Source organism: Clostridium sp. UBA4395 (assembly GCF_002390995.1).
In the GTDB taxonomy this organism is placed as follows: domain Bacteria; phylum Bacillota; class Clostridia; order Clostridiales; family Clostridiaceae; genus Clostridium_J; species Clostridium_J sulfidigenes.
On the sequence record NZ_DGRF01000048.1, the window covers coordinates 1 to 57,671 of the forward strand.

The 57,671-nt window shown below is 31.7% G+C and carries 54 protein-coding genes and 1 tRNA gene (1 of these 55 running past the window's edge); 3 read left to right on the top strand and 52 right to left on the bottom strand.

Going from position 1 to position 57,671, the window contains the following annotated elements; translation table 11 throughout:
- Positions 1–93: 93 nt before the first annotated feature.
- The 6 genes from B2694_RS07595 to B2694_RS07620 form a co-directional block, all read right to left on the bottom strand.
- Complete coding sequence (locus tag B2694_RS07595; protein ID WP_346885230.1) at positions 94–888, bottom strand: Nif3-like dinuclear metal center hexameric protein; 795 nt, start codon at positions 886–888, stop codon at positions 94–96.
- Positions 889–908: 20 nt separating this feature from the next.
- Positions 909–1,595, bottom strand: coding sequence for a class I SAM-dependent methyltransferase (locus tag B2694_RS07600; RefSeq protein ID WP_346885231.1), 687 nt, complete (start codon positions 1,593–1,595; stop codon positions 909–911).
- A gap of 19 nt (positions 1,596–1,614) precedes the next feature.
- Positions 1,615–2,502 carry a PH domain-containing protein gene (locus tag B2694_RS07605; protein WP_346885232.1) on the bottom strand — a complete coding sequence of 296 codons (888 nt, stop codon included), beginning with the start codon at positions 2,500–2,502 and terminating at the stop codon, positions 1,615–1,617.
- Between the two features lie 112 nt (positions 2,503–2,614).
- Positions 2,615–3,688 carry an RNA polymerase sigma factor RpoD gene (gene rpoD / locus B2694_RS07610; protein WP_035128925.1) on the bottom strand — a complete coding sequence of 358 codons (1,074 nt, stop codon included), beginning with the start codon at positions 3,686–3,688 and terminating at the stop codon, positions 2,615–2,617.
- A gap of 18 nt (positions 3,689–3,706) precedes the next feature.
- Positions 3,707–5,482, bottom strand: a complete 1,776-nt coding sequence (gene dnaG, locus B2694_RS07615) for a DNA primase (protein ID WP_346885233.1) — start codon at positions 5,480–5,482, stop codon at positions 3,707–3,709.
- Positions 5,483–5,757: 275 nt separating this feature from the next.
- Positions 5,758–6,774, bottom strand: a complete 1,017-nt coding sequence (locus B2694_RS07620; protein ID WP_346885234.1) for a deoxyguanosinetriphosphate triphosphohydrolase — start codon at positions 6,772–6,774, stop codon at positions 5,758–5,760.
- Between the two features lie 367 nt (positions 6,775–7,141).
- On the opposite strand from B2694_RS07620, the gene B2694_RS07625 reads away from it, so the two are divergent.
- On the top strand, positions 7,142–8,218 hold the full coding sequence (locus B2694_RS07625) for a CotS family spore coat protein (RefSeq protein ID WP_346885235.1): 1,077 nt from the start codon (positions 7,142–7,144) through the stop codon (positions 8,216–8,218).
- An 84-nt stretch (positions 8,219–8,302) separates the two neighbouring features.
- Here the strand turns inward: B2694_RS07625 and ppdK are convergent, their stop codons facing one another.
- The 27 genes from ppdK to gpr all read right to left on the bottom strand — a co-directional run bounded on the left by ppdK (position 8,303) and on the right by gpr (position 36,709).
- Entirely contained in the window at positions 8,303–10,957 is a 2,655-nt protein-coding gene (ppdK, locus tag B2694_RS07630) for a pyruvate, phosphate dikinase (protein ID WP_346885236.1), read from the bottom strand.
- 53 nt (positions 10,958–11,010) lie between these two features.
- Positions 11,011–11,643 carry a helix-turn-helix transcriptional regulator gene (locus B2694_RS07635; protein WP_035128912.1) on the bottom strand — a complete coding sequence of 211 codons (633 nt, stop codon included), beginning with the start codon at positions 11,641–11,643 and terminating at the stop codon, positions 11,011–11,013.
- A gap of 231 nt (positions 11,644–11,874) precedes the next feature.
- On the bottom strand, positions 11,875–12,417 hold the full coding sequence (locus tag B2694_RS07640; RefSeq protein ID WP_346885237.1) for a DUF4342 domain-containing protein: 543 nt from the start codon (positions 12,415–12,417) through the stop codon (positions 11,875–11,877).
- A gap of 55 nt (positions 12,418–12,472) precedes the next feature.
- Positions 12,473–13,204, bottom strand: coding sequence for a DNA repair protein RecO (recO, locus tag B2694_RS07645; protein ID WP_346885238.1), 732 nt, complete (start codon positions 13,202–13,204; stop codon positions 12,473–12,475).
- A gap of 18 nt (positions 13,205–13,222) precedes the next feature.
- Positions 13,223–14,104, bottom strand: a complete 882-nt coding sequence (gene era, locus B2694_RS07650; protein WP_035128906.1) for a GTPase Era — start codon at positions 14,102–14,104, stop codon at positions 13,223–13,225.
- A gap of 10 nt (positions 14,105–14,114) precedes the next feature.
- Positions 14,115–14,513 carry a cytidine deaminase gene (locus B2694_RS07655; RefSeq protein WP_346885239.1) on the bottom strand — a complete coding sequence of 133 codons (399 nt, stop codon included), beginning with the start codon at positions 14,511–14,513 and terminating at the stop codon, positions 14,115–14,117.
- Positions 14,514–14,669: 156 nt separating this feature from the next.
- Positions 14,670–15,368, bottom strand: a complete 699-nt coding sequence (locus B2694_RS07660; protein WP_346885240.1) for a diacylglycerol kinase — start codon at positions 15,366–15,368, stop codon at positions 14,670–14,672.
- Between the two features lie 46 nt (positions 15,369–15,414).
- Complete coding sequence (gene ybeY / locus B2694_RS07665; protein ID WP_346885241.1) at positions 15,415–15,915, bottom strand: rRNA maturation RNase YbeY; 501 nt, start codon at positions 15,913–15,915, stop codon at positions 15,415–15,417.
- Positions 15,916–15,934: 19 nt separating this feature from the next.
- Complete coding sequence (locus tag B2694_RS07670; RefSeq protein ID WP_346885242.1) at positions 15,935–18,184, bottom strand: HDIG domain-containing metalloprotein; 2,250 nt, start codon at positions 18,182–18,184, stop codon at positions 15,935–15,937.
- Positions 18,185–18,204: 20 nt separating this feature from the next.
- Positions 18,205–19,374, bottom strand: a complete 1,170-nt coding sequence (yqfD, locus tag B2694_RS07675) for a sporulation protein YqfD (protein ID WP_346885243.1) — start codon at positions 19,372–19,374, stop codon at positions 18,205–18,207.
- Positions 19,361–19,651, bottom strand: a complete 291-nt coding sequence (gene yqfC, locus B2694_RS07680; protein ID WP_346885244.1) for a sporulation protein YqfC — start codon at positions 19,649–19,651, stop codon at positions 19,361–19,363. The genes yqfD and yqfC overlap by 14 nt, the downstream gene beginning before the upstream one ends.
- A gap of 112 nt (positions 19,652–19,763) precedes the next feature.
- Positions 19,764–20,213 (bottom strand): GatB/YqeY domain-containing protein, encoded by a 450-nt coding sequence (locus B2694_RS07685; protein WP_035128891.1) that lies wholly within the window; start codon positions 20,211–20,213, stop codon positions 19,764–19,766.
- A gap of 21 nt (positions 20,214–20,234) precedes the next feature.
- The gene (rpsU, locus tag B2694_RS07690) at positions 20,235–20,411 is read right to left on the bottom strand and encodes a 30S ribosomal protein S21 (RefSeq protein WP_035128888.1); all 177 of its coding nucleotides are present in this window, start codon (positions 20,409–20,411) and stop codon (positions 20,235–20,237) included.
- Positions 20,412–20,558: 147 nt separating this feature from the next.
- Positions 20,559–20,903, bottom strand: a complete 345-nt coding sequence (locus tag B2694_RS07695) for a histidine triad nucleotide-binding protein (RefSeq protein ID WP_346885245.1) — start codon at positions 20,901–20,903, stop codon at positions 20,559–20,561.
- Between the two features lie 121 nt (positions 20,904–21,024).
- On the bottom strand, positions 21,025–22,326 hold the full coding sequence (mtaB, locus tag B2694_RS07700; RefSeq protein WP_346885246.1) for a tRNA (N(6)-L-threonylcarbamoyladenosine(37)-C(2))-methylthiotransferase MtaB: 1,302 nt from the start codon (positions 22,324–22,326) through the stop codon (positions 21,025–21,027).
- Position 22,327: 1 nt separating this feature from the next.
- On the bottom strand, positions 22,328–23,080 hold the full coding sequence (locus B2694_RS07705; protein WP_346885247.1) for a 16S rRNA (uracil(1498)-N(3))-methyltransferase: 753 nt from the start codon (positions 23,078–23,080) through the stop codon (positions 22,328–22,330).
- 26 nt (positions 23,081–23,106) lie between these two features.
- Complete coding sequence (gene prmA, locus B2694_RS07710; RefSeq protein WP_346885248.1) at positions 23,107–24,042, bottom strand: 50S ribosomal protein L11 methyltransferase; 936 nt, start codon at positions 24,040–24,042, stop codon at positions 23,107–23,109.
- A gap of 269 nt (positions 24,043–24,311) precedes the next feature.
- Positions 24,312–25,181 (bottom strand): YitT family protein, encoded by an 870-nt coding sequence (locus B2694_RS07715; protein ID WP_346878648.1) that lies wholly within the window; start codon positions 25,179–25,181, stop codon positions 24,312–24,314.
- Between the two features lie 411 nt (positions 25,182–25,592).
- The gene (dnaJ, locus tag B2694_RS07720) at positions 25,593–26,717 is read right to left on the bottom strand and encodes a molecular chaperone DnaJ (RefSeq protein WP_346885249.1); all 1,125 of its coding nucleotides are present in this window, start codon (positions 26,715–26,717) and stop codon (positions 25,593–25,595) included.
- Between the two features lie 166 nt (positions 26,718–26,883).
- Positions 26,884–28,743 (bottom strand): molecular chaperone DnaK, encoded by a 1,860-nt coding sequence (dnaK, locus tag B2694_RS07725; protein WP_035128867.1) that lies wholly within the window; start codon positions 28,741–28,743, stop codon positions 26,884–26,886.
- 96 nt (positions 28,744–28,839) lie between these two features.
- On the bottom strand, positions 28,840–29,466 hold the full coding sequence (grpE, locus tag B2694_RS07730) for a nucleotide exchange factor GrpE (protein WP_278245209.1): 627 nt from the start codon (positions 29,464–29,466) through the stop codon (positions 28,840–28,842).
- A 67-nt stretch (positions 29,467–29,533) separates the two neighbouring features.
- A complete protein-coding gene (hrcA, locus tag B2694_RS07735) occupies positions 29,534–30,571 on the bottom strand; it encodes a heat-inducible transcriptional repressor HrcA (protein ID WP_346885301.1) in 1,038 nt (345 codons plus the stop codon).
- A 135-nt stretch (positions 30,572–30,706) separates the two neighbouring features.
- Positions 30,707–31,849, bottom strand: a complete 1,143-nt coding sequence (hemW, locus tag B2694_RS07740) for a radical SAM family heme chaperone HemW (protein ID WP_346885250.1) — start codon at positions 31,847–31,849, stop codon at positions 30,707–30,709.
- Positions 31,850–32,189: 340 nt separating this feature from the next.
- Positions 32,190–33,995, bottom strand: a complete 1,806-nt coding sequence (gene lepA, locus B2694_RS07745; protein WP_346885251.1) for a translation elongation factor 4 — start codon at positions 33,993–33,995, stop codon at positions 32,190–32,192.
- 152 nt (positions 33,996–34,147) lie between these two features.
- The gene (locus B2694_RS07750) at positions 34,148–34,432 is read right to left on the bottom strand and encodes a hypothetical protein (protein ID WP_346885252.1); all 285 of its coding nucleotides are present in this window, start codon (positions 34,430–34,432) and stop codon (positions 34,148–34,150) included.
- Between the two features lie 151 nt (positions 34,433–34,583).
- Positions 34,584–35,612 (bottom strand): stage II sporulation protein P, encoded by a 1,029-nt coding sequence (locus tag B2694_RS07755; RefSeq protein WP_346885253.1) that lies wholly within the window; start codon positions 35,610–35,612, stop codon positions 34,584–34,586.
- Positions 35,613–35,695: 83 nt separating this feature from the next.
- Positions 35,696–36,709 (bottom strand): GPR endopeptidase, encoded by a 1,014-nt coding sequence (gpr, locus tag B2694_RS07760; protein WP_242844057.1) that lies wholly within the window; start codon positions 36,707–36,709, stop codon positions 35,696–35,698.
- 229 nt (positions 36,710–36,938) lie between these two features.
- Between gpr and rpsT the strand changes: the two genes are divergently transcribed.
- A complete protein-coding gene (rpsT, locus tag B2694_RS07765; RefSeq protein ID WP_035128853.1) occupies positions 36,939–37,205 on the top strand; it encodes a 30S ribosomal protein S20 in 267 nt (88 codons plus the stop codon).
- Between the two features lie 61 nt (positions 37,206–37,266).
- On the opposite strand, the gene holA is transcribed toward rpsT, so the two are convergent.
- From holA to B2694_RS07805, 8 genes are all read right to left on the bottom strand, one after another.
- Complete coding sequence (gene holA, locus B2694_RS07770; RefSeq protein ID WP_346885254.1) at positions 37,267–38,277, bottom strand: DNA polymerase III subunit delta; 1,011 nt, start codon at positions 38,275–38,277, stop codon at positions 37,267–37,269.
- A gap of 57 nt (positions 38,278–38,334) precedes the next feature.
- Complete coding sequence (locus tag B2694_RS07775; RefSeq protein WP_346885255.1) at positions 38,335–40,119, bottom strand: ComEC/Rec2 family competence protein; 1,785 nt, start codon at positions 40,117–40,119, stop codon at positions 38,335–38,337.
- Between the two features lie 49 nt (positions 40,120–40,168).
- Positions 40,169–42,448, bottom strand: coding sequence for a bifunctional diguanylate cyclase/phosphodiesterase (locus B2694_RS07780; RefSeq protein ID WP_346885256.1), 2,280 nt, complete (start codon positions 42,446–42,448; stop codon positions 40,169–40,171).
- 442 nt (positions 42,449–42,890) lie between these two features.
- Positions 42,891–42,987, bottom strand: a tRNA-Sec gene (locus tag B2694_RS07785).
- An 85-nt stretch (positions 42,988–43,072) separates the two neighbouring features.
- Entirely contained in the window at positions 43,073–44,980 is a 1,908-nt protein-coding gene (gene selB, locus B2694_RS07790) for a selenocysteine-specific translation elongation factor (RefSeq protein WP_346885257.1), read from the bottom strand.
- Positions 44,981–45,056: 76 nt separating this feature from the next.
- On the bottom strand, positions 45,057–46,439 hold the full coding sequence (selA, locus tag B2694_RS07795) for an L-seryl-tRNA(Sec) selenium transferase (protein ID WP_346885258.1): 1,383 nt from the start codon (positions 46,437–46,439) through the stop codon (positions 45,057–45,059).
- A gap of 50 nt (positions 46,440–46,489) precedes the next feature.
- Positions 46,490–47,518, bottom strand: coding sequence for a selenide, water dikinase SelD (gene selD, locus B2694_RS07800; protein WP_346885259.1), 1,029 nt, complete (start codon positions 47,516–47,518; stop codon positions 46,490–46,492).
- 108 nt (positions 47,519–47,626) lie between these two features.
- Positions 47,627–48,358 (bottom strand): helix-hairpin-helix domain-containing protein, encoded by a 732-nt coding sequence (locus tag B2694_RS07805; protein WP_346885260.1) that lies wholly within the window; start codon positions 48,356–48,358, stop codon positions 47,627–47,629.
- 110 nt (positions 48,359–48,468) lie between these two features.
- Between B2694_RS07805 and B2694_RS07810 the strand changes: the two genes are divergently transcribed.
- On the top strand, positions 48,469–49,764 hold the full coding sequence (locus B2694_RS07810) for a D-alanyl-D-alanine carboxypeptidase family protein (RefSeq protein WP_346885261.1): 1,296 nt from the start codon (positions 48,469–48,471) through the stop codon (positions 49,762–49,764).
- A gap of 135 nt (positions 49,765–49,899) precedes the next feature.
- On the opposite strand, the gene B2694_RS07815 is transcribed toward B2694_RS07810, so the two are convergent.
- The 11 genes from B2694_RS07815 to B2694_RS07865 form a co-directional block, all read right to left on the bottom strand.
- A complete protein-coding gene (locus B2694_RS07815) occupies positions 49,900–50,799 on the bottom strand; it encodes an RluA family pseudouridine synthase (protein WP_346885262.1) in 900 nt (299 codons plus the stop codon).
- A 66-nt stretch (positions 50,800–50,865) separates the two neighbouring features.
- Positions 50,866–51,246, bottom strand: a complete 381-nt coding sequence (locus B2694_RS07820; RefSeq protein ID WP_035128819.1) for a RidA family protein — start codon at positions 51,244–51,246, stop codon at positions 50,866–50,868.
- A gap of 59 nt (positions 51,247–51,305) precedes the next feature.
- A complete protein-coding gene (yqeK, locus tag B2694_RS07825) occupies positions 51,306–51,878 on the bottom strand; it encodes a bis(5'-nucleosyl)-tetraphosphatase (symmetrical) YqeK (protein WP_346885263.1) in 573 nt (190 codons plus the stop codon).
- A 3-nt stretch (positions 51,879–51,881) separates the two neighbouring features.
- The gene (gene nadD / locus B2694_RS07830) at positions 51,882–52,490 is read right to left on the bottom strand and encodes a nicotinate-nucleotide adenylyltransferase (RefSeq protein WP_346885264.1); all 609 of its coding nucleotides are present in this window, start codon (positions 52,488–52,490) and stop codon (positions 51,882–51,884) included.
- A gap of 116 nt (positions 52,491–52,606) precedes the next feature.
- Positions 52,607–52,900 carry a ribosome assembly RNA-binding protein YhbY gene (gene yhbY, locus B2694_RS07835; RefSeq protein WP_035128811.1) on the bottom strand — a complete coding sequence of 98 codons (294 nt, stop codon included), beginning with the start codon at positions 52,898–52,900 and terminating at the stop codon, positions 52,607–52,609.
- Between the two features lie 21 nt (positions 52,901–52,921).
- A complete protein-coding gene (obgE, locus tag B2694_RS07840; protein WP_346871278.1) occupies positions 52,922–54,199 on the bottom strand; it encodes a GTPase ObgE in 1,278 nt (425 codons plus the stop codon).
- Positions 54,200–54,417: 218 nt separating this feature from the next.
- Positions 54,418–54,720, bottom strand: coding sequence for a 50S ribosomal protein L27 (gene rpmA, locus B2694_RS07845; RefSeq protein WP_346848395.1), 303 nt, complete (start codon positions 54,718–54,720; stop codon positions 54,418–54,420).
- 1 nt (position 54,721) lies between these two features.
- A complete protein-coding gene (locus B2694_RS07850; RefSeq protein WP_346876485.1) occupies positions 54,722–55,069 on the bottom strand; it encodes a ribosomal-processing cysteine protease Prp in 348 nt (115 codons plus the stop codon).
- A 2-nt stretch (positions 55,070–55,071) separates the two neighbouring features.
- Positions 55,072–55,383, bottom strand: coding sequence for a 50S ribosomal protein L21 (rplU, locus tag B2694_RS07855; protein WP_035128800.1), 312 nt, complete (start codon positions 55,381–55,383; stop codon positions 55,072–55,074).
- Positions 55,384–55,584: 201 nt separating this feature from the next.
- On the bottom strand, positions 55,585–57,042 hold the full coding sequence (locus B2694_RS07860) for an Rne/Rng family ribonuclease (protein ID WP_346885265.1): 1,458 nt from the start codon (positions 57,040–57,042) through the stop codon (positions 55,585–55,587).
- 11 nt (positions 57,043–57,053) lie between these two features.
- Positions 57,054–57,671: the 3' portion of a TIGR03936 family radical SAM-associated protein gene (locus B2694_RS07865; protein ID WP_346885266.1), read on the bottom strand. Its footprint extends 87 nt past the window's final position; only the last 618 of its 705 coding nucleotides appear in the window; the start codon falls outside the window, past its right edge; the stop codon is at positions 57,054–57,056.

The window sequence follows — 57,671 nt, forward strand, 5'->3', positions numbered from 1 at the left end:
AAGAATAAAGAGGAAGTTGTTGGCGTAGTGCAGGTTTCAGCGTTTCCCCCTCTATTCAGGCTGTTTTTATGGGAGTATTAGAGCTAGTATTAATTAAATAAAATTATAGGGATCCCTAGTAGCTTTTGATAAAATAACCTCCACACCCCTAGGCTCTAATACTCTTTTAATCTTTTCTGATAAACTAATTACAAGGGGCCATTCTGAATTAAAATGTCCTATATCTATTACAGAGAGTCCCACCTCTTCATAGTCAGATACAAAGTGATAGGTAGTATCCCCTGTGATTAATAGTTCAGCACCTAGTTCATAGGATTGCTGCAAGTAATCTTCTCCACTTCCATTAACTAAAGCTATGGTTCTTACTTTTTTATTTAATTCCCCGGAATATCTTAAATTTTGTATTTTTAATTTATCTTTAATGCCCTTTATTATTCCCTCTAGGGTAGTCTCTTCCTTTAGCTGAACTATTCTTCCCACTCCTGCTGTAGGATTTGATGGAGAAACTTCAATGATTTTACTTTCTTGAAAGCCAAGAATCTTTACAAATTCATCATTTAAGCCACCCTTTACAGCATCCCAATTAGTATGACTAGAATATAGGGCTATACCATTTTCTATTAACTTCATTAGCTTTTTACCTTGGAGACTATCTGTGGTTATGGTTTTAGGCTTTATAAACAGCAATGGATGATGAGTTAAAATAAGTTGAGCTCCTAGTTCCTTTGCTTCCTCTATGACCTTTATGGTGCAATCTAGAGCAACTAGGACCTTTGTTACTTCCCTTTCTCTATCTCCAACCATAAACCCAACGTTATCGTAGCTCTCTTTTAAGTTTAATGGCGCAAGGCCCTCCATTATATTAATAATTTCATTTATTTTTACCATAAAAATATACCTCCACCCATTTACTCAAGCAAAAAGCCCTTTATACTTTGAATTTTATCCCATAACTCCAACTTTCTTTTTCTTGAATTTTCTGTGTCACCCTTAAGTTCTTCATGGATTCTTAAATACTTTTCTAACTTATAATTTAAATATTCCCTATAGGTATTATCTTTCTTACCTAAAAGCAGCTTACTTATTTCATAAAAAATAGGCTCAATAACTTTAGGCTTATCTCCCCAGGATATCTTCATAATTTCATAGTATTTTTCTTCATCGTATATTATCCACTCATCTAGGATGTTACACCCTGAGGTATAAATATATTCCCTTAAGACTTCTGGATTTTGTACTGGCTGAACTATAATATAGTCTAACTCTTTAAAGACAGCCTTACTCTCCTCTAGGATATCTCTTATTAAGTTTCCTCCCATACCGGCAATTACAGCTGCCTCTACTTCCCTAGGAGTTACAGTTGTAAGTCCTCCTCCAAGTCTACATTGTATCTTATGTTGCAAATTATTATCTCTAACATTTTTTTTAGCCTTTTCCACGGGACCTTTATTAATATCACTAGCTATGGCAAAGTCTATTTTATTTCTTTTTAAAAGTTCTATGGGTACATATCCATGGTCTGTTCCTACATCTACCATGGATTTAACCCCTGTGATTAAATCACTTATTAACTTTAATCTTTTGCTAATTATCATATTTCACCTAACACCTTATCTATATAACAGTCAGAATAAGTCTCATTTGAATATATAGGAATACTATTGCCACTAAAAGTGAAATATAGATATACCTATAGGCAGACTTTTTATCATATTTTGCACAAAAGTGAGCTGCATAATACATACAGAACATCACTGCCATATTTAATAGACCATAGAGCATCTGGGCAAAAGCAAATTGCTTGTCTGTACCTACTTCTCCCGCTTCTTTGGACACGTTAATAACTAATGGCATTACATCTGGAAGTTTATTTAGTATATATAAAACCATTGGAAAAAAAGTTGTAAATAAAATTATTGTACTAGTTAAAATCAATGGATACATAAACTTTTTATCCTTATGTAGTCTACTTACCTTATTATATTTCTTTGTCCAAGTCTTTTCTTCAATACCTAGGCCTTCTAAAATTTCTAGAAATTTTTCAGAGTTCTTAGGTGACACAGCATAGCTTATGTCTTGAGTTTTTAAATATATAACACTACTTCCGCTTGTTACAAACATTCTAGCGGTTCCTAAATTTTTTACTGCAATTCTTCCTATGGCAAATTTATTAGAGGATATACCTGAAAGGCTTATACCTCTTATTTTTCCCTTTTCCACAGTGTAGCATTCTACATCACTTAAAGGTAAAATTACTTTTTTAAGTCCTCCCAGCGCATTTATTCTCACTTCACTATTTGTTATTTCATACTTTACAGTTAACCATACTCCAATATGATATAAGTAGAATATATTACAAATGACCAACATTACTCTTATTAAACTCAACATAAGATAGGAATCTAGAACATAGGCAGACCCAACCCCTATTACATTAAACATAACAAAAGTGAATATAGTTGGAATTATTTCTAGTTTCTTATTGCTATTGAAACTATTCATGGATTACCTCCTTATAAATTGTGTATACTTTTATTTTATATTATACTAAGGGATTTTGTCTATTACAAATTTTGTATATATAACAAAGGAGCTGCCAAAAGACAGCCCCTCACTAATCTAAATAATCCTTAAGTTTTTTACTTCTACTTGGATGTCTTAACTTTCTTAACGCCTTCGCTTCAATCTGTCTAATTCTTTCTCTTGTTACATTGAACTCTTTTCCAACTTCCTCAAGAGTTCTAGCTCTTCCGTCATCAAGACCAAATCTAAGTCTTAACACCTTTTCTTCCCTTGGAGTTAAAGTTCTAAGTTGACTTATTAATTGTTCCTTTAACATGGTGAAAGCTGCTGCTTCTGCTGGAGCAAGGGCATCATCATCAGGAATAAAATCTCCAAGATGAGAATCTTCTTCTTCACCTATAGGTGTTTCTAAAGATACAGGTTCTTGAGCAATTTTCATTATTTCTCTAACTTTATCTACGCTCATATCCATATGTTTTGCAATTTCTTCTGGTAATGGCTCTCTTCCTAATTCTTGAAGAAGCTGCCTTGATACTCTAATTAACTTATTAATAGTTTCTACCATGTGTACTGGTATTCTAATAGTTCTAGCCTGGTCTGCAATAGCTCTTGTAATCGCCTGTCTAATCCACCATGTAGCATAGGTACTGAATTTAAATCCCTTACTGTAGTCAAACTTTTCTACAGCTTTTATAAGTCCTAAATTACCTTCTTGAATCAAATCTAAAAATAACATACCACGACCAACATATCTTTTAGCAATACTTACAACTAATCTAAGGTTTGCTTCTGCTAATTTCTTTTTAGCATATTCATCACCATTTTCTATAAGCTTAGCAAGTCTCATCTCTTCTTCAGCTGATAATAGAGGCACCTTACCAATTTCTTTAAGGTACATTCTAACTGGATCATCTATGGCAATTCCTTCTGGAATTGTTATGTCAACCTCTATTTCTACTTCTTCTTCATCCTCAACTTCTGGCTCTAAACCTATAACGTCTATACCCATAGATTCTAGAACTTCATAAATCTTTTCTATTTGCTCTGGAGTTAGTTCTACACCTTCTACTTCTTCCATTATCTCTTTATAAGTTAAATTCCCTTTTTTCTTACCCTTTTCTACTAATTTCTTTACTATAGCAACTTTTCCTGCTTTGTCCTTCATTCCATTACCTCCTCTCTTCTATAGTTTTCCCATTTCCTTTTGTATATCCATAAGCTCTCTAGCTAACATCAAAGTTTCCTCAACCAACCCTTCAGACTCACACTTTCTAATTTTATCCATAATTTTCTTTCTTGACTCCTCTAACTTGTATTTTTTTATGTTATTCACGCAGTCACTTACCATTTTGTCTATGGATCCTTCATCTATATCAACTTTATATTCTTGAATTTTTATCCATTCCTTTGTGAATTCACTATCCTGCATAGTTTGCAGGTTAATAATCTTTATCAATTCTTCCTTAGAGCACATATTATTTTCTTTAATGATTGTATAAATTACTTTATGTGCCTTTAAAATAAGGTCATCTTCACTTACATTACTAAATATTTTATCACTTAGCCTTTTATCAAGGGCAAGGCTTAATACCGTTCTTTCAGCCCTAACAAACCCAGGCTCTAAATATAATTTTTGCCCAAACTTCCTATTTATATTATGATTTTTACTATTTTCTATAGATTTATTGGGATTTTTATCTAAGGACTCCATTATAGCTTCTTCACCTATGCCACTCTTCTCTGAAACTTGCTTAATATATACAGCTTTTTCTAGTGGATCAAGGTCCTTTAGCACGCTAACTACTCTCTTTAGATATTTAATCACCATTTCTTGTTTTGAAAAGTCAATTCCCTTTTCTGCCATCCTTAGTTTAAAATCTATAATTGGTAGAGCCCCGTCTACTAGATTTAGAAATTTTTCCCTGCCGTAGGATCTAATAAATTCATCGGGGTCTTTTCCACTAGGGATTTGAAGAATTTTAAGGTCAAATCCAGATTTTTGTAATATTTCTAAGCCTCTTATAGTAGCATTTTGACCTGCTACATCTGAATCAAAGGATACTATTACAGTATCAATATATCTCTTTAATAATTTACATTGACCTTCTGTTAATGCAGTTCCTAGGGTGGCAACTACATTTGTTACTCCTTGTTGGGAAAGAGAGATTACATCCATGTAACCTTCAACCATGATAACTGTTCTAGCTGGATTATTCTTTATTGCTAAATTTAATCCATAAAGATTTGTTCCTTTATGAAATATTGGGGTTTCGGGAGAGTTTAAATATTTGGGTTTAGAATCATCTAAAACCCTTCCACCAAAGCCTATTACCCTACCACTGACATTAAATACAGGAAATATAATTCTATTTCTAAATCTATCATATATATTTCCCTTTTCATTTTTTGTAGTAAGTCCTAGTTCTAATATTTCTTCTTCACTAAAGCCTCTTTGTTTTAAATAGGAACGTATTCCCTGCCAATTGTCTAGTGAAAAACCAATACCAAACTTTTTAATAGTTTCATCTGTTATACCTCTTCCCTTTAGGTATTCATAAGGAGCCTTAAATCTTTTTAAATTAGTATAAAAATATCTGGCCGCTTGTACGTTTATATCATACATTCGCTTAAATTTTTCATTAGTTGCTGAACTTTTACCTGGTGAATCTGCATCATCTACTACAATGCCTACCTTTTCTCCAAGAAGTTTTACTGCTTCTGGGAAAGCCATGTTCCTAGTTTTCATAACAAAACTTATTACATTACCAGCCTCTCCGCATCCAAAGCATTTATAAATTTGTTTTTCACTTGATACAGTAAATGAAGGTGTTTTTTCATTGTGAAATGGACATCTTCCTAAATAATTTTTCCCCGTTTTTTTTAAGGTTACTACCTCTGAAACGATATCCACTATATCATTTTCCTCTTTTATTTTTTGTATTATTTCTTCAGAAAACATTATTAACTCACCTCACTCTCAAGTGATTCTAAACTTAAAGAAACCTACTAAATATATTATTCATTAAGTCTAAAAGAATTTAACTTTACGTACAAATTCCTAGCTCTTATAATTCGACATATATCTCTTAAATCCTTTTTTTTAAAAAAGTTTTTTGTAATATAATTGTATTGTTTGTTATATATATATTCTTTATAAGATATAGTTTTCCTTCATAAAGAGTTACTTTATTTAAATATTTATATAGATAAAATCATTACTTTAAATAAATATCCTTAACTAGGTATATATATGTCCTTAAACAGATCTATACAGTATTCATCACTCATTCCTGCTATGTAATCAGCAACACCTTGATTAAGTCCTTCTTCCTTGGCTATGGACTTGTAAAATTCAGGTAGCTTTTCTTCATGAAAATAAAAATATTTATAAAGCTGAATAAGAATAAACCTAGCTTTATCCCTTTCTTCTTTTAGAAACTCTCCATTATAGACTTCTTTAAACATAAAATCTCTAAGCTTTTTAAAGTTATAATCTATAGCTTTAGATAATGACACTTGAATATCATTGGAATCTATATTGCTTTTTGTTCTATAGATACAGTCTTTAACTAAGGTATCTACTCTCTCTCCATGAGTATTCCCTAAAATCTCAAGTATATCCTTTGGTATATCCTCCATAGATAAAATTCCTGCTCTTAGGGAGTCATCAATGTCATGATTTACATAAGCTATTTTATCGCTATACTTTACTACTTGACCCTCTAAGGTAAAAGCCTTGCTACTGTTATTAGAAAAACCACTATGATATAGTATTCCGTCCAATACCTCCTTTGATAAATTTAACCCTTGTCCATTATTCTCTATATATGTTAATACCCTAACACTATTTTGGTTATGGCTAAAACCATTGGTAAGTAATTCATTAAGCACTTCTTCTCCACTGTGAGCAAAGGCAACATGTCCAATATCATGACCTAGAGCTATGGCTTCTATTAAGTCTTCATTTAGTCCTATGCCTCTACCTATAGTTCTAGCAATTTGCGCCACTTCCAAGGTATGGGTAAGCCTGGTTCTATAGTGGTCGCTCCAGGTTTTAATATATACTTGAGTCTTTCTCTTTAGCCTCCTGAAGGATTTACAGTGTATTATTCTATCTCGGTCAATCATATAGGCAGTTCTAACTTCATCTAATTCTTCGCTTCTAGCCCTCCCCATAGAGTTTTTAGATTTTGAGCCTTGTGGTATTATACTATACTCTTCTCTCTTTTCTATGTTTTCCCTAATATTCATCATTGCACCTACCTTTATTTCTTATTGAATACTTAAAGTTATGCTTAGATGTTTAAATTTAGCTTATAAAAACTTTTATATTATAACATAAACTATTGTTTTATTTCTACAACCTTTAAGTATTCTATATATTTAAAATATTAAATTTAATCCCTATTTATTATATTTAATAACTATATCATGTATGTATATAATTTCTTTATTATGTATATAGTTTCTTTACTATCCATGAATATTCCTTTAATGGACCATAAAAATTTTTTTAATATTTCAAGGAGTTGATATATTTATCATAAATTTTACATAAATATAATTATAGTAGAGATATTTAGTATTATCTTATAGTATTTTTAAGGAGAGAAGTACAATGAGTAACGCAATAGCAGATAGTTCTAGTTCAAATTTACTATCGCCAAGTAATATTAAGAAAAATGTATTACCTTATTATAATTTATCTAGTAACTGCAGTATATATCAGGTGAAGTTTAAGGATACAGATAAGCAAAGAGCTGTATATAAAATAGAAAGTGATTCCCATGAGTATTGTTTGAAAAAAGTATATTATGATGTAGATGAACTGCTTTTTATTTATTCAGCCATAGAATGGTTATATCGTAATAATATAAATGTACCTAGAATACTATCTACTACTAATCACGGAAGATATGTAAGGTATAATGATATGTTATTTATTCTCACAGATTGGATTCAAGGGGATAAATGCGATTTTGATGATATAAATAATGTAAATATGGCAAGTAGAAATTTAGGACAAATTCATGAGACTTCTTTAGGATTCTCCCCAATTTTAGGTAGTAAACATAAGGAAGGTTTCACCAATCTTACAGACTCTTTAAATAAACATACTGTTCAACTTGTTAAAAATGAGAATCTAGCATTAAAGTATAAAGATTATTTTTCTAAAATATATAGAGTTAGTTTTACTAACAGCATGTGCCTAGCAAATTTATCAACTAATGTAGCCAATACTATAGACTATGACAACTTATCCATATCCATTTGTCACAATGATTACGTAAGTAAAAATCTTATTGTAAATCAGGGTAAAATTTACGTTATAGACTTTGATAAATGTAGATACGACTATTCAGCCTTTGATATTTCTTATTGTTTAAGGAGGCTTATGAGAAGAGAAAACACTTGCTGGAACGGAGATTTAGCCATAAACTTTTTACAGGAATATGAGAGCAGTCACCCTTTGACCTTTGATGATTATAAATATATCCTTGCCTACTTAGCCTTCCCACAGAAATATTGGAAATTATCTAGGGATTACTATAAAAATATATCAAAATGCAATAAAAAAGCTTTTATTAATCTTCTTAATAAAGCTGTAATCCACAATGATATCCATATTGATTTCAGTTATAAACTACTGGATTATATTGAAAATAAATTTAGCACCAAAATTTCCTTTAAATAAGACTCTTAAAGATATATAAAGAGGTTATCTGAAAATATTTTAATTCTTTTCAGATAGCCTCTTTGTTAATTATTATTTTCTATTTTATTTGCATCCACAGCAGCATTTTTTTCTTGGATTTTTAACTTCAGCTTGAGCAGCTGCAAGTCTTGCTACTGGAACTCTGAATGGTGAGCATGATACATAGTTTAATCCTACTTCGTGGCAGAATTCAACGGAAGATGGATCTCCACCGTGCTCTCCACATATTCCAAGTTTGATGTCTGGTCTAGTAGATTTTCCTAGGTCAGCAGCCATCTTAACAAGTTTTCCAACTCCAACTTGGTCTAATCTTGCAAATGGATCAGATTCATATATGCTCTTGTCATAGTAGTGTTTCAAGAAGTTTCCAGCGTCATCTCTTGAGAATCCAAAGGTCATTTGTGTTAAATCATTAGTTCCAAAAGAGAAGAACTCAGCTTCTTTAGCTATTTCATCAGCAGTTAAAGCAGCTCTTGGAATTTCTATCATTGTTCCTACCATGTACTTCATATCTATGCCTGATTCTTTTATGATTTTATCAGCTGTTTCTGTAACTATGTTTTTAACATACTTAAGCTCTTTTACTTCTCCAATTAATGGTATCATGATTTCAGGTACTATATCATAACCTTTTCTAATTTTAACATCTATAGCAGCTTCTATTACTGCTCTTGTTTGCATTTCAGCTATTTCTGGGTAAGAAACTGCAAGTCTGCAACCTCTGTGACCCATCATTGGGTTGAACTCATGTAATGATTCAACAGTATTTTTTAGATCTTCAAAAGTAATTCCAAGTTCTTTAGCTAATTCTACTATTTCATCATCTTCATGAGGAAGGAACTCGTGTAGTGGTGGATCTAAGAATCTTATAGTAGCTGGTCTATCTTGTAACTCCTCGTAGATTCCTATAAAGTCACCCTTTTGCATTGGTAATAATTTTTCTAGAGCTGCTCTTCTTGTAGCTTCATCCTTAGCAACGATCATTTGTCTTATAGCCATGATTCTCTCGCCTTCAAAGAACATGTGCTCTGTTCTACAAAGTCCTATTCCTTCTGCTCCGAATTTAACTGCTTGAGCTGTATCTCTTGGATTATCAGCATTAGTTCTTACCTTCAAGGTTCTTAGTTCATCAGCCCATGCCATGAATGTTCCAAAATATCCACTTATTTCAGGATCTACAGTTTTAATTTGTCCTGCATATACATTTCCTGTACTTCCATCTATTGAGATGTAGTCTCCTTCTTTATAAGTAACTCCACCTACTGCAAAGGTCTTATTTCCTTCATTTACTGTTAAGTCACCACAACCAGCAACACAACATGTTCCCATTCCTCTAGCAACAACAGCTGCGTGAGAAGTCATTCCACCTCTTACTGTTAATATACCTTCAGATGCAATCATACCTTCAATATCTTCTGGTGAAGTTTCAAGTCTAACTAAAACTACCTTTTCACCATTTTCATGGGCAGCTTTTGCATCTTCTGCAGTGAAGTAAACTTTACCACAAGCAGCACCTGGAGATGCTGGAAGTCCTTTAGCTATAACTGCTGCAGCCTTAAGTGCTGATGAATCAAAGGCAGGGTGTAATAATGTATCTAATTGTTTTGGTTCAACTTTAAGAATTGCTTCTTCTTTAGTAAGCATTTTCTCTTCTACAAGGTCAACAGCTATTTTAAGGGCAGCTTGAGCTGTTCTCTTACCGTTTCTTGTTTGTAGGAAGTAAAGCTTACCTTCTTCTATAGTGAACTCCATATCTTGCATATCTCTGTAATGGTTTTCTAAAGTGTTTACAATATCCATAAATTGTTTATACACTTCTGGATTTTCTTGTTCTAATTGCTCTATTTTTTGAGGTGTTCTGATACCAGCAACAACATCTTCTCCTTGAGCATTCATTAAGTATTCAGCAAATATTTTCTTTTCTCCTGTAGATGGGTTTCTTGAGAATGCAACCCCTGTACCAGAAGTATTTCCTTTATTTCCAAATACCATTTCTTGAACGTTTACTGCAGTTCCCCAACTACCAGGAATATCGTTCATTCTTCTGTATACTATAGCTCTAGGATTGTTCCAAGATCTAAATACAGCAGTGATAGAAGCTATTAATTGCTCTGTAGGGTCGCTTGGGAATTCTTCGCCCTTAGCTTCTTTGTAGTAAGCTTTAAATTTAGCTACTAATTCTTTTAAGTCTTCTGCATTTAATTCTGTATCAAGTTTTACGCCTCTAGCAGCCTTCATTTCATCCATGATATCTTCAAAGTTTCTCTTTTCTACTTCCATAACTACATCAGCAAACATTTGAATGAATCTTCTGTATGAATCGTATGCAAATCTAGGATTGTTTGTTTTATTAGCCATTACTTCAACGGTTTCATCGTTTAATCCTAGATTAAGGATAGTATCCATCATTCCAGGCATAGATGCTCTAGCACCAGATCTTACTGAAACCAATAGTGGATTTTCTAAACTTCCAAACTTTTTACCTGTAAGTTTTTCAAGTTCAGTCATTTTTTCATGAATTTCCTCAACGATTTCTTCTGCAATTTTCTTTCCATCATCATAGTATTTATTACAAGCTTCAGTTGTTACTGTGAAGCCTTGTGGCACTGGAATTCCTATGTTTGTCATTTCTGCAAGGTTTGCACCCTTTCCACCTAGTAAATTTTTCATGCCGCCGTTGCCTTCATTAAAAAGGTACACATATTTTTTCTTTTCCATGTTATACAACCCCTTAACTCTTAAATTATAGTTATATAGTCAAATGAATAAAATTATTCATTTTCACCCAATTTTACAAATACCATAGAAATTGTTGTCTTAGATATTTTTCCTACAATTTTCGGAACTTCTTTTCCCCTTAAAAGTTCTAGTCTTACAACAGGTAAGGAATCTACCTGATGCTCAATTATTTTTTTTGCAGCATCAAAGGCTGAATCTTCCTCTGATACACTAACAATATTCGGCATTCTAGTCATGATAATTCCAACGGGTACTCTATGCATATCAGCTGTTCCCATAGCCATCTTTATAAAGTCTTTTCTAGATACAGCACCTAATAGTGCTCCTTCATTTTCAATGAATAAAGTTCCTGTGTCATTTAAAAATAGTGTCAGAATGGCCTCATAAACAGGTGTGTCTTCCTTTACTAAAACAGGTTCAGACATTACATCCTTAACCTTTATATTTCTAATTTCACTGTTTTTAGGTCCTTTATTTGAATTTTTAACACACACATATCCAACTTTAGGTCTTGCTTGAAGTATACCAGTCATAGTCAATATAGATAAGTCTGGTCTTATGGCGGATCGCGTAAGCCCTAACTCTTTTGCGATAGCTTCACTGGTTATTGGTTCATTTTCTTTAACTAATTCTATTATTTGTTCCTGTCTAAGCGAGAGTTTAATGACAATTCGCCACCTTTCAAAATTCTATTATTCACTCCAAATTCTATGATTTTAATTATATCACACATTGGGGTGATTAAGTGTTATTTTTAAGTTATTTTCTATTATATTGTATAAGAGATTTATTTAATTTGCAACTTTCTCTAAAAATTTTTAAAATATTTTGTTAATTCTCGGGTAAATTTTATTCTAAATTAAAAAAGATGAGTATATACCCATCTTTAATTTATGTTATCTTTTCATATTATTCTTTGCTTCAGAAATTTTTTCTTTAATCTTTCCTGAGGTTTCAGAGAAGATCTCTTTTAGATCATGGGTTACTTCTGTAGCTTTCTTTGCAGTTGTTTCCATAGTGCTCTTTACAATTTTATTAACTACTTCTACAGTTCCATCTTCTTTAATTATATCTATTTCTAAATCACTAAATACTGCAGTAGCAGCTCCTAAAACTATTAATACAGGTTGCAATAATAATGCTATACCCACCACAATTCCTGCATTTACAGGAATATTCACTAGGATAGAATCATCCTTTCTGATGATAATTCTAGAAACATTACCAGCTTTTATCAGCTCTTTTATATAGGTTACAAATTCACTTTGAGAAATTTTCTCATTGAAATTTCTATTATCCTTTTGTTTTTCTCTTTCACAGTGAATTAATGCTTCGATTAAGTCCCCATTGAACCTTTCTAATAAGTCCTTAGCTTCTTCTTCAGATAGATTAGCTCTTTCTTTTAATATATTTATCTTTTTTAATGTAGCTTCATCCATAAATATTTCCTCCCTAGCAATATTTAATACTTAAGTATATTATATCACTTATATACTAAAACTTTTTAAGTAAGGATAGACTATTAGGTTTTTTTCTATAATTTAGACTTATAAAGGTTTCTAGGATTTTTCCTATTTGTTCCTTTGTATTCATATCTAAATTAAGTCTTCCTACCTTCTCCAGCTCCACTTTACTTAGAAACTTTAATCCATTATATGTGGCAGCAGATACTTTCGTACCATATTGTTTTTCACACTGGTTACAAATTCCACCATAGAACTGAAAAGAAATATAGTCTGCGGTATTTATCTTATTTCCACATAGGGCACAGTTTTCTAAAGATATACCATAGCCTGTAGCCTTTAAAACTTTAACTTCAAAGGCTCTTGCTAAAAGATCTAAGTCTATAGCCTTGTTTCTCATAAGATAAAAGCATTTCACTAAATCTATAAATATGGGATGACTTTCACCTTCTTCTATTGCAATATCTATGAGTTCATTAAAATAAGAACCATATATTAAGGTATCATAGTCATTTAATATATCTTGAAAGGAATCTATAATTTTCCCTTCATTTAAGGTATATAAAGTTCTTCCTTTATATAATACATACTCACCAAAGGAGAAAGGTAGGGTATTTGAAAAATTTTTATTTTTACTTTTTCTAGCTCCCTTTGCAATAACAGTTACCTTTCCAAACTCCTCTGTAAGTATCCATAGTAATTTATCATTTTCTTTGTATTCTTGGGTTTTTAAAACTATCCCTCTAGTCTTGATAGTATTCAATGAATAACACCTGCAATTCTACTTATAACCAAGTTCCTTGAGTACAAATGCACTATCTCTCCACTCTGATTTAACCTTAACCCAAATCTTTAGGTTTACTTTACAGCCTAGGAACTTTTCAATATCTTGTCTTGCATAGGTAGATATTTTCTTCATCATAGCTCCATTTTTACCAATTATTATACCCTTATGGGAGTTCTTCTCACATAGCATATTTGCCTCAATAAGATAACTTCCATTTTCATTCTTCTTCATGGTTAAAATTTCTACAGCAATACCATGAGGTACTTCTTGAGATAAAAGTCTTAGCGCTTTTTCTCTTATGGTCTCCATTACTATAAATCTTTCTTGCTGATCTGTTATCATGTCTTCTGGGTAATACATTGGTCCCTCTGGTAACTGATCAACAACTAATTCTAATAATTTTTCGGTGTTCTTTCCGTTAATAGCTGAAATAGGTATTATTTCTTTAAAATCTAAAACTTTAGTATATTCTTCTAGAGTTTTAGCTACTCTATCAGCAGGGTTTTCATCTATTTTATTTACCACTAAAAATACTTTAGTATTACACTGCTTTAGTTGTTCTAAAATATGAAGGTCTGCCTTGTTTATCTCTCCTTCTGGTGTTGTTAAAAATAGCACCACATCCACATCTTGCATTGAATCTTTAGCTATCTTCACCATGTACTCACCTAACTTATGTTTAGGTTTATGCATACCTGGGGTATCTACAAATACTATTTGAAAGTTATCCCTTGTAAGTATTGTCTGTATATTGTTTCTTGTAGTTTGTGGCCTACTTGATACTATAGATAATTTCTCTCCCATTAAATAATTTAAAAGGGTTGATTTACCCACATTTGGTCTTCCTATTATAGTTATAAATCCTGATTTAAACATATATCTCTCCTTATTTAAGTAAGTCCTCTTTAGTAAAAGCTCCTGGTAGTATTTCTTCTAAGGTTTTTACTATATACTCATCTTGATTTTTAATTAATACTATTTCTATATCTTTAGCTGCAAACTCTGCAATAACCTGTCTACATATTCCACATGGAGCTGTAAATGCTAACATATCTCCTACTATGGCAATTTTTTTCATTATAGTATGACCTTCAGATACAGCCTTAAATATAGCCGTTCTTTCAGCACAGTTAGTAGCCCCATAAGAAGCATTTTCTATGTTACAGCCTGTAAATACACTGCCATCTTCCATTTCAATTGCTGCTCCAACTTTAAACTTAGAATATGGTACATAAGCTTTTTCTCTAGCCTCTATAGCAAGTTTTACCAATTCCTTTATATCCATTTTATCTTCCTCCAACCTAATTACTCAAATCTATCCATGGTTTATAATAGTCACACATTTCTTTAGTTTCTTAGTTATATTAGTTTACCATATAATACGAATTTTATCACATTATTTTTATTGCTTATATTTTATTTAGCTTCATTCATTTAGTAATTATCCAATAAGCTGGTATAACAGTAAGGTTAGTAGTGATCCAAAGGCTCCACCAAGGACTACTTCAAGGATGGAGTGTACGTTAGAATCTACTCTGCTTTGGGCTACTATAAAGGCTAATAAAAATGCCAATATCATTATTAGTGGCTCTGTGGTTAATAGTGTAATGGTGGTTGCCACAGCAAAGGCTATGGAACTATGACCACTTGGCATTCCGCCTCTTAAAGGTGTACCTTCATCATAGACAGCCTTTACTACTACAGTTGCAATACTAACTATTACTAACATTAAAAATATCATGTGAGGGTCAGAATTTTTAATTTTTGAAAGGATAATTATAGAAAAAGGTAGAACTTTATCACCAAAAATTATATAGGCTACTAAAATCGCATTTATTGCAGTGACTAATACTGCTCCTGCAGCTACATTTTTCGCAATCTTTGCTAGGGGATGATAAAAGTTGGTGGTGGCATCTATGGCACATTCCACTGCTGTATTTATCATCTCTGCAACCACAACCATTGTTATTGTAATGGCAATTACTAAAAGTTCCATCTTTGTCATGTCAAAGAAAAAACAAGCTGTTAGTATTAACATAGCTATTATCATATGTATTCTCATATTTCTTTGAGTTCGTATTGAATAAATTATTCCCTCTATAGCATAGTTAAAACTATCCACTAGCTTCTTTACCTTCATAATAACCCCACCTTAATTAAAGCTGATATAACCTATACATAATCTATTATCTTTCAATGTTAAACTTACTTAGAATTTCTTCTTCTCTAGCTCTCATTATTACCTTATCATCATCTTCCATGTGATCATATCCAAGCAAGTGAAGAATGGAGTGAGTTACTAAGTAGCACACTTCTCTTATAAAGGAGTGTCCAAACTCTTCACTCTGCTCCTTTGCTCTCTCTAAGGATAACACAATATCTCCAAGGACTAAATTTCCTTCATTTAAATCAATAATTGAAAATTCATGTTCTAAATAGCACTCCTTGAATACTTTTTTTTCATCATAGTCTAGCATGGGAAAGGATAGTACATCTGTAGCCCTATCTATTCCTCTTGTATCTGAGTTTATTTCTCTTATGACCTCATTATCTACAAAAATTAGACTTACTTCATAGGGAATCAGAACCTGTTCCTCTTTTAAAGCATAATCTATAATTTCTTTAATGTTTTCTTCTAAGTCTTTTTCAACGGAAATAAGACTTTGCCTATCGTCCATATAAATCATATTCTATCTCCTATTTACCCTATATCTGCTTTTCTTTTTCAACTTCTTTAGTTTGTATAACTGCTTCTGGCTCTTTTAATTTAAACTGTTCTTCCTTAGTTGATACCACTTCTTTATCTTCTTCAAGGTTTTTTTCATTGTTTTCTTTTGTTAAATTAATCCTGTCTTTAGGATACTCAATTCTTTCATGGTAAATTCCAGATAGAACCTTTAGAAAACTCTCTCTTATTTTCTCTAAATCTTTAAAGGTTAGGTCAGAGTTGACAAACTGATTTTCATCAATTCTACTCTTAATTATGTTATTTACCATTTCTTCTATCTTCTTTTTGTTAGGCTTATTAATGGACCTTACAGAGGCTTCAACCCCATCTGCTAACATTATAATGGTAGATTCCTTTGATCTTGGTGGTGGTCCACCATATCTATAATCTGCCTCATTTACCTCATCGGGATTCTCACTTTTATTTCTCATAGTTATATAAAAATACTTAGCGAGAGAATCTCCATGATGCTCTCTCACAACATCAGTGATGCCTTCAGGTAAGTTATATTTTTCTGCTAATTTAACACCATCTTCCACATGGGATAGTATTATGGCAGAGCTCATAGCTGGTGACATATCATCATGAGGATTTACTATACCTATTTGATTTTCCTTAAAATAATAGGGCCTTTCTAACTTTCCAACATCATGATAATAGGAGGCTACCCTAGCTAGTATTGGATTAGCTCCCACACTTTCCGCAGCCATCTCTGCTAAGTTTGCAACTAACACACAGTGGTGATAAGTACCCGGTGCTTCTAAAAGTAATCTCCTCATCAAGGGATGATTAGGGTTAGCGAGCTCCAGAAGTTTAATATTAGTTAATACGTCAAATATATTTTCTAAAACTGGCAGTATTCCTATGGCTAATATTCCTGATACTATAGCAGATATTCCTGTAAGCATAGCCTTATTGATTATACTAGTCACATTAGTGCTTAGGAAATATCCCATGGCACCAGCAAATACTACATTTATAGCTCCAATGAGCAAGGAAGAATACAATATGTCATTTCTTTGCTGAACCCTTTTTAATACCATCGGAACTATTACTGCATTGACCATAGCTATAAGAGTTAAATCTACTGAAAATTTAACAATAAAGGATATAAATATTACATTTAATATTCCTATGGTTACAGATGTTTTACTATCAATTAGTACAGATAATAAAATTGAAATACAAGCAAAGGGTATAACATAAGGAGATATGAGAATAGATATCCTAGCTAATACTACAGTTAGTACTGTCAGTAGGTTTATCAGGATAACCTTACTATTATCTTCATATATGTCCCTGCGCTTTTCTTTTATATATCTCCACTGTAATCCTAATACTCCTGCAACAACTAGAAGTAAAACTAGGTTCATATAAATGCCTGTAGATTTATCATTACCTAGAAGGCCTAAGTCATTTAGAAGCTCAATTTGTGATTCAGTAATAGGTTGACCTTCTGCTATTATAGTTTGATCCTTTTTATAGATTACAGGTATTACATTTTTAGTTATGTTTTGTCTTGCTTCTTCTGTTTTTTCATGATCTACAAAATAGGTAGCCTTAGTTTGTGAATAACCTATGGCCATGGCTAAATCCTTAACATTTTTAGCATAGCTAGTATTATTAAAGAAGGCGGTTATATATCCTTGTGCTGAAACTATATCCTGAGGTTTATTCTCGTATATAGGGGTAGTATCATATAAATTATTCATACATTCTACTATCTCTTCATTTAGGCTATTTAATCCAGTATCATTTAAGGATAAAATTAATCCATAGTTTTCAGTAGAAAGATTTTTTATAACACTTTCCTCTTTTAATTTTTTCAGCTTTATACCATTGATTTTATCCTGTTCTGACTTAATTTTTTCATCATCATCTTCACTGGAAGGATTATAAGGAGGATTTTCAGAATTTATCTTTTTAACTAATTCAAAAAGTTTATTTATATTATCTAAAGCACCTTTTCTTATATTAGCATCATAGGTATAGGTTTCTTGTACGTGTTTTAACTCTTCTTCAATACTCTTTTGAGTTGCTACCTTATCTTCCACATCTCTTGGTGCTTTAATATCAAATTTAGCTATTTCACCTACTTGAAGGTTATATTTTTTACTTACTACTACAGTGCTTAAAATCAAATAAACTATTAAAGTTGTAATTATAAAAGTAATATAGGGTTTTACTCTTGGAAATCTTATCCTTGATAATCTTTTTTTATGTCCCATATTTACACCTCTTTTTAAGTCTAAGGGGATTCATCTTCCTTTTCTCTTTCCGTTTCTGTTTCTGTAGCTACAACTTGACTTTCTGCTATGTCTTCTTCTACAGTAGCTAATACTCTAATTTCGTATTCCTTCTCTTGCTTTTTAACCTCTGGAGTAATATCTAGTATTTTAACTCCTCTATCTAAATTTAATGTAATTTTGTTTTGTAGTTCCTTTATTACAGTGTCAGTGTCAGTAGCTTCTTCCACCTCTTCTGTTTCATAATAAGTCTCTTTTATAAAGATGCCCCAGTTTTCTTCTATTTTATCATAAGTTGTATAGTTATTTAATGATTTCTTAATATAAATTTTATTATTGTTTACATTTACTCCATATCGTACCTGCTTATTTCCCGTTCTTCTTTTTGAGGTAATAGATATAGGTACTTTTGTAAATTCTTCGTAAAAAGTAGTAGCATATATTTTTCCTTCAGCCTTTACAGAGAACTCCATGCCTTCTTTTCCTTCTTGACCTTTTACAATTAACTCACCTTTATCAACTACTGTGCCAAGTTGTTTCACCGGAGTTCCAGCGCTAGTATATATTCTATTTATAACTCCACTTTTTTTAGCTACTAAATCTCCTGTGTACTCCTTTTCTTTTATCTTTGGTGGTTCTTGCCTCTCTACTATATCTACACTGAGCATAGAACCTTCAATTCTAACTTTAACCCACATTATTTCATCTATATCAGCAACTAACTTTTCTTCAACTTTTAGAACATCTATTGAACCCTTTTTACTTCCAACCATTATTCCATAGCTTTTCAGTATATTTCTAACTTCAAGGGGAGCTAGATATTTATCTGTATTTATATCCACACTCCAAATAAAGCTACTCAAATAGTATAAAATAAGGAAAAATGCAGCAACACCTGCAATTAAAAGTTTCCTAGTACTTAATCTAAGATAAAAAAAGTTTATCCCTTTACGATGCAAAATCTTCACTTTTCCATTTACTTTTTTAACAGCTTCTTTTAAATGAAGATAATCTGATATTGATATTTCTAGTGTTATAGAAAAGGCATTATTTCTTTTTATATTTTTTACACTGACATTTTTATTCCAGAGATAATTGAGAATTTTTTCTCCTTCAAGGGAATCTACTTGAACAGTTATATAGCTTTTATTAAAATTATTAATCTTCTTCATAGTTTTCATACACCATAGAGCTAAAACATCCACTTAAAGTTATGGTGGTACCTCCTACAAATATAATTTCAAAATCCTTACCTAGAATTTTCAAAGGTCCAATACTTGTATTTATAACTAATTCACTGTCACTGAACTTTATTATCCCCTTATGATTTTCTACCGTTACCTCTTTTCTTGCTATCACTATTATTTTAGGTAAACTAAGGGCTACATCTACTGGTAAGTCTAATCCATAAATGACCTTTTCCTTTACCCTCACTAATTTATCACTCAACTTCATCACCTCTAAATCATAATTTTTACTTACAAAGTTTCTCTTTTAAATTTTATGATTTCTTTTCATGATAAATTACTTAAAATAAAAAGAACTCAGTAAACTGAGTTCTTTATTTATTCAAATATTCTTTTACTATTTGACTAACTACTTTGCCATCTGCTCGACCATTTACCTTAGGTCTAACATCTGCCATAAGTTTTCCCATATCTTTAATGCTACTAGTACCAAGTTTTTCGGCTGACTCCAGAACAATTTTTCGGATTTCTTCTTCCGTTAACTGCTGAGGAAGGTATTGTAATAAGATTTCGATTTCAGCTTTTGTTTGATCAACCAAATCTTGTCTATTTCCTTTATCAAACTCAACCAAAGAATCTCTTCTTTGTTTAACTTCCTTTGCTAAAATTTCGATGACTTTACTATCATCTACTTCTCCTGCCCCTGATTTTTCAACCATTAAAACAGCAGCTTTAGCCATGCTTATTACATTTGCTTTAAACTTATCTCTTTGTTTAATAGCATTTTTCCAGTCGTCCTGTAATGTTTCCTTAATGGATGACATTAATAAACCTTCTTTCAAATTCTACTTAAATTTTCTTTTTCTAGCAGCTTCTGATTTTTTCTTTCTCTTTACGCTTGGTTTTTCGTAATGTTCTCTCTTTCTAACTTCTGAAAGCACACCTGATCTTGCACATTTCTTTTTAAATCTTCTTAATGCATTCTCTAATGATTCGTTTTCTCCAACTTTTATCTCTGACATTTATATCCCTCCCTCCGCTAGCTCAATTTAATTTTAATTAAAAGTAGCCAATGCGAGGCCTAAATAGCACATTTTCAATTATACAATTCACATTAACTTATGTCAAGATTTTCATTAGTTTTATTTACATATTTTTAGTCCTTATTTTTAGCCTGGTGGCCATTTTAAATTTCTTCCACCTAACAAATGAAAATGTAAATGTGGAACAGTCTGACCTCCATGGTCTAAAGTGTTAGTTACAACTCTATATCCACTTTTATCTATTCCTAATTTTTTTACCAGTTCTGGTATGGTGGCGAAAATATGAGCTATAATGCTACTATTCTCATGATTTATATCATTAACGCAGCTTATGTGCTCCTTTGGGATTATAAGAATATGCACAGGTGCTTCAGGACTTATGTCATGAAATGCTAATATCTTATCATCTTCATAGACCTTATTTGAAGGAATCTCACCCTTTGCAATTTCACAAAATAAACAATCTGACATTTTTTCACCTCCATTCTCAGTAGTAAAAACCTACATTTATAGTTTCCTATAATGTATAATATGATTTCTCATATCTTATATTATACTCTAAAAATCCATGTTAGTGTATCTATATTTTGTATTATTCTATGATTCCTATCATGTTTTCTTGTTTTACAGCTGCCAGTTTTGTAGGCACTATTTTCCCCTCTAGGTTTTCATCACTTTCTGTTATTACTTTTATATAGTTCTCTGTATAGCCTACATAAGTGTTTTCTTTTCCACTTATAGCTTCCTCATAAAGTACTCTCATTTCTCTTCCTATGAATTTCTCCATGAATTCTACTTCTAAAGCATTATTTAATTCTATTAACTTTTTACTTCTTTCTTCCTTTATAAGACCATCTACTTGGAAAGGCATTTCCGCTGCCTTAGTTCCTGTTCTTTTACTATACTTAAAGATATGCATTTTACTTAGTTTTATACCTTTTAAAAATTCATAGGTAGCTTCAAATTCAACATTAGACTCCCCTGGAAAACCTACAATTATATCCGTAGTTATAGACACGTCCTTCATATACTTTCTAAGGTTTTCTACTACATCCTTATATTCCTGTGCTGTATATTTTCTATTCATTCTTCTAATTGTTGCATCACAGCCACTTTGAAGGGATAGGTGGAAATGTGGACACATCTTTTTTAGGTTACAGATTCTCTCTATTACCCCTTCAGTGAAGAAGGTTGGATCTATAGAACCTATTCTAATTCTTTCTATTCCTTCTATTTTATTTATCTCTTCTAGGATTTTAACTAAATCCCAATTACCTTCTAAATCTACTCCATAGGAAGCAGTGTGAACTCCAGATAAAATTATTTCTTTAAAACCATTTTTACTTAGTTCTTTTACTTCCTTTAATATTTTCTCAGGTTCTTTACTACAAACTCCCCCTCTAGCAAAAGGAATAAGGCAGTATGAACAAAATCTATTACATCCATCCTGTATCTTTAAAAAGGCCCTAGTTTTATCCTGATATTCACTTATAGCTAGCTGTTCAAATTTATTGTTTTTAAGTACATCTTTAACTTCTACTACTTGCTTACTTTCTTCTCTTGCTCTATTAACCCAGTAAACAATGTCTCCTTTATTTCTACTTCCCAATACTACATCTACACCTTCAATTTGTGCTATTTCATCGGAAGCTATTTGTGAATAGCATCCAACTACTGCTATTATAGCCTCTGGATTATGACGTCTTGCTCTTCCTATCATCTGTCTTGACTTTTTATCTCCCATGTTAGTTACTGTACAGGTATTTATAACATACACATCTGAAAATTCATCAAAACTTACAATTTCATATCCCTCTTTTATGAATTTTTCTGCCATGGCTTCTGATTCATAAGAGTTAACCCTACATCCTAGTGTATATAGTGCTACTTTCATTTTAATTTCCTCCTAAGTCACCAAGCTCATACATAATTAAGCTAAGAGCTACAAAGCCAGCAGTCTCCGTTCTTAGTATTCTAGGCCCTAAGGTTACTATAAATGCTCCAGCATCCTTTAATGCCTGAATTTCATCCTCTTCAAAGCCACCCTCAGGTCCTATGATAATGGCTGCTGTTTCTATATTTTTTTCTGATACTTGGTTTTTTACATATTTTATTCCTTGATTTTCTTGATTTTCATAGGGTACTATGACTAAATCAAAGTTCTTTATCTCTTCCTTTAGGTTATTAAAATCTATAGGTTGGTTTATAGTTGGAATTATACTTCTTTTGCTTTGTTTACAAGCTTCTAATGCAATTCTATTCCATCTATCCACCTTTTTAAATTCTGAGGACTCATTTCCCTTAACTACAACTCTCTCTGTAATTATAGGGGTGATTTCACTGACTCCTAGCTCAGTACACTTTTGAGCTATTAAATCCATTTTAGCTGCCTTTGGTAATCCTTGAAAAAGCTGAACTCTTAAAGGACTTTCATTATTTAAAGGAACCTTTTCAATTAGGTTTACTCTTACTTCTTTTTTATTTACCTCTAAAATTTCTCCTATATATTCAACACCCTTGCAGTTATTGATATTTACTTTATCCCCTTCTTTAAGTCTAAGCACCTTATATATATGCTTAACATCATCGCCTTCAATGATGCACAGAGATTCATTTATGCTATTATCTTCCACAAAAAATTTATGCATTTTAATTATACTCCCATCACACAATTTTACTTTTTAGCAATAATACAAATCCATTCTCCATCTTCCATGACTTCTTCAATTATAAAGTCTAGGGCCTTTAACTTGTCAGTTACTTTATCTCTTTGAGTGTTTAAGATACCAGAAGCTATAAAGTATCCCTCATCTTCTATAAAGGCTCTTACACCTTCACTTAAAAACATGATTATATCAGCTAAGATATTAGCTACTACTATATTAGCTTTACCTTCTACTACTTCCATTAAATCTCCATAAAGAATTTCGATGTTATTTACCTTGTTGAATTCTAGATTTTTCTTTGCAGATTCTACAGCTACTGGGTCTAAATCTACTCCTACTACATGTTTTGCTCCTAATTTAGCTGCAGCTATAGATAATATTCCTGAACCAGTACCTATATCAAATACAGTGGTATCTCCCTTAACTTTTTTCTCTAGAGCTTTTATGCACATTCTTGTAGTTTCGTGGGTTCCTGTTCCAAAGGCCATTCCTGGGTCTAGCTCTACTACAACCTCTCCAGGCTTTTCTTCATAATCTTCCCAGGTAGGTTTTACTACAATGTGCTCCCCAACCTTAGTTGGTTTATAGTACTGCTTCCAATTATTTGCCCAATCATCTTCATTTACCTTATGATAAGTTACTATGCCTTCACCTTTATCAAAGCCAAATTCACCTAACTTATCTACACTTTCCTTTATGTAGTTTAGTGTATTCATAAAGTTTTCACTATCTTTAAAGTACCCTTTAACCATAGCTCCTTCTTCAATAGTTAAAACTGACTCATTTATAAAATCTGCAAAGCCCAAGTTTTCCTTCTTAAATTCCACATCTGCCACATCTTCTATGGAAACTCCTTCTACATCACAGTTATAAAGAAAACCAGACACAGCTTCTGTAGCCTCACTGCTTGTAAGTACCGTTACTTCAATCCAATCCTGATCCATTTCTACTTCCTCCATATCTATACATTAAATTATACTTAAGTTATATGAACAACAGTTAATAGGTTTTAATTAATATTATTGCCATTAATTTAAAAGATGTCTATGGTATTATACACTAAATAATCTTTATTGTGTAATTATATATCACATATTACAAAATAACAAAATAACTCTTCCTTGGCAATAGTGAATCTTTTCTATTGCCAGAAAGAGTTTTATTTGGCTCTGTAATTGTCATCCGCCCCAATATTCTACTGTTCTATAGAGCCTTAGTCAATTAGGTTATCTTTAAATCCAAGACCAAAGGCTTCATCAAAGGAAGAAATCATAGTCATAGCTGTTGGGTCTATGGTACTTACAATTCTACGCAAATTATATACCTGAGATTTACTGCAAGCACACATTAACATTTGTCGACTTTCTCCTGAAAAAGCACCAGTAACATTCATTATAGTTACTCCTCGTCCAACTTCCTTTCCAATAACATCTGCAATTTCCTTTCCATGATTAGTTATTACCATTGCCATTTTTCCTGCTTCAAAACCTGACATAATCTTATCTATTATTGTTGAGGTAGCTATAGTCATAATAATTCCTAATAATACAGCATCAATAGTTCCAAATACTAATCCACCTAGAAGGATAACACAACCATCAATAGCAATTGTAATCTGCCCAATTGATAGGTGAGGTGCTTTTTTTCTTACAGAAAGAATTAAAAAGTCTGTTCCTCCAGTAGATGAATTTCTCATATATATGAGTGCTAGTCCAGCTCCAGATAATACTCCTGCAAACACAGCTGCCAGTATAGGATTTCCTGAATAAATTGGGATAAGTGGAAACACTACATCCATAAAGAAGGCTGAGATTACCATAGTTTTTAGAGATTTAACTAAAAACCATTTTCCAAGCACTTTATAACTAATTATTATTATTGGTATGTTAAGTAATAAACTACATACACCTATTGGTATTTTAGTAAAAAAGTTTATAATTATTGATAAACCTGAAATTCCACCAGGAGCAAAGTTAGCTGATAATGCAAAGGTATAAATACCAGCAGCATAAAGTATACTACCAATGATGTCATAGAAGGTATCAATGGTAATGTCATAGATCTTTTGTTTTTCAATTTTCATGTTATTGCCTCCAACCTTTTTATTAAAGTTATATCTTATGATTTTGTAGAAATTAACATGATTCAGACATGACTAAAAGGTTTACATGTACTAAAAAACTTAACTTCTACACCACTAGTAATAAAAGCGCAATAAACCCTAAAATATAATTAAATTCTACAGTAATATTATAAATATTTTGTCTAAAAAAGTCAATTATTAAATTTTAAAAATATTCATATTGTTATCTCTATTTTGCCAATGATTGATTTTGCTATTAATATACTGAAATTTAAGATTTTAATGTAAATTGGCTCTGTTGAAAATTACAGTGATAGGATATATAAGCACTAAAAATAGCTAAAGTCCTATACTAACTATTACAAGACTTTAGCTATATTTAATTATTTGTGGGTTATATTAGTTTCTTTATTACTTTCCAAATATTCCTTTTTTGTGTTTTTTCTTTTCCACAGTAGTCTCTGGAGCTTCTCCACTAGCCTCCATAAACATTCTTAGAGCTTCTGCCTGTTTCTCATTAAGAGATTTTGGTACATCCACTATTACCTTAACATAGTGATCTCCTCTACCTACAGAGTTAACTCTAGGAACCCCTTTAGCTTTTAATCTAAATACAGTTCCAGGTTGAGTTCCTGCTGGAACCTTATAAGTAACATCTCCATCCACTGTTGGAACCTTTATGTCTGTACCAAGAGCAGCCTTTGCAAAGGATATATGGGTTTCCATATGGATGTCAAAGCCTTTACGTTTAAATATATTATGAGATGTAACTCTTATATTTATATAAAGATCTCCTGCTGGACCTCCATTTTCTCCTGCTTCACCTTGTCCTCTTAGCGGCATTACATTACCTGTATCAACACCTGCTGGAACATTAACTGTTAAATTTCTAGTTTTTCTTTCTTTACCAGTTCCTCTACAAGTTGAGCATGATTCCTCTATTATAGTACCTTTACCTCCACAAGCATCACAAGTTGTAGTTGTAGAAATCACTCCTAATGGAGTTCTTCTTTGAACATTTATCTTACCTCTACCGCTACACTTAGAGCAAGTTTTAGGAGTAGTACCTTTTTTAGCTCCTGTGCCTCCACAAGTTTCACACTTTTCTCTTCTAGTAACTTTAATTTCCTTATCACAGCCAAATACAGCCTCTTCAAAGGTTAAATTTAAATTAAATTCTAAATCTGCACCCTTTCTTGGAGCATTTTTATTAGATGAAGAGGAAAATCCTCCACCAAAGATATCGCTAAAAATATCTCCAAAGCCTCCAAAGCCTCCACCGAAATCAAATCCATCAAAACCTTGGGCTCCATTAAAGTCTGCAGTACCAAATTGATCATATCTCTGTTTCTTCTCTGGATCTGATAAAACTTGGTATGCTTCATTTATTTCTTTAAACTTTTCTTCTGCTTCAGCATTTCCTTGATTTCTATCTGGATGATACTTTAAAGCAGCCTTTTTAAAAGCTTTTTTTATCTCATCATCACTGGCACTTTTATCTAAGCCTAGTACTTCATAATAATCTTTATTAGCCATATTTAAAACTCACCACCTATTTTACTTCGAATAATATATTAAGATATATTATGTATAATTGCAACCATGTATTAATGGGAACATTAAATTTTCACATTAAAATTTAACATTAAAATCAGTTTTAAGGGATGAGTGTTTCATCATCCCTTAACTAATTTAATGAATATTATTCTCCATCTACTTTAAAATCTGCATCTACAACATTGTCATCATGTGGTGCATCTTGAGCTCCTGCTCCTGCTGCTCCACCCATGTTATTTGGATCAAAACCTTCTGCTCCCGGCTGTCCGCCTTCAGCTTGGTATACCTTTGAAGATACAGCGTAGAATTCTTGTGTTAACTCTTCTGTAGCTTTTTTAATAGCTTCTATATCTTCTCCGTCTTTAACTGATTTTAATACTTGGATTCTTTGTTCTACCTTAGCTTTATCATCAGCAGAAACTTTATCTCCTAGGTCAGTTAAAGTTTTTTCTGTTTGGTAAACCATTTGATCTGCAGTGTTTTTAACTTCTATAGCTTCTTTTCTCTTCTTATCTTCTTCTGCAAATCTTTCTGCTTCATTTACTGCATTTTGGATTTCATCATCACTTAAGTTAGTTGAAGCTGTGATAGTTATATTAGCTTCTTTTCCAGTTCCTTTGTCTTTAGCAGAAACTTTAACTATACCGTTAGCATCTATATCAAAAGTTACTTCGATTTGAGGAATTCCTCTTGGAGCTGCTGCAATTCCAGAAAGAGTAAATCTTCCTAAAGTTTTGTTATCAGCTGCCATTTGTCTTTCACCTTGAACTACGTGAATCTCAACAGATGTTTGACCGTCTGCTGCAGTTGAGAATACTTGGCTCTTCTTAGTTGGAATTGTTGTATTTCTTTCGATTAATGGAGTAGCAACTCCTCCTAAAGTTTCAATTCCTAATGTTAATGGTGAAACGTCAAGAAGTAATACATCTTTAACATCTCCTGTTAAAACTCCACCTTGAATAGCTGCACCTGCTGCAACACATTCATCTGGGTTAACTCCTTTTGATGGTTCTTTTCCTGTAAAGTTTTTAACTGCTTCTACAACAGCTGGGATTCTTGTAGATCCCCCAACTAATACAACCTTGTCAATTTCTCCTATTGAAAGATCAGCATCTTGAAGAGCTTTTCTCATTGGCTCAATAGTTCTTTGTACTAAATCATGAGTTAATTCATTGAATTTAGCTCTTGTTAGGTTCATATCTATATGTTTTGGACCTGTAGCATCAGCTGTGATAAATGGAAGATTGATGTTTGTTTGAGTAGAAGATGATAATTCTATTTTTGCTTTTTCAGCAGCTTCTTTTAATCTTTGAAGTGCCATTTTATCATTTCTTAAATCAATTCCATTAGAAGCTTTAAAATCTTCAGCTATATAATCCATAACCTTTTGGTCAAAGTCATCTCCACCAAGACGAGTATCTCCATTTGTAGATTTAACTTCGAAAACTCCATCTCCAAGTTCTAAGATAGATACGTCGAAAGTACCACCACCAAGGTCATATACAAATATCTTTTGGTTTGTATCCATTTTGTCAAGACCATAAGCAAGAGATGCAGCTGTTGGCTCATTTATGATTCTCTTAACATCAAGACCTGCTATTCTTCCTGCGTCTTTAGTTGCTTGTCTTTGGCTATCATTGAAGTATGCTGGAACTGTGATAACAGCTTCTGTAACTGTTTCTCCAAGGTATGCTTCAGCATCTGCTTTTAATTTTTGAAGTACCATTGCAGATATTTCTTGTGGAGTATATTCTTTTCCATCTATATTTACTTTATGATTTGTTCCCATTTCTCTTTTAATTGAGATTATAGTTTTATCTGGGTTTGTTATTGATTGTCTTTTTGCTACTTGACCAACAAGTCTTTCTCCATCTTGTAAGAAAGATACTACTGATGGAGTAGTTCTAGCACCTTCTGCGTTTGGTATTATAACTGGATCTCCACCTTCCATAACTGATACACAAGAGTTTGTTGTTCCTAAATCAATTCCTATAATTTTTGCCATTGTAATTTCCTCCTATAAATTAATACACTTATTTTCTTCTAATTTACTATATACATTTATTTTTAATTAAAGATTAAAATCTTTATAAATCATAGATTAATTTGCTACTTTAACCATACTATGTCTTAATACTTTATCGCCTTTTTTGTATCCCTTTAGGAATACTTCAGCTACTTGATTTTTTCCTAAGTTTTCATCTTCTATATGCATTACTGCATCATGGAAGTTAGGGTCAAATTCTCCATCAGATGAGATTTCTTCAACGCCTAGCTTTTCAAAAGAAGCTGTAAACTGATTTATAGTTAATTCAATACCTTTTTTAAGATCTTCTGCACTACCATCTACTGCAACAGCTCTTTCTAAATTGTCTAATACAGGTAGTATTTCCTTTAATACATCAGCACAAGCCTCTGTATATATATTTTCCTTTTCCTTAGAAGTTCTTTTTCTAAAGTTATCATATTCAGCTACAGTTCTTAATAATTTATCTTTCAAAGAATCATTTTCTTCTTTAAGCTCTTTAATTTCTTCTTTGCGATTTCTGAATTTTTTCATCTCATCTTCCTTATCATCTTCCTCTTTAACCTCTGAGGTTTCTTCACCGGAAGTGCCTTCCTCTTCATTTTGTTCTTTTTCAGAAGGGTCATTTTCTAAAATTTCATCCGCATTATCTTCCATATCTTTTTTATCTAGCTCTTGGTTTTCTTCCATATTATTTTCCAATGCTCTTTCCTCCAATCTAAATGCTTATCTCATTTACTTTGAATTTTGAATATATATAAACCCATAGTTAATCTGGATCATATATGCTAGAGATCTTGTCGTTTATCTCATTAACCACAGTATCAAGAACAGCTATAACTCTATCATAATGGATTCTTGTAGGTCCTATAACTCCTATGGTACCCATAATACGGCCATTACAACTATAGCTAGCAGTGATTATACTGCACTCTTTAGCGCACTCCACAAAGTTTTCTTCTCCTATACTAATAAATAAAGATTCCTTGTTTCCTTTGCTAAGAATTTCATTTAGGTTTTCTTCATTATTTACTAACCCTAAAAATGCCTTTGCCTTATCGATGTTATTATATTCAGGATAGTTAAATATATTTGTAGCACCTTTAGTATAAATTTCTCCATAATCTCCCAACACTAGTGTTTCATGAAGAACAGGAATTATACAGTCAAATATCTCTTCGTAACCAACTAATTCATTTTTTAAATTAACAAGGAAATCCAGAGTAATTTGTTCTATGCTAATTCCTACAAGTAGTCTATTAAGAGCATTATTCACTTTTACTAGCTTATTGTCATCTACCGGATTTGTTACTCTAATAGTATTATTTTTTATATTACCATTGTCTGTTATTATTGTAGATAAAATTATGTGCTTTTCTATTGCTAATAACTTTATATACTTAATACTTGACTTTTTAACAGAAGCAACTTTTACTACAGAAGTTAGTCTAGTAATATTAGAAAGTACATCTATAGCACCCTTAATTATACTATCTATTTCACTTATAGATGTGTCCTTTATCAGGTCATGTCTTATAGTTTCATGCTCTTCTTCTGTAAGTCTGCTAGGGGTCATAAGTCTATCTACATAAAGTCTATAACCCTTATCAGAAGGTCGTCTTCCAGAGGATGAATGGAGTTGTTCTAAAAATCCCATTTCTTCAAGATCAGCCATTTCATTTCTAATAGTAGCTGAACTTATTCCTAAATCGTATTTTTTAGATATGGTTCTTGAACCTACAGGTTCTCCGTAAGTTATATAATCATTTATTATAGCCTGTAAGATTTTAATCTTTCTTTCATCCATATCCATGTTATCACCTCTTTGTTAGCACTCACTACTTACGAGTGCTAATGACTATATTTAATATATATCATTTATAAAATTTAATGTCAATATGATTCATAAATTATTTACAAAATTATCTGATTGATAAATTATTTACAAAATTAAATCTGCCATTACTTGATTACTCAGTTCTATCCCTCTTTTAGTAAGGTATAATCTATCTCCTTTTAAATTTAATAAGTCCAACTTTACATACTTATCTATAACCTCTTTATATTTTTCAAAAATGGAGATGTTAAATCTTCTCTTAAATTCTTCTATGCTTATTCCTTCTATTTTTCTTAATCCTAAGAACATGAACTCTTCTATATCATCCTTTAAGGAATTTTCATTACTCTCTACCACTGCAGAGCTTTTATTTTCCATAGACATTATATAGGTTTCTATTTTTTGTTCATTTCTATACCTAATGCCATTAACATAGGAATGGGAAGATGAGCCACAACCAATATAATTTTCTAAATTCCAATATATTTTATTATGCCTGCACTCTAATCCATCCTTTGCAAAATTGGAAATCTCATACTGGTGATATCCTTTTATCTCTAAAAAATTAATAGCTTCAGCATACATGTCCCTTTCCATATCTTCATCAGGTAACATTAATTTATTCTTTTCATAAAGATTATAAAACTTAGTTCCTTCTTCTATGATTAAGCTGTAGCAAGAAATATGCTCTGGCTTTAACTCTACAATCTGACTTAAAGTTTCCTTCCACTGAGCTAAACTTTGATCTGGAAGTCCAAACATTAAATCTACATTTATATTATTGAAACCAAAATTCCTTAACATTTCATAGCTATGTCTAAAATCCTCAAGGGAATGGATTCTTCCTAGTGAAGTAAGGTGACACTGTTGCACAGCTTGAAGTCCCATAGAAATTCTATTTACTCCCATGGCTTTAAAAATTTTTAGTTGCTCCTCATTAAAGGTCTTAGGATTTCCCTCAATAGTAAATTCAAAATCTTCCTCTATCCTGTTTAATTCCCCAAGAGCTTCTTCTATAATTTTCCATCCATCAATGCACAAATAGGTGGGAGTTCCCCCACCTATAAATATGGTGCTTATAATTTTATCCTGGCAAGAAACTTTAATTTCCTCACTCAATGCCTTAGCATAATCTATCATTAAACTTTCTTTACCACTATAGGAAGGAAAATCACAGTAATGACATTTCATCTTACAAAAGGGTATATGAATATATAATCCCACTGTATTTAATCCTACTGTATCCATTTTTCTTCTCCTTTAATATCCACTATCTTTATATACACTAAATAATATGGCTATATTATTTAGTGAAACTTATATTTACTTTATTAACTTCTGAAAATTCTTCGTAATGCCAAAAGGTAATCACCGTAGAAACAATCATAAATTTCATTTTAGAAATTCTTAGTCGGAGCGTTATAAAATTACCGTAATTCTTGCCACGACGGCAAGAGCCGAACCCTGAGCCATGACGGCGAATGGTGAGGGTAGGTAATTTTATAAAAGCGGAGACTTAGAATTTCTTAATGAAATTTAGTTTCCTAGGGATTAACCTTGGCATGGAGAAGAATTTTTAGAAGTTTCATTAGTCAACTTTAAGTACTGCCATGAATGCTTCTTGTGGAACTTCAACGCTTCCTACTTGTCTCATTCGCTTCTTACCTTCTTTTTGTTTCTCAAGAAGTTTTTTCTTTCTTGAGATATCTCCACCGTAACACTTAGCAAGTACGTCTTTTCTCATAGCTTTTACAGTTTCTCTAGCTATTATTTTAGCTCCTATGGCTGCTTGAATTGGAATCTCAAACATCTGTCTTGGAATAATCTCCTTAAGCTTTTCTACCATGGATCTTCCTCTGTGGTAAGCTCTATCTGCTGGAACTATCATAGATAGTGCATCCACTACATCTCCATTAAGAAGTATGTCAAGCTTAACAAGTTGAGTTCTCTTATATCCTTTAAGTTCATAGTCAAAGGATGCATATCCTCTAGTTCTAGATTTTAAAGCATCAAAGAAATCATAGACTATTTCATTAAGTGGAATATCATAGTTAATTACAACTCTAGTTTCTTCGATATATTGCATATCTATGAAGGTTCCTCTCTTCTCCTGGCATAACTCCATGATTGCTCCTACATAGTCTGAAGGTGATATTATTGAAGCCTTAACTTCTGGCTCTTCCATATAAGATATTTCACTTGGCTCTGGTAGGTTAGTAGGGTTTGTAATCTCTATAATTTCCCCATCAGTTTTAGCTACCTTGTAAACAACGGAAGGTGCAGTGGTAATTATATCTAGATTAAACTCTCTCTCTATTCTCTCTTGAATTATCTCCATGTGAAGTAATCCTAAAAATCCACATCTAAATCCAAAACCTAGAGCTATAGATGTCTCTGGTTCAAAGGATAGGGCTGCATCGTTAAGCTGTAGCTTTTCAAGAGCTTCCTTTAAGGTCTCATACTTAGCTCCATCTACAGGGTATATTCCACTAAATACCATAGGTATAGCTGGTCTATATCCTTCTAACGGATTAGTTGCTGGTCTTCCTGCTTCTGTGATGGTATCTCCAGCTCTAGCATCTTTTACATTTCTAATAGCTGCACTTAAGTATCCAACGTCTCCAGCTCTAAGTTCATCTACCTTTAATGGACCTGGAGTAAATACTCCTACCTCAGTTACATCGTACACTTTATTAGTATTCATTAATTTGATTTTAGTTCCTGGCTTTACTACCCCATCAAATACTCTGATGTAGGTTACTACACCTTTGTATGAGTCATAGTAAGAGTCAAAGATTAAGGCCTTAAGAGGAGCTTCTTCATCCCCTTCTGGTGCTGGCACTTTAGCTATAACAGTTTTAATTACATCCTCTATATTTAATCCTGTTTTAGCAGATATTAATGGTGCATCATCTGCTGGAATTCCAATAACATCTTCAATTTCTTGCTTAACCTCATCAGGTCTTGCACTTTGAAGATCTATTTTGTTTATAACTGGAGCAATTTCAAGGTCATGATCTAAGGCTAAGTAACAGTTTGCAAGAGTCTGTGCTTGTATACCTTGAGTTGCATCCACAACTAATACAGCTCCTTCACAAGCTGCTAAACTTCTTGAAACCTCATAGTTAAAGTCTACGTGACCTGGAGTATCTATTAGATTTAAAATATACTCTTCGCCCTCTTCTGTTCTATGTATAAGTCTTGCTGCTTGAGCCTTGATTGTAATTCCTCTTTCTCTTTCTAATTCCATGTTATCCAGTACTTGGGCTTCCATTTCCCTAGCTGTTAAAGTACCTGTTTTTTCAAGTAATCTATCTGCTAAAGTAGACTTGCCGTGATCTATATGTGCTACTATAGAAAAATTTCTTATGTGTTTTTGTCTGTTAGTTTGCATCTACTCAAATACCCCCGTAAATTTATATTAACTCTTTAGTAAAGTCACCTTTTCTAATCTAATTATCAACTATACTTAGTTAGATAATAAACCAACATAAATTATACCATAAAATAAAGGTTCATTGTCAATATACTTTATAATGTTAACTTTTAAGTTTCATTGGATGGCAATATTAGTTCCTTAATAGTATCTCCTATAACCTTAGTGCCTTTAACAAAATTCTTAAAAGGCCCGCCATTAAGAATTATATTAAATTCCCCTATTTTTATATTAACCTTCGAATCCCTGTCATTAGAGCTTACATAAAAACTAGAGCTTTGCCTCACCACCTGAGGTAATTTCATATTTACCACTAAAATTCCGTATATCATAAATCCTACTGAAATTATTATTAAAAACTTGCATATTCCTGTCCTTAGTGTCTTACTATTCATCTTATCTATTCTCCTTTACCTATAGGTGCTCAAAATAAAAAAAGTACCTCACATTTAATGATGTACTTTTTCTTATATTTTTATTCTTTCTTAGGCATCTTCAAAAATAAATAAGTCAGAATGCTCGTCTATTTATTTATTTTTAAATGCCTTACTTAGAATTTAAATACTGTGCAAAAACTATACTCATATATTTCATGGAGTTTTTAGCTTCTTGTAATTTGTTGGTATCTGCTCCAACCTCCATAAGTATAGCATTATCACTTAAATCTTGGTTATAAAACAAAATACCTCCATGGTCATAGGCTATAATGCCCCTCTCTCTATACAACCCAGGATAAAGCTTATTTGCTATAGCAAATATGGATTTAACATTTTCTATATGCTTAGGATATTTAGGGTCCTGCATAGTTGTTACTAAAGTAAGCTTTGCAACATCATCTCCCTTTATGTTTCCAGTAACATCTTCTTTTCTAGGACCACCATCTCTATGAAGGTCTATTATTAAATCAAACTCTCCATAACTACTTATGTTTTTACTTACGGTTTCTCTAGACGCATGATAAGCTCTATTATAATCAGCCTTATCATGTATTGTTTTATCATGTACAACTGTAAAGCCTAATTTTTCTAGTTCAGAAGTAAGAACATCCCCAACTCCTGCTACGGTGGTAGATAATCCACCATTTCCTTCTGCATAAGCTTCATTAGTATGAGTATGATATATCAATATCTTCTTTTTAGAATTATCTTTGGGATCACCAACTACGTCTACCCCTTCTTGAAATTTATTTATGTCTGTATCTTTTAGTTCGAAAGGATTTATTGTAATTTTCTGTACTACCTTAGCATGTTCCTTCACATTCTCAAGAGCAGTTTTATCCCTTAAATTTTCTTCGTCTAAAAAGCTTATTTCCTTTCTAACTATATCCAAAGGATTCAAGGTAAAATTACCTACAAATTTTGTATCATCCTTATTTACTGCTGGCTTTAAAGTACTGACACTTTGCCCTATGAGCTTCATAAAAAAGTTAGTTCTATTGATACTTTCTAAGTTATCATCATCTAATGCTTGGGTAGACCTAGATAAACCTATAGATATTACCATGACTACTGCTATTATAGCAAGGATAGCTCTAGAACAATACTTTCCAGCATCTGTCTTACTTTTGTTATTCACCGTATCCCCCCCTGTTTGAGTTATACATAGGTATAATTAATTACTCTAATAATTTATATGAGGGGGGAATAAATTTTATTACTTTAGTTTAAATAGGTATTTATATCATCTAAGGTTAAAGCTGGTTGAAGGGCTATGTTTATACCATTGGCAATTATTTTAGATACACTATCTATTACTTTATCAATATCTTTAGGCGTTACTACCATGCCTCCTAATTCTGGGTCTAGAACCTCTCTAATCAATGTTTGTCTTTCATCTCTGTCAACTTCCTTAAGCATGCTATAAAAGGCACCTCCCTTAGTTGAAGACTTGATTAAGCTTTCTAAAACTAGGTCTATGGTATCATTAGCTATAGTTCCTGCATCTACCACTGTAGGCACTCCTATGGCTATTACAGGGACTCCTAGGGTCTTCTCACTGAGCTCTAATCTTCTATTTCCAACTCCTGCTCCTGGAGATATACCTGTATTACCTAGCTGTATAGTTCTATTTACCCTCTGTGTTTTCCTAGAAGCAAGAGCATCTATACAAATTATTACACTAGGTTTTACCTTATCTACTATACCCTTTATAATTTCGCTGGTTTCCATACCTGTAAGTCCTAAGACACCTGGGGATATAGCACACACTGGTCTTACCCCCTCATCAATGCTATCTGGAACATATTCTTTTAAGTGTCTACTTATCATTATCTTTGACACTACCTTTGGTCCTACGGCATCAGCGGTGATATTCCAGTTACCTAACCCTACCACTAAAGCTACCATATCTTCATTTAGATTAATCAGCTTTGATAACTCTTTAGCCATAACTTCACTTACATCTATTATTCTCTCACCATCATAGTATACGAATTCTGGAAATTCTAAGGTGATATATTCACCAATAGGTTTTCCTATGTTTTTAGCTCCTTCTTCATCTAGTATTTTTACAGCAGTAACTCTAACGTTATTATCTATGTATTCCTCCGATTTTACTCCTGATAATTTTCCAGGATTATTTTCACTATAAATCTCTTTAGCTTCTAAAGCTAAATCTGTCCTTACACTGTAAACTACTTCTTCTTTATCCTTAGACTTGCTTTCCTTCATCATAATTATCACACCTCATTTATGGTATTTTTCATATTATTCCTATATACATTTGTATGTATATTTATCTTTTCCCAAAGTTTCTTTCATATACTAATATGTTAAAGGTAAATTCTACTTGAAGTACGTAAAATTTAATGTTATAATAGCTTTTGTTATATGAAACTCGTAAGCAGACTTCCCCAAAGCTGCCGCTGAGAGATTGATAAAAATACAAGGGGGTGAATTAATAATGGCAAACATTAAGTCAGCTAAAAAAAGAATCAAAGTTACTCAAGCTAAGACTATGAGAAACACTATGATAAAGTCTTCTTTAAAGACAACTATAAAGAAATTTGAAGCTGTTCTAGCTAGCAATGACGTTGCTGCTGCTCAAGAAAGCTTTAAAACTGTAGTTAAAGCCCTTGATATGGCTGCTTCTAAAGGCATAATACATAAGAATAAAGCAGCTAAGAAAAAATCTAGATTAGCAGCTAAGTTAAATGGATTATCTGCTTAATAAATAAACCGGTGTATTCACCGGTTATTTATTTTTTTGCATATATTTAGTTTAAAACTTTTTATTTATTCATCATGGTCTTTACCATAAGCATTTCAATGGCATTCTTTTGATCTACAGATTTACTTTTTATTTCACTTTCCGTTTCAATGCAATTTTCTATATTCTTCTTTAGAGCTTCCTGAGAAAACTTTTTGCTTTGAACTATCATCTTATCTGCAATATAAGGATTTAGGTTATATTCCTTTACTATGTCTTCTTTTCTAATCCCTTTTCCAACCTTTATTCTTATGGCAAATAAAAGCTTAAATTGACGCTCTATCATAGATAATATTTTAGGTGGTTTTTCACCCCTATATATCAATTGATTTAAAGTATCTATGGCTGCCTTTATATTTCTTTCTGAAAGATAGGATACTAAATTAAATATATCATTTTCCTTTTCATAAGGACACATCTTTATTATATCTTCTCTAGTTATCTCCCTTCCTTCAGTATATAAAATAAGCTTCTCTATCTCGTTGTCTACTATGTTCATGTTATTTTCTATGATGGAGCAAAAGTATCCAACTTCACTTTTTCCTATGGACTTTCCTTTTTCTTCAAAGATGGCTTTTACTTTACTTTGAAGGCCCATGCCCTTTAGTTTATCGACTTTTACAACCTCACATACATTTTGAAGCTTCTTAACCTTATTACTAAGTTTTTCTCTATCATCTTCAAATACATAGTACATAATTAAAAAGGTATAGGGAGGAATATCCTTAAGATAGTTTCTAAGGCTATCTATATCTTCTCCCTTATCTCTTAAAAAATTAGCTCTAAAGATTTCTACCATTCTATATTCACTCATAAAGGGTATAGTTTCGCAATTATTTATTAAAGCATCTACATCTAATTTATCTCCAGAAATTCTTGTATAGTTAAAATCAGCAAAACTTTCATCTATCTTTAAATTTCTTATTTTTTTTATAGCTGTCTTTATAAGTCCTTCATCAGAGCCACAAAGTATATAACAATTTTTTAGTTTATTTTCTTTTATGTGTTTTTCAAGTTGTTCTAAGGTTATCAAGAAAAATTCCTCCACTCTTTAATTCAGTACAATACTTATTTCAGCATAATACTTATTCTAGTGAACATAATTATGATATAATTCTCCACCTATGAGTTTATAGTTTTCATAATAATGTCCTAGAATAATTCCTTCTCTTTTTCTGTTAATCCTTATTATATCACAGTTTGGACTTGTTGATGAAGAATTGCTTTTATAACAGCATTGAGTGGCTTCTTTTTCATATTCCTTGTCTATAATTATATTGCTAATTTTACCCCTATGATTTATTTGTAAAGAGAGAACTCCATCCTTATCTTCTACATCTATAATGCAATGCTTTGATAGTTTTAAGGTTAGCTCTTCTTCAAATTCATCATAGATTCTATCTAACCCCTTATATTTTTCATGGACATATTTCAACTTCACCTTTTGATTACATACCATTACTTTTCTGGTACCATAGTTTATTTCTACAATGTCAGCCTTTTTACCCCCTATAAAATTTATTTCTGGGTAAATTATATATTGCTGCTTTATAGTTAAAAGAAATAGTAATATGGGCAAGTATCTTAAAGATTTCACCCCTCTTCTTATAAGGATATAACTTAGGTATAATATGAGAATCATAACCCCTTCTATGTAAGTAAATTCTAAGGGTAAGGGCAAAAGATTAACTAAGAAATCCTCCATGGTATTAATTATAAGTAGCACTGAGTTAGTAATGAGAGATAAAAGATTAAACACTATTGGAACCTTAATAAATAGAAGCAGAAGATTACCTAAAACTAATAGAAAGGTGTAAAAGGGAATCAAAAATAGATTAGAAATAAGTCCACCTAAACTCACAGCATTAAATCTCATTATTATATAGGGTGTAGTAAAAATCATAGAGCTAAAGGTTAAACTAAGGGAGGTGGCTATAAAATTGGGGAGCTTATAAAATTTCCTTTTAATTTTATTATTTAAAGTGAAGATTCCTAATACGGCTAAAAAGCTAAGTACATAACCTATATCTAATATGTAGTAAGGTTTTATTAACAGAAGTAAAAATGCTGCAAAGGCTAAGGCTGATATACCTTCATAGGTCTTTTTCACCTTAGGGCCTAATACCAGCAAAAATATCATTATAAAGGCTCTAAAGGTAGAGCTTTTTCCTCCAATAAATATAACATAAAAGAAAAGAACTATTAAAGCTAGTTTATATCCAATTATACTTTGAAGTACTCCATAAATTAGTGATACATGAAGTCCTGATACACTTATTATATGGGATATACCTAAAGCATTAAACTCTTCTCTTTTATCATAATCAATATAGCTATCATCGCCACCACTTACTGCTAGTATAATAGCAGCTCCTTCTTCATCTGTAACAGCTAAAAGCTTATTATAAAGATGACTTTTTATCAAGTATCCCTTATATATTAAATCTTCCTTTAAAGGCTTTGAAGCTATTAGGTTATACTCTCCTACAATTCCTTTACTATAATCTACCTTTCTATGAAATTCTCCTTTTAATATGTACTGCCTTCCCAATTGAATATCCTTGTTCTTAGGAAAAATTTTAATTTTTCTATTTTGAAGACTACCAATATAGTAATCCTTCCCTTCCTCTACAATTCTGCACTTAATATTTTCCCCTAGGTCCATGGAATAAAAATATATAATGCAGTTTATAAAAAACAACATAGAAAACCCCATAACTATAAAAGCTAGGGGTTTCTTAAAATCTTTTTTAAGTAAAAGTATATAAATTACTATAAAAACTACAGCTGGTAAAATTCCCATGTAACTATATAAAAAGTATATAGTACATCCAAAAATCCCTGCCAAGCATATCTGAACCATTGATTTATCCATAATATCACCCTGTAGTATCATTGCCAAAGTGATAAATTGTAATTCAGTTTTATAACCAATTTTTATATATTTCTTTAGCTGGCATTGGCTTTGCAAAGTAATATCCCTGAATCTCATCACATTGTAATTTTCTTAGACATTCCAATTGTTCTTTTCTTTCAACCCCTTCAGCTATTACAGGAACCCCTATTGCTTTAGCAACGGTAATTACAGCCTTAACGATTGCATAATCATAGTTATCTTTATCTATTAGGTCTACTAAAGGTTTGGCTATTTTTATCCTATCTACTGGTAACTGCTTTAAATAATATAAAGAAGAATATCCAGTGCCAAAGTCATCAATAGCTATTGAAATACCCATCGCATTAATCTTTAACAATGTATCTTTAACTTTTATATCTTCTTCCAATTCTAAAGTCTCTGTAATTTCAATTTCTACTTCTTCAGGTGCAATTTGATATCTTTCCATGATTTCTTTTAATTTTATAATAAAACTATTATCCTTTAACTGTCTTACAGAAACATTGATTGCAATTCTAAGATGTTTTTTAGTTTTTTTCTTCCACTTGGATAGCTGTGCCATGGCATTTTCCATAACCCAATATCCTATGGGAATTATAAATCCTGTTTCCTCTGCAATGGGAATAAATTCACCAGGAGAAATGAATTTTCCATCATTTCTTTGCCAGCGCATAAGTGCCTCAAAGCCTATAATTCTTTCATCTTCAATGGAGACTTGTGGTTGATAATACAATTGAAATTCTTCATTAAAGTCAGCTTTTTTAAGCATAATTTCAATTTCATTTTTAGCAAATGCTAATTCTCCTAGTTCTTGTGTAAAGACCATTACCCTATTAAATCCTAATAGCCTAGCTTGTAGCATGGCTATATCTGCATGTTTAATCATTTCATCTCTATTTTTTGCATCAAGGGGATATATAGATATTCCTACATTTAAAGTAACTCGTATATCATACTCTTCAATGGTAAATATGTGACTACAGGCATGTATAAGATTTTTAGCCATTTCTAATCCATCTTCATAGGTATAGGAACCTCCCTTGGCAAAAACAAAAACATCTTCACCAAAGGAAGCTAAAATATCTTCTTCTCTATAGACATACTCTTTAAGTCTCTTTCCTATTTCCACTAATACTTCTTCCCCAATATAATTACCAAACATGGTTTTTAACATTTTATATTTATTTAAATCAATGTAAAAAAGAATAATATTTTCATCTTTCTTCAGATTATTAATATTTTTATCTATCTGCTGAAGAAAATATCTCCTACTATGTAATCCTGTAACTACATCTTTATTTATCAAATCATTTAACTCTTTTGTTCTTTCCTGAACCTTGCTTTCCAACCTTAAGTTTAATTGCTTTTCATTTTTTAATAATTCTTCTTTAAGTATATTGGTTTGAACATGATTTGAGTGTATATAGTAAAAGGTAATAACAATAAGCATTAATAATAAATATTCTAACTGCACCCCTTTAAATAGGATTAAAATTATTGGAGCAGTTAATAATAAAAGCCCCTTTTTATTTCTACCACTATTCATGAATTCAGTTCGTTCTATCTTATGTTGAGTTTTAATTTTAATAATTGACCCTATAGCTGCCACTCCAAAAGCAATTACATATGCAGCATCTAATAATGAATTCGGCTCATATAGGCTGTAAAAATATTCATAATAATAAATAATATCAAAAACTATATAAAGTATATATGAACCAGCTGTAACCCCTAAATATAAAGGTATCTTCCCTTTTCTTATAGACAAGAACCAGCTAGCAACCCATATAAATATTAAAAAGTCTACAAATACACAAATCATAAAAATCCAATCACTTTTCATAAGTATTGCATTTTGCATATCAGTATTTAAAAATATAACCCAAACTAAAGTCATAGTACAGATTGTTATTGCAACAGTATCTATTAAAACCTGGGTTGCATTCCATTTTTTAAATTGATGATATCCACCTATAATTAATGAACATAGTAACAGTACATTAGTTAATAAATATCCACTTACTATAGCACTAACTTGTTCTGGATTAATTTTCAGAATTATAGCTTCCACTGCCCACATAACATCACAAACAGCCCAGTTTAAAATACTTAGAACCAAAAATATTCCCGAAGTTTTTAATGTCTTATTTTTCTCCTCAATATAAAAACCTTTAAAAACATAATAAGCTGCTATAAAGGTTACAATGGGAGATAAAATGTTCCCAAAAAAATTCGATTTTACAACGGTTGCTCCGAAATAGGATAAATATAAAATTGCTATTAATACCACTGTCAAAACTTTCTTCATAATCCATTTCTCCCTTACAATCGTAGAAATATAATATATAACTTATTTCCCATATAGAATATAGGTTTTCTATTCTTAAATGTAATATCTATTATTCTTTTTTTAGGATGAAAATCCTTTATTTATATAATAAAAATTTTCATTTATAATTTCATTGAAGTTAATATAGGGCATGTAAATATAAAATTGTATGAATATATTAATGAAATCATATGTAAATATAGAAATATTTGTATAGATAACTATATGACTATTTCTATATTTACCTATTTACCTATTTACCTATATAAATAGTTAACTAGTTAACTATTTGTTGTGTTCATGCGGGTTTCAATGATTATTCCAAAAAAAAGTAACAGGGTGAGCCCCCCTCCCATTCTATGAGAGGATGTCTCACCCTGTTACAAAAAATGAAAAAACAATGGGCCAGCCCATTGTTTTTTGGCGGGAATATGTGAGAATCGAACTCACCCGTCGTGGTCTTAGCACGGCAACTCGGTTTTGAAGACCGGCAGGCACACCAGCACCTATCTACTCCCATATTATTTCCTACACTTGGTATTATAAGATGTAATAGATAAAAAATCAAGTATTAAAATCATCAATACTTGATTTTTTTCACTATTAATACATTACTCTATCATTTTCTACACGTTTAGTGAATTTTATACTATCTAGATGTTCTAGGATAGCAATGGTATATTTTCTGTTACTTTCAAAGATTTCTTTAGCTGTAGCTGCTGATATAGAGCCATTTTCAAGGATATAATTTCTTACCTTATTCTTAGCTTCTTCATAATCTTCCTTAAGAAGAGTGCAGTCTTCATTTAATTTAATTAAAATTTCCTTATCTATTAGAAGTTCATATACCATCTTAAATCCAGCTCTATCTTTTTCCCCTTGGCCTAAGTCTACATATTTAGGAGGTGTAAACTTTAACTTTTTATATTCATTTATTATAAAGTTTTTCATTCTTTCTTGTTCTTTATTCAAGGTTACATTAAAATCATATAGAGCTATAAACTTTTCACTTACTTTTAATGTTTTCTTTTCTACTAACATGTTTAATATCTCATCATAATTCTTTTGTTTTAATTTTTTAGTAAATATTTTATTTTTAGCTTCTTCCTTAGACATTCCAAATTTTAATGGATTCTTTTTATGGAAATCTTCTATGAGTGCCTTTAATTCTTTTGTTTTATCCTTTAAGAAATCTTTATGGATGAATATGCTATTATCCTGTCCACCTAGTCTTATTATGGTTCCTTGATGTTCTAAAGCTTTTAATTCCTCTTCTATGTTATCCATGTTTTTACCAAGACTCTTTAATATAGCTAAAGAATCTGGATAGGTATCGCTTAAATTTTTCACTGTATTTTCTAAAATATTAGTAGATTTACCACTTTCTTTTAATTTTAATTCTTCTAAATACTCAGCAGTAACCTTCTTAGATTTTTTAGCATTGGGCTCTATTATTATACCTCCTGCTATGGTATTCATAGGAGAATAGCTTCTTATGATGTAGCGGTCATTTCTTTGAGCTGTAATAGGCTTTTCTAATCTCAGTTGAACGTAAGCCCACTGTCCAGGTTTAATTTCTTCTTTATCTAAGGGTATAATTCTACAGATTATTTCTTCTGTACCATGATATAGCCTTACCCTTTGTCTATTTACTATAGATTTTTCAGCGGTTTTTATATGGTACAACTTACAATCTATGATTAAAGAGGGCTCCATAATATCTTCCTTAGCTACCACATTACCTCTTTGTAACTCTGACACCTTAATATTGGCAAGATTTATGGCACAACGCTGTCCTGCTTCTCCAAGTTCTGAAGGCACATCATGGACTCTGATTCCTCTAACCTTGGCCTTAACCTTACCGGGATATATCTCCACGGTATCACCTAGGGATACCTTTCCACTTATTATAGTTCCAGTTACCACTGTACCAAAACCACTTATACTAAAGGCTCTATCCACTGGTAATCTAAAATGACCTTCTGTATCCTTTGCTTCTACTTCTGCTGTTAATTTATCTATATCCACAATTAATTCTTCAAAACCCATTTTAGTCTTAGAGGATACTGCATGAATAGGTGCATCCTCTAAAAAAGTATCCTTAAATTCTTCCTTTATGTCTTCCTTTATCATATCTAACCAATCAACTTCCACTAAATCTGACTTGGTTAATACTACTATACCTTTTTTTATATTTAAAAGTTTTAATATTTCAAAGTGTTCCCTGGTTTGCGGCATTATTCCTTCATCGGCAGCTATTACAAGTAACACCACATCTATACTACTTATTCCTGCCAACATATTTTTAATGAATTTTTCATGGCCTGGTACGTCAATTATTCCTGCTCTTCTCCCTGAAGGTAAGTCAAAATAGGTAAATCCTAAATTTATAGATATTCCTCTATTTTTTTCTTCTTGTAGAGTATCTGTTTCCCTTCCTGTAAGAGCTTTAATTAAGGTAGTTTTACCATGGTCAATATGTCCAGCAGTACCTATAATTATATGCTTCATCTATTTTACTTCACCCTTTCAAAGCATCTGTTTTATAATAGAGCAGGTAGGTAGCAACCCACCTAATTGGTCTAATCTACTCTATAGCCTTAAAACATTGTACTATTTCATCAAAATCTTCTTTAAATAAGGTTCTTCCATCTAAAACTAGCTCATCATTATAAACCCTAGCTATTAGTGGAGTTTCTCCTAATCTAAGTTTTCTCTCCATATCCTCTGGAGAAAATTTATCACTGGTTACTTTAACTACATAGGTTTCAATTTTTTCTGTAGGCATAGACCCTCCACCTACCATGGATTCACCTTTGTCTATATAAAATTTAAAGTCTTGAGTCTTACTTTGCAACTTCCTCTTTAGAAGTATACATTTTTTCTTTACTTCTTCCTTAGGCATCAAAATCATATTTAAAGATGGAATATTATCTATAGCTTCTTTTTCATCTATATAATATTTTAAGGTACCTTCTAACGCTGCTAAAGTCATTTTGTCAACCCTTAGGGCCCTAGTTAATTGATTCTTTTTCATTCTATCTATATATTTCTTTTTCCCAACAATGATTCCTGCCTGTGGACCACCTAGCATCTTATCTCCACTAAAGGTTACTACATCAATACCTTTTTTTATGCTATCTTGCACGGTAGGTTCATAGGTAAAACCATATTTACCAAAGTCTATAAGAACTCCACTACCTATATCTTCTACCACTGGAATTTCATGCTTTTCTCCCAGTTCTACAAGCTGCTCTAAGGACACTCCTTCTGTAAAGCCTAAAACTTTAAAGTTAGAGGTATGAACCTTTAAAAGTACTCCTGTATTTTCTCTTATATTATTTTCATAATCATATAGATGAGTTCTATTAGTAGTTCCTATTTCCACTAGCTTAGCTCCACTAAACTTCATAACTTCTGGTATTCTAAATGAGCCACCTATTTCTACTAGTTCTCCTCTAGAAACTATGACTTCCTTTTCCTTTGCTAAGGTATCTAGAACTAACATTATAGCTGCTGCATTATTATTTACTACCATGGCAGCTTCTGCGCCAGTAACCTTTTTAATAATTTCTTCTATGTGAGAATATCTAGAACCTCTTTTCCCACTTTCTATGTCATATTCTAAATTATTATAGCTACCTGCCACTGTTATCACATTTTCTATAGCTTTTTTTCCTAAAAGTGAACGACCTAAATTAGTATGTATAACAGTTCCTGTGGCATTTATCACCCTTTCTAGGTGCATTTTGTTTTTGCTTTCTAGAGTATGAACTGCAAAATCTAGTACTTGCTCTGTATTTAAACTATCTACATTGCCTTTTAATATACCATTTCTATAAAATTCTATTGCTTCCCTTAAGGATTCTAAAACTATGGTTCTAGAATTTTCTTCTATTAACTTATTTACTGATTGAAGTTTTAAAAGTTCATCTATCTTAGGTAATTTTCTTAATAATTCCTTATTCATTTTACTTCTCCCATGCATTTTTAATAAGATACCAATAATTTTACAACTATCTATTCTACCACTAGGGGTACTTCACCCTTTTCAATTACTTCACCAATAATAGCAGGTTTTATATCTAACTTCATTAATCTTTCCATCATAGACTGAACTTGATCTTGAGGAGTAGATATTAATAAACCTCCTGAGGTTTGCGGATCAAATAAAGCATCCTCTAACCATTCTGGAATATTCTCTAATTTATATTTGCCATCTAAATATCCTTTATTGTTATAAGTTCCTGCAGGCACTAAACCCATCTCAGCATATTCTCTAGCACCTTTAATCACTGGAATTTTATCTTTAAATAACTTTATAGTGATATCAGAAGCTGAAGCCATCTCATATCCGTGACCCATTATTCCAAAGCCAGTAACATCTGTGCATGCATTTATGTTGTAATCTACTATAATTTCACCTGCATATTTATTTAAGGTACTCATAACCTTTACAGCTTCATCATATACTTCCTTTGATGCTATTTCTGCCTTTATAGCTGTATTAACAATTCCTGTACCTATAGGCTTTGTTAATATAAGTACGTCTCCCACCTTACAACCATGGTTTTTAAGGACCTTTTCAGGATGTACTATCCCCATAACAGATAACCCATACTTAGGTTCGTCATCTTCAACAGTATGTCCACCAATCACTACGGCACCTGCTTCTATGACTTTATCAGCGCCACCTTTTAAAATTTCTCCTAATATATCTATATTAAGGCAATTAGGAAAGCAAACTATATTCATGGCTACTGTAGGCTTTCCTCCCATGGCATAAACATCACTTAGGGAATTTGCAGCTGCTATGGCTCCAAATGTATAAGGATCATCTACCACTGGTGTAAAGAAATCTAAGGTTTGAATAGCTGCTATATCCTCTGTTAGCCTGTAAACTGCTGCATCATCAGAAGTTTCTATTCCTACTAATAGGTTTTCATTTGACATTTTAGGTAATTTGTCTAGTATTTTTGAAAGGGTCTCCGGCCCTATTTTCGCTGCTCATCCAGAGGTCTTTGAAAGTTCTGTTAATCTTTTTGACATGGTTTTACCTCCTTATTTTATAATAAAAACAAACACTATTTTTTATTAAATTTAACTTTATTTAGTATTGAAAATTATACTAATTCTTTAATAATTCTATACTAATACTCATTTTATGTCTACCTTATCTCTCAATTTCTCTAAGGTTTTTACTCCTATACCCGTTATATTTGTCAGTTCATCTACGGAGTTAAATTTTCCATTTTCATTTCTGTAATCGACTATACTTTGAGCTTTTACTTGACCAATACCTGGAATGGTCATTAGTTCATCCACCGTTGCTTTATTTATATTTATTTTTCCTTTTGAATCTACAGCTCCTGTACCCTTTTCCTGCTGTTTTTCAACTTCAATTTCTGAATCTAATACTTCTTCGCCTATTTTATATATTTTAATACATTGTTCATCTTCTAGTATTTTAGAAAAATATATCTTCTCCTCATCTGCTTCTGGTGTTAGTCCCCCTGCTATTTCAATTAAGTCTCTTACTCTAGAACCTGCTTTTAATTCATACTCTTTAGGAGCTTTCACTGCACCTTTTATATCTACAACTATTTTATTATCATTTATATTTTCTTGATTTTCACTATTTTTTTTATTACTATCTTTATTACTATCTTTATTCTCAGTATTTTCATTTTCTCCATTACCTTTTGAATTTTGGCTTTGAAAATACTGTTGTTCATCAATGAATACCTCTTTATATTCTTCTTCTTTATTATGATTAATTATGTATCCTGCTACCAAAAATATAATGCTAAGTATTAATATGGATAATGCTCCTATTATTTTTTCTTTTAATTTCACTTTAATACACCTCTCAATTAACATCTTATCCATATTTTTTATAAATTATTATCGTACTTCCAACTTTTTTTTGATATAATTATGTATTATGTGTTAAAAAAGTTACTAGATAAAAATTAAATATGTATAGTAAGGAGATTTCTATGAAAAAACTATTATTTATCATATTATCATTTTTTGCTATAACCCTATTAAGTTATGGTAATGCATATGCATACTCAGATCCACCTTCAATAACTGGTAAAAGCGTGGTAGTTATGGATGCTAATACTGGGGCAGTGGTCTATGGGAAAGATGAAAATAAACCTTATCCACCAGCATCTACAACAAAACTAATGACAGTACTTCTAACTCTAGAAAATTGTGATCTAGATGAAGTTGTAACTGTAGGTGAATTTCCTCCTACCATTGAGGGTTCAAAAATCTATGTAGATGTGGGAGAAAAGATGACTGTAGAAGAAATGTTATATTCAGTAATAATGGTTTCTGCAAATGATTGTGCTGCTGCTCTAGCAGAGCATATCTCTGGCTCCATTGAAGAGTTTGCCGTATTAATGAATCAACGTGCAAAGGAACTGGGCTGTAAAAATACCAACTTTGTAAATCCTCATGGACTTTATGATGATAAACATAGAACTACAGCTTATGATTTAGCTCTTATGGAAAAAGAATTATTAAATCACGAAAAATATATTGAAATATCTAAAACTAAATCTACCTTCTTACAGCCTACAAATATTTTTAAAGAAAAAAGACCTCTTTGGAATGATAATAGACTACTTCACGATGCTTATGAATGCTATTATCCAGATGCCATTGCTGGTAAAACAGGCTATACTGATGAATCTCGTCATTCTTTTGTAGCTTCTGCTTGTAAGGGCGATAACAAGTTTATAATAGCAATATTATTTGATGAAAATAAAGCCTATTATGATGAAACTCCTAAACTTTTTGATTGGACCTTTAAAAACTTTTCCACTGAAAAAGCTTTTTCAAAAGGTGAAGAAATAGGTACTTACGAAACTACTAATGGTTCGATTATTCCTTTATTGGCTGATAAAAACATACTATATACAAAGGATAATAGTTCTAAAGAAAAGCCATCAATAGTAATTAATAAGGATACTCTTAGTAATAAATTTTTTAATAAAGGTGAGCCTATTACTACTGTTGTAGTTAATTATAATGGTCAAATCTATCACAGTGAGGTTTTAAGTGGTAGTGATTACGAAGAAGAAGTGCTTCCTGTAGTTGGAAATTTAGTTACTACAAAAGATAACACTATAAGCTATAAAAATCTATTTATGATTATAGGTGGAATAGTTTTAGGAATTATTCTTCTAATATTGGCTATTATATATATTATTAAAAAAAGAAGATTAGCCAAAAAACGAAAAAAACTTTTCTCTTCTTATAATTCATACAAAAATAAATATTAATTTACCAAAATATAAATGGCGCTGCATTATTAACTAATGAAGCACCATTTCTTTATCCCATGACTTCCAACTCTAATACTCCTATCTTTTTCAACGTGGGAGTAAAGAGCTGCTAAGTCTCCGGCTATGAATTTTCTATTTGGATTGAAGGTTATGTATAAGCTTTGTCATATCCTCTGGCAGAGTACTTTCAAAGTTTAAAATCTCACCACTTCGAGGATGTGGCAATGTTACAGCATAAGCATGTAGAGCTTGACGACTTATTAATTCTTCATCATTAAAATCACTATAGAGTTGTTCTCCATATATAGGACACCCTACATAGCTTAAGTGTACCCTTATTTGATGAGTTCTTCCAGTCTCCAAGACCAATTCTACTAAAGCTCCCTCTTTATAGCTCTCTTTTATCTTGTAATGAGTAATACTTCTTTGACCATCTTCTAAAACTGCTCTTTTTATTGTTTCATCTGTAGGTCTTCCTATAGGTAAGTCTATAGTACCTTCTTGATTTTCAAGGTTTCCATGAATTATAGCTAAATAAGACTTTTTAATTAAATTCTTCTCCATGGATTTTGCTAAATTCATGTGAGAAAATTGATTTTTAGCTATCATAATAAGTCCAGAAGTATCTCTATCTAATCTACTAACTAATCTTACTATTGAATTATCATTGTTACTTCTAAAATGATGAATAACTCCATTGGCTAAGGTTCCCATAGGATGACTTTTAGTTGGGTGAACTACCATAAAAGGAGGCTTATCAACTATTAATAGATCATCATCTTCATAAATAACCTTTATGTTTAAATCTTCACCTTCTATATTTTGGCTTTCCTCTGCATTAACAGTAACTTCAATAACATCATCTTCTTGAAGTTTATAGTTAAGCTTTACTTCCTTACCATTTACTCTTAATCTTCTATCCATAGCGGAACCACGAATGAATCTACCGGAAAGACTTAAATTCTCCTTCATGTAGTCTCTTATCTTCACCTCCTGGCCTTCTTTTCCTACCTTATATGTAATAACACTCATATTCTAGTCACCTCTATTTATAAATATTTAAGCCTCCTTGTGTAGGAGGCTTAATCATATACTTAATTATTCTACTATTGCTATTACTTCAATTTCTATTAAAGCATCTTTGGGTAATTTACCTGGTTGAACACAAGATCTTGCAGGTGGATTTGCATTGAAATACTTCCCATATACTTCATTCATGGCTGCAAAGTCATTCATATCCTTTATAAATACCATAGTTTTTACAACTTTATCTAAGGATGTACCAGCCTCTTCAAGAATAGCTTTAACATTTTCTAAGCACACAGCTGTAGCCTTTTGTATATCATCATTTACTAATTCTCCAGCTTGATTTATTGGTAATTGACCTGAAGTGTATAGTAAATTTCCTACCTTAACTGCCTGTGAGTATGGTCCTAAAGCAGCAGGTGCTTTTTCAGTGTTGATTATGATTTTATCCATTTTTTTGCCTCCCCAAATTAAATTATTATATATTATTAGATAATTTTTACCTAGTAATATCAGTTTCTTTTAGTAACTAATAAATAATTTCTAGCTTTAATGGTATCTATATGCATTATTGAGTTTCTAGATAAAATATACGTTATAGTATCGTCAAAGGATTTTAAAAGAGCTTTATCTAAATCCTCATAGGCTAAATTCCTTAATTCTTCCACACCTTTAAAATTTCTTGAAGGCTCTATGCAATCAGCAATATAAACTATTTTTTCTAATGTTGACATATTTTCTCGTCCTGTAGTATGATATTTTACTGCATTTAAAATATCTTCATCTTCCACATGGAACATTTCCTTTGATATATATGCTCCAATTAAACCATGTAAAAGCTGAGGAGATTTGTAATATATATCTGAAATAATTATTCCATTACTCCTTGCTTTATTAATTAAATCATTGGCAGAAAAATTTTTAGCACAATCATGACAAAGCCCAGCTATTCTACCTTTATTAGGATTTATACCATAATGTTTTGCAAGGTCTTCACTAGTTTTCATTACACCTAAACTATGGTTATATCTCTCTTTGGTAAGATGAATTTTTATATAATCTTTTATTCTATTTTCCTGCCACATACCTTACACCTTATTTCTATATAAATTATATTGATTAATTACCTCCTCTACCCCTCGGGGAAGAAGGTAATTAACCGTTTTATCTTCTGAAATTTTCTTTTTAATTTCTGTAGATGATATATCTAAAAGAGACATTTCTAACAAGATTATCTCTTTGCCATACTCTTTCTCTAAATCCCTTTTCATTTTTAATACATCATCCATAGCATATCCAGTTCTAGAAAACACAACTAAAGTGCAGTTATCTAATATTATGTGAATATTTTTCCACTGCCTTAAAGTCATTAAACTATCTACTCCAACTAAGAAATACCATTGAGTATAAGGTTCTCTATGGTTAAACTGCATTAGAGTATTATAAGTATAACTTAAACTGTCACTTTTTATCTCAAAATCACTTATGGAGAACTTTTTCTCACCTTTTATGGCCTGATAAACCATTTTATACCTAATTTTCTCTTCTGTCACAGCCCTAGCCCTTTTATGTGGCGGTCGACCATTTGGCATAAATATGACTTCATCTAGGCTTAAATTATATAGTGCTTCATAAGCTATATGAATATGTCCTATATGTATAGGATCAAAAGTTCCTCCAAAAATCGCCTTTTTCATGCTATTACCTCTTTAAATTATAATACCATATATGAAGTATTTTACCAACTGCAATTGGAATACTTGTTTAAAAGTTACATATATTTAAAGGTTTCTAAAACTCTATTAAATGTATATTATTTAGGAAGTTCTATTTTAGGATTTTTCTTAGATTTGCGATATATAACTAATTTACTTCCTATAGCTTGAATTCCTTCACAACCTAATTCTTCACATAAAATTTCTGAAGCTTCTCTTGCTGTAATCCCACTATTATTTAAAGTTTTTATCTTGATTAGCTCTCTTGATTCTAGAGCCCCATCTATCTGCTTAAGAAAATTTTCTTCTATGCCACCTTTTCCTACTTGGAATATAGGTGCTAATTGACTTCCAAGAGATCTAAGATAGCTTCTTTGTTTTGTTGTTATCATGTTATTTATTTCCCCCTAATTTTATAATAAGAACTCAAATTCAAAATCATTTAATCTTACTAGGTCACCATCTTGTATTCCCATATCCTTTAACTCATCGATAATTCCTTTGTTTCTTAAAACTTTATGGAAGTATCTTAATGAATCTGGCTCATTTACATTTACACTAGTTAATAATCTATCTACAAAGGATCCTGTAATCTCAAATATACCTTCTTCGACTTCATTTATTTCATATGTAAATCTCTTTTCTTCAGGAATAAATTTATCGTCTTCTGAAATCTCTAATTCCTTAACTGGAATTGTGCTAAGCATTTCAGCTGCAGCCTTCATAAGATCATCTACACCTTCATTGGTAGCTGCAGATATCTTATATATCTTATCATAGCCCATAGCTTGTAATTCTTTTTTAAAGTTTTCATAAACTTCTTCATCATAGAGCATATCAGATTTATTTGCTGCAATTATCTGTGGTCTATCCCATAGCTTTATGCTATATTTTTTAAGTTCTTCATTAATTCTTTTAAAGTCTTCTATAGGATTTCTTCCTTCAACTCCAGAAATATCAACTACATGAATAAGCATTCTAGTTCTCTCTATATGTCTTAAGAACTCTAATCCTAATCCTACTCCCTCTGCTGCTCCTTCTATGATACCTGGTATATCAGCAATAACAAAAGGTTCTATACCCTTCACAGCTACTACTCCAAGGTTTGGTTTTATAGTAGTAAAGTGGTAGTTAGCTATCTTTGGTCTAGCCTTAGATACCATGGATAAAAGTGTTGATTTTCCTACATTAGGGAATCCTAGAAGTCCTACATCTGCTAAAAGTTTAAGTTCTAACTTAATCCATCTTTCTTCTCCTGGCATACCTGGCTCTGCAAAGTTTGGTGCCTGTCTTGTAGGAGTACAAAATTTTGCATTTCCTTTTCCGCCTTTTCCACCTTTACATACTACAAATTTATCGCCATCATGAGCTAAGTCACACATAACTTTATCTGTTTCAAAGTCTTTAACTATAGTTCCCATTGGAACTCTGATAATAATATCTTCTCCACCCCTTCCGTAGCATTTAGAGCCTTCACCCTTTCCTCCATTAGGCGCTACGAATTTACGGTGATAAGAAAAATCTAATAGGGTAGTCATATTACTATCTACTACTAATATGACACTTCCACCATCTCCACCATCTCCACCATCTGGTCCACCTAGTGGAGCAAATTTTTCTCTTCTAAAATGAATGGAACCATTACCACCATCTCCGGACTGTACAAAAATCTTGGCTGTATCTATAAACATTATTATTTCACCTTCCTAACAAAATATCCTTTGATACTTTTACGAATTAAGTATGAGTATATTATTATTATTTACAAAAATAATAATTTTACCTATGTTTTATTTTAAAACTAATTAACACCTAGGGATGTTTTTTTATAACATAGAATAAATAATTGCCCTATGAGTAAATAATTGTCCTATGTCATAAAAAAGCACCCTTACGGGTGCTTAATTAACTATTCAGCTATTGCAATTTCTACATCGATTGGATAAACACTAGCTTTTTTCTTGCTTTTACCCATTCTTTCAAATCTTACAACTCCATCAACCTTAGCGAAAAGAGTGTCATCTCCACCGATACCAACGTTTGTACCTGGGTGAATTTTTGTTCCTCTTTGTCTTACAAGGATGTTTCCTGCAAGTACAAATTGTCCGTCTGCACGTTTAACCCCTAATCTCTTAGATTCACTATCTCTACCGTTCTTAGAGCTACCTACTCCTTTTTTATGAGCACATAACTGAAGGTTTATTAGTAACATATCACTGCACCTCCTCTACTACAACTTTGATATATTTTCCATAACTAATTTCTAAATTCTTTAATCCCAATAACATCGTTTCTAGTAGGACTTGTGTACTTTCTATTTCCACATGAGATAACTTAGATACATCTAAAGCTATGTTTCCCTCTTCCGCGATATATGTAGGTTTTAACTTTAGCACCTCTAACACTCCTAAGATTGTTACCTGGGCTAAATTACTTACAGAACCACAAACAACATCATCATAAACAGTTGTATTTTGCTTAACATCAAAATACTCAGCATGCCCATATACATGAAATGATACTAACATGCTCTTTATTCTCTTGAAAGTTACCTTAATCATAATTAAGCTTCAATCTTCTCAATTACAACTTTAGTAAATGGTTGTCTATGACCTTGTTTCTTTCTGTAGTCTTTCTTTGGCTTATATTTGAAAACTATAACTTTCTTAGCTTTTCCTTGTGCTACTACTTTAGCAACAACTTTAGCTCCTTCAACTACAGGCTTTCCAACTACTAAACCGTCTTCTTTTCCAACTGCTAAAACCTTATCGAATTCTACAGTTGAATCAACTTCAGCTTCAAGTTTTTCAACGAATAAAACGTCTCCCTCTTGAACTCTGTATTGCTTTCCTCCAGTAAGTAAAACTGCGTACATTAAATACACCTCCTCAATCCAGTCTCGCCATCTCAGGTATAACTTACAAATTCTTTACAAAATTTTATAAGTTAGTTTAAAACCTTATGTGTGCGGTCTACAAATGACATTTTAACACATACGCTGATGATTGTAAAGCAACTTATGGTATTTTTTTATTGATGACTATCATCTCTAATACTGCCATGTTTTTCAAAATTATTAGTTACATCTAGTTTTTGCAGAAAATACTTTTAATTCTTGCATAGCTTCAATTTGGCTATGAAAAATTAAAGATTCAACTTTAAAATTATCTAGATTTTCCTGAAATCTAATAAAAATATCACAGTCTAGCCCATCTAATTTCTCCACAAAAGTTACAATATCATTGTTTATTTCATTCTCATAGTTTCTATCTAGTTCTATATAGATATTTTTAATTCCCTGCTCTGATTTTATTTTTTTCACTTTACCTTTTAAAATGCTTAATATATATTCTAAAGATACTTTTTCTCCTGTACCTTTACAATGAACACAAGAATTAAAAACATAATCACATATGGATTTGCCATATTTTTTTCTAGTTATCTGAACTAAATTTAATTCTGTGAAAGGATATATTTTAGTATTATGCTTATCATCCTTAAACTCTTCTTGTAAAACTTTTAAAACTTCAGCTTTATCTTCATCAGATTTCATATCTACAAAATCTACTACTATTATCCCACCTAGATTTCTCAGTCTTATCTGTTTTACTACTTCCTTAGCAGCCTCCATATTAGTTACTAAAATATTTTTTTCCTTTAAGGATGGCTTTATGTTTTTAGCCGTATTTACATCCACCACATTCATGGCTTCAGTACGTTCTAACACAATGTTACCACCACTGGATAAGTTAATTTTATTATGTCTTAACGCTAAAATTTCTTTTTCTATGCCATAATTATCAAATATGGATAAAGCTCCTTCATAAAAACTTAGATCAAGATTTTCTAAGCGCTTTTCTTTAATTAACTTTTCATAGTAAAGGTAATCTTCATAATTATCAACTACTATCTCAGCTCCACCTTCAGTATAATTTCTTAAGACCCTACTTAGGATTCCATTATCTTTATAAAGAGGTCCTACTTTAGATGAGTAAGTAAACTTATTACATATTTCTTCATATCTATGTATTAACTCACTTATTTCTTCCTTTAAAATGTTTATATCAATATTTTCTGCTTTTGTTCTAATTATTATTCCAACATCCTCAGGTTTTGATATATCTTCTTCTATTAATTCTTTAAAATTTGGTGTTTTAATCTTTTTTGAAATTTCTATATGGCTATGTTCTTTAGTAAGTACTGCATAGGCTCCTGGTAAGGAAAGGTTTCTAGTTACCTTTGGGCCTTTTTTATCTATCTCTTCCTTTACTACCTCTACCATAACTTCATCACCTTTTTTTAAGGTGTTTATATGCTGATTTTTTTCTAGGGAAAGATATCCATTTTTTTCATAACCTATATCTATAAAAGCACCATGAATAGAAGGTACTATATTTTTAATTACACCTCTATATATGTCTCCTACCTTAGGTCCTTCTGTATCTTCTTCTATAAAACACTCTTTAAGAATATCACCATATTTTACTGCAATCTTTAATAATGTATTTTGTCTTTCAATGAATATTTTTTTCATTAAATCAACTCCTAGTACTGTGCAAAATACTCTTGAAGTGTAAGTAGTTCTCTTCCTTTAAAAGCATACATTTCTACTCTTTTTATATCAACAAAGGCATCTTCCTTAATTCCCTTTACATGAGTTTTTATAAATTCACTAAGTAAACTTGCTGATAGGTTTTCCCTGCTTCCACAACTAAGAAGTCCTTCTATAGTTAACATTTTATTATGTATGGAGTACTTTATCTCTTTAACTAAAGGCTTAATATCTGTTTCCTTTTCTCCTGATTTAGATTTCTTTAAAATTGTCCATTGACTTAAATTCATTAAAGAATCCATATCTAGTGCAGACTCATCCTGAAGTTTAAAATTTATTATATATTTAGCTGCATCTATGGTAGCCATGGCTTGTTGATTTTTCTGCCCTTCTTTTCTGGCTACCTTGGTAACAGATAAAAATTTAACTCCCCCTACTGTATTTTCATTTAAAGTCTTTAGAATTTCCTTTTCATCAATAGATTCAATAAACACTGCATCTAAGTATTCTCCTGTAGAATATACCCCTACTGATAGGGGTTGTGCTATAGATATGCTCATATGAGGATTAAACCCCTTAGAATACTCTATTGGTAGTTTTGCTCTTCTTAT

Bases quoted from the DNA above. Each gene is read 5' to 3' on its own strand.
- B2694_RS07595 (WP_346885230.1), bottom strand. From the start codon at position 888: ATGGTAAAAATAAATGAAATTATTAATATAATGGAGGGCCTTGCGCCA.
- B2694_RS07600 (WP_346885231.1), bottom strand. From the start codon at position 1,595: ATGATAATTAGCAAAAGATTAAAGTTAATAAGTGATTTAATCACAGGG.
- B2694_RS07605 (WP_346885232.1), bottom strand. From the start codon at position 2,502: ATGAATAGTTTCAATAGCAATAAGAAACTAGAAATAATTCCAACTATA.
- rpoD (WP_035128925.1), bottom strand. From the start codon at position 3,688: ATGAAGGACAAAGCAGGAAAAGTTGCTATAGTAAAGAAATTAGTAGAA.
- dnaG (WP_346885233.1), bottom strand. From the start codon at position 5,482: ATGTTTTCTGAAGAAATAATACAAAAAATAAAAGAGGAAAATGATATA.
- B2694_RS07620 (WP_346885234.1), bottom strand. From the start codon at position 6,774: ATGAATATTAGGGAAAACATAGAAAAGAGAGAAGAGTATAGTATAATA.
- B2694_RS07625 (WP_346885235.1), top strand. From the start codon at position 7,142: ATGAGTAACGCAATAGCAGATAGTTCTAGTTCAAATTTACTATCGCCA.
- ppdK (WP_346885236.1), bottom strand. From the start codon at position 10,957: ATGGAAAAGAAAAAATATGTGTACCTTTTTAATGAAGGCAACGGCGGC.
- B2694_RS07640 (WP_346885237.1), bottom strand. From the start codon at position 12,417: ATGGATGAAGCTACATTAAAAAAGATAAATATATTAAAAGAAAGAGCT.
- era (WP_035128906.1), bottom strand. From the start codon at position 14,104: ATGTTTAAATCAGGATTTATAACTATAATAGGAAGACCAAATGTGGGT.
- B2694_RS07655 (WP_346885239.1), bottom strand. From the start codon at position 14,513: ATGGATATAAAGGAATTGGTAAAACTTGCTATAGAGGCTAGAGAAAAA.
- B2694_RS07660 (WP_346885240.1), bottom strand. From the start codon at position 15,368: ATGAAGGTAAAGAAGCTAGTGGATAGTTTTAACTATGCTATAGAGGGA.
- ybeY (WP_346885241.1), bottom strand. From the start codon at position 15,915: ATGATTTATATGGACGATAGGCAAAGTCTTATTTCCGTTGAAAAAGAC.
- B2694_RS07670 (WP_346885242.1), bottom strand. From the start codon at position 18,184: ATGGGACATAAAAAAAGATTATCAAGGATAAGATTTCCAAGAGTAAAA.
- yqfD (WP_346885243.1), bottom strand. From the start codon at position 19,374: ATGAAGAAGATTAATAATTTTAATAAAAGCTATATAACTGTTCAAGTA.
- B2694_RS07685 (WP_035128891.1), bottom strand. From the start codon at position 20,213: ATGTCATCCATTAAGGAAACATTACAGGACGACTGGAAAAATGCTATT.
- rpsU (WP_035128888.1), bottom strand. From the start codon at position 20,411: ATGTCAGAGATAAAAGTTGGAGAAAACGAATCATTAGAGAATGCATTA.
- B2694_RS07695 (WP_346885245.1), bottom strand. From the start codon at position 20,903: ATGTCAGATTGTTTATTTTGTGAAATTGCAAAGGGTGAGATTCCTTCA.
- mtaB (WP_346885246.1), bottom strand. From the start codon at position 22,326: ATGAAAGTAGCACTATATACACTAGGATGTAGGGTTAACTCTTATGAA.
- B2694_RS07705 (WP_346885247.1), bottom strand. From the start codon at position 23,080: ATGCATAAATTTTTTGTGGAAGATAATAGCATAAATGAATCTCTGTGC.
- prmA (WP_346885248.1), bottom strand. From the start codon at position 24,042: ATGGATCAGGATTGGATTGAAGTAACGGTACTTACAAGCAGTGAGGCT.
- B2694_RS07715 (WP_346878648.1), bottom strand. From the start codon at position 25,181: ATGAAAATTGAAAAACAAAAGATCTATGACATTACCATTGATACCTTC.
- dnaJ (WP_346885249.1), bottom strand. From the start codon at position 26,717: ATGGCTAATAAAGATTATTATGAAGTACTAGGCTTAGATAAAAGTGCC.
- dnaK (WP_035128867.1), bottom strand. From the start codon at position 28,743: ATGGCAAAAATTATAGGAATTGATTTAGGAACAACAAACTCTTGTGTA.
- hrcA (WP_346885301.1), bottom strand. From the start codon at position 30,571: ATGGATGAAAGAAAGATTAAAATCTTACAGGCTATAATAAATGATTAT.
- hemW (WP_346885250.1), bottom strand. From the start codon at position 31,849: ATGGATACAGTAGGATTAAATACAGTGGGATTATATATTCATATACCC.
- lepA (WP_346885251.1), bottom strand. From the start codon at position 33,995: ATGCAAACTAACAGACAAAAACACATAAGAAATTTTTCTATAGTAGCA.
- B2694_RS07750 (WP_346885252.1), bottom strand. From the start codon at position 34,432: ATGAATAGTAAGACACTAAGGACAGGAATATGCAAGTTTTTAATAATA.
- gpr (WP_242844057.1), bottom strand. From the start codon at position 36,709: ATGATGAAGGAAAGCAAGTCTAAGGATAAAGAAGAAGTAGTTTACAGT.
- rpsT (WP_035128853.1), top strand. From the start codon at position 36,939: ATGGCAAACATTAAGTCAGCTAAAAAAAGAATCAAAGTTACTCAAGCT.
- B2694_RS07775 (WP_346885255.1), bottom strand. From the start codon at position 40,119: ATGGATAAATCAATGGTTCAGATATGCTTGGCAGGGATTTTTGGATGT.
- B2694_RS07780 (WP_346885256.1), bottom strand. From the start codon at position 42,448: ATGAAGAAAGTTTTGACAGTGGTATTAATAGCAATTTTATATTTATCC.
- selB (WP_346885257.1), bottom strand. From the start codon at position 44,980: ATGAAGCATATAATTATAGGTACTGCTGGACATATTGACCATGGTAAA.
- selA (WP_346885258.1), bottom strand. From the start codon at position 46,439: ATGAATAAGGAATTATTAAGAAAATTACCTAAGATAGATGAACTTTTA.
- B2694_RS07805 (WP_346885260.1), bottom strand. From the start codon at position 48,358: ATGGATAAGATGTTAATTGAGAGGTGTATTAAAGTGAAATTAAAAGAA.
- B2694_RS07810 (WP_346885261.1), top strand. From the start codon at position 48,469: ATGAAAAAACTATTATTTATCATATTATCATTTTTTGCTATAACCCTA.
- B2694_RS07815 (WP_346885262.1), bottom strand. From the start codon at position 50,799: ATGAGTGTTATTACATATAAGGTAGGAAAAGAAGGCCAGGAGGTGAAG.
- B2694_RS07820 (WP_035128819.1), bottom strand. From the start codon at position 51,246: ATGGATAAAATCATAATCAACACTGAAAAAGCACCTGCTGCTTTAGGA.
- yqeK (WP_346885263.1), bottom strand. From the start codon at position 51,878: ATGTGGCAGGAAAATAGAATAAAAGATTATATAAAAATTCATCTTACC.
- nadD (WP_346885264.1), bottom strand. From the start codon at position 52,490: ATGAAAAAGGCGATTTTTGGAGGAACTTTTGATCCTATACATATAGGA.
- yhbY (WP_035128811.1), bottom strand. From the start codon at position 52,900: ATGATAACAACAAAACAAAGAAGCTATCTTAGATCTCTTGGAAGTCAA.
- obgE (WP_346871278.1), bottom strand. From the start codon at position 54,199: ATGTTTATAGATACAGCCAAGATTTTTGTACAGTCCGGAGATGGTGGT.
- rpmA (WP_346848395.1), bottom strand. From the start codon at position 54,720: ATGTTACTAATAAACCTTCAGTTATGTGCTCATAAAAAAGGAGTAGGT.
- B2694_RS07850 (WP_346876485.1), bottom strand. From the start codon at position 55,069: ATGATTAAGGTAACTTTCAAGAGAATAAAGAGCATGTTAGTATCATTT.
- rplU (WP_035128800.1), bottom strand. From the start codon at position 55,383: ATGTACGCAGTTTTACTTACTGGAGGAAAGCAATACAGAGTTCAAGAG.
- B2694_RS07860 (WP_346885265.1), bottom strand. From the start codon at position 57,042: ATGAAAAAAATATTCATTGAAAGACAAAATACATTATTAAAGATTGCA.